The following is a 53650-nucleotide window of genomic DNA, read 5'->3' on the forward strand; positions in this document are numbered from 1 at the left end:
GCAAATTTTGCTTAAAAAAAGAGAATAAAATATGATCAGACTTATGCTTCTTCTATCACTTCTTACAGCATTTCCACCGCTTTCCACAGCCATGTATCTGCCAGCTATTCCAACACTTGTAAGAATCTGGGATAAACCTCTTTACCTTGTGAACCTTACTCTTGTTATTTTCTTTGCAGTTTATTGTGTTTTCATTTTAATTTACGGCCCTTTATCTGACAAATACGGAAGAAAACCCCCACTTATAGCAGGGATTACAATTTATATTTTTTCTTGTTTTTTATGTGCTCTTTCCATTAATGTTTATATGCTTATTTTTGCAAGGGTATTCCAGGCTGCAGGAGCTGCCTCAGCTGCAACAATAGCACTGGCAATAGCAAAGGACAGATTTCCTCCAAACCAAAGGGAAAAGGTTTTAAGCTATATTGGCGTTATAATTGCCCTTGCTCCCATGCTTTCGCCAATGGTAGGAAGCCTTATTCTCATTTACTTTAAGTGGAGATGGATTTTTATAGTTCAGGCATTTTTTGGTATTATTTCAATTTTTTTTGTATCTTTTATGGCGGAATCCAATTTGGATAAAAAAGATGTCTCTATAAGACAACTGACCAAAGGATTTAAAAATACACTTAAAAACAAAAATTTCACTTCTCTTGTAATCTGCTTTTCAATGCTATCACTTCCAATCTTTGCATTTACTGCAGCATCTTCATTTATTTATATAAATATTTTCAATATCAAGGAAACCATGTTTTCCCTATATTTTGGAATCAATGCTGTCTGTCTTATGGCTGGTTCGCTTACTTGCGCAAGACTTGGATATAAAATTGGAACATTCAGACTGATTAATCTTGGAATTTTGGGTGGAATTTTAGGCGGAATTTTAATGCTTCTAAAACTTTTTGAAGGACCTTTGCAATTTCTCATACCAATGGCAGTAATTTCATATACCTTTGGTTTAAGCCGTCCGCCAGCAAACAATCTTATTCTTGAGCAGGTAACTCAAGACACAGGAACTGCCTCATCTTTGATGATTTTCTCCTACTTTATTCTGGGGGCTATTTCAATGGCAGTAGTTTCTCTGGAATGGCAGAGCAAAATCACCTATATTGGTTCTCTTGCAACTTTATGCGGACTTTTCTCTTTTATTCTATGGTGCTTTATAAAGCCACAAATTATTGCTAACCAAAAATCTATCAACTCAAGAAATTAAACAATCCCGGTCACACCGGGATCCTTAAATGGTCTTTTAGTGAGTATATTCAATAATCTTAACTTCTGGACCAACTTTTCTTATAATAGCATCTCTCATTTCAGCAAAGTGAGGACATGGGAATCCTATTGGGTTCCCCTTTGAAATACATGATGCAAAAACAATAACTTCAACTCCCCTGTCCACCATTATTTTTGCTCTTTGAACTGCACGTTTTCCAGGACATCCTCCGCAGGAAACAAAGCCAGCAATTTGAACAGGGCCAGCCAAGCTTGCCTTCTGAAGCAACTTTAAAATCTGTTGTTCCAGGACACAAATCTTCAGTTTGCTGACATCTTATAATTCCAGCTTTTTTCATTTCCAATATCCTCCCTTATATAATTAGTTAAAATCCAGCTTAGCAATCCAAGTTGTAAGCTGACTTTTTTATTAACCAGGGAATTCATCTTTTAAAAACAAAAAATATAATATTTAAAAAGACTTTTAATTCAAAGGCAGGTAATTAATATCTCAAAAAATGATTCGACTTATCAATTGTTTCAATGAAACCTAGATGAAATGAATTTCGTCCAGGTTTCAGCAGCTTTACTTAATAGCTTCAACAACTTTGATTAGTTTTTAAAAACAAAATTTTTTAAGATTGTTTTTTATCAAGAAACCCAAGCTTATAATAAAAACTATCTGCAAGAGCCTGCCAGCTAGCCTCAATAATGTCTTCGGAAACTCCCATGGTTGTCCAAATATTGTTTTCATCCCTTGATTCAATAAGAACCCTTACTTTTGATTCAGTTCCGCCGCTTCCATCAAGAACTCTTACTTTAAAGTCCACAAGATGCATGGATTTGATACAATCAAAAAATGATGAAAGTGCTTTTCTAAGCGCATTATCAAGAGCACTAACAGGGCCTTCACCTTCTGCTGCAGTAATTTTTTCAATTCCGTTAACTGCAATTTTCACCATTGCATGGGAAGAACAAAAACGTTCCAAATCCTTTTCAACAGTTACTCGAAATGACTTAAACTCAAAAGGAGGTTTAAATTCACCAGTAAGTTTTGACACCAAAATATGAAATGAAGCATCAGAAACCTCGTACTGGTAACCCTTTTGCTCAAGCTTTTTTATTTCATTAACTATAAATCTGCTGTCAACTTTTGCTTTATCAAGATTAATTCCAAGCTCTTTTGCCTTATATTCAATATTACTCTTTCCAGAATAATCAGAAACAATAACCCTTCTTTCATTTCCTACAAGCTCAGGCAGCATATGCTCATATGCTCTGGCATCTTTTTGAACTGCACTCACATGAACTCCGCCTTTATGGGCAAAAGCACTTTTACCTACAAAAGGTCTATTATTTAAAGGGGGAACATTGGCTGTTTCGCTTACAAACCTTGAGACATTTTTAAGTTTCTTTAAATTTTCATCTGAAATACAGTTTTTGCCCATTTTAAGGGCAAGAACAGGAATAATTGAAGTTATGTCAGCATTTCCGCATCTTTCCCCATAGCCGTTTATTGTACCCTGAACCATTGAAGCTCCTGCTCTAACTGCTTCAATTGAATTGGCAACTGCAAGACCTGAATCATTATGAGCGTGAATCCCAAGCCTTAAACTTGAAGTTTCACCAAGTTTCTGATTAAAAAAATCTGCCACAGCTGTTACAATTTCTGTTACTTCATGGGGAAGGGTTCCTCCGTTTGTATCACACAAAACAATAAAAAGAGCCCCTCCTTTATATGCTGCTTCAAGAGTTTCAAGAGCATATAAGGGATTACCCTTAAATCCGTCAAAAAAATGTTCTGCATCATAAATAATTTCACGGCCCTTTTCCTTAAAATAGGACACAGATTCTTCAATCATTTTAAGGTTTTCTTCAAGGCTGTTATTCATTATTTTAGTAACATGAAGATCCCAGGTTTTCCCAAACAAAGTAACCGCAGGTGAATTACTTTTTAAAATAGCCTGAATACTTGGATCTTCTTCGCATGTAAAACCAGCTCTTCTTGTTGCACCAAAAGCTGTGAGTTTTGAATTTTTAAATTCAATTTTTTTTGCTTCTTCAAAGAAAATAGTGTCTTTGGGATTAGATCCCGGCCAGCCTCCTTCAACATAATGAATACCAAATTCATCAAGTCTTTTTGCTATTTTGAGCTTATCTTCAACAGTAAAATTTATGTTTTCCCCCTGAGAACCATCTCTAAGGGTGGTATCATATAAGTAGACTTCCGGCATTAATCACCTTCCTGTATTCATTTCAGTAAATTCCGGAGAAAATTTCTCCGGATATTTATTACTGCTATCTATTAGTAGGACGAAGGGCTCTTACTGCAGCACCTGCCTGCCACATTTCAGAATCGTGTATTTCTTTAAGTTCCTTATTAAGTTTTTCTCTATAATCAGGAGCTGTATTAACCCTCATTACAACTTCAGTTTCTTTTCCAGTTTTAACTGAGTCGTAAAGCTCTTCAAAAACCGGCTTTACAGCTTCTTTAAATTTTGGAGACCAGTCAAGGGCTCCTCTTTGAGCTGTTGTTGAACAATTTGCATACATCCAGTCCATTCCGTTTTCCCCGACAAGACGAATAAGTGATTCTGTAAGCTCTTCTACAGTTTCATTGAATGCTTCACTTGGAGAATGACCGTTTTTTCTTAAGAGATCATACTGGGCTTCCATCACACCGCGAAGGCATCCCATAAGAACTCCTCTTTCACCTGTAAGGTCTGAATAAACTTCTTTTTCAAAGGTTGTGTGAAAAAGATAACCTGAACCTATAACTATTCCAAGGGCAAGACATCTTTCCTTAGCTCTTCCTGTAAAATCCTGGTGAACTGCAAAGCTTGCATTAAGACCATTTCCTTCAAGGAAATTAACCCTTACAGAACGTCCAGAGCCCTTTGGTGCAACAAGGATAACATCTACATTTTCAGGCGGAATTACTTTGGTCTGATCTTTGTAAGCAACTGAAAACCCATGGGAAAAATAAAGGGCGTCACCTTCATTAAGACACTCTTTAACTACAGGCCAAAGCTGAGACTGCCCTGCATCTGAAAGAAGATACTGAATAACAGTTGCTTTTTTTGCAGCTTCTTCTATTGGGAAAAGAGTTTCTCCTGGAACCCATCCGTCTTTTACAGCCTTGTCCCAAGAAGCACTATTCTGTCTTTGACCGATTATCACGTTAATGCCGTTATCTCTCATATTCATAGCCTGACCAGGACCCTGAACACCATAGCCAAGAACAGCAACTATTTCATTTTTCAAAATTTCTCTTGCCTTGTCCATTGTGAACTCGTCAGAGGTTATTACTTCTTCATCCGTACCACCAAAATTAATAATAGCCATTTTTTCTCCATTAATATTTATTTCTTAAATTAAACAATTTGATGACTAATTTTTACCAGACATCTTAACATAATCTATTTTGAACCCCTTGCAAGGGCAACACAACCAGTTCTTACAACTTCTTTTATACCAAAAGGCTTGAGTAAATTAAGCAAGGCCTCAAGCTTATCTTCATCAGCAGATACCTGAATTGTATAATGTTCAGGACCTGAATCAACAATTCTACATCTAAAAATATCAACAATTCTAAGCACTTCAGCTCTTACACTCGCTGTTGCATTAACTTTTATCATAGCGAGTTCCCTGCTTACAAACTTTTGATCTGTATAGTCAAGCACTTTTATAACATTGATAAGCTTGTGAAGCTGCTTTTTTATCTGTTCAACAATTGCCTTGTCACCTGTGGTAACCATTGTAAGTCTTGAAAGCCCGGGTTCACTTGTTTCAGCAACACAAAGACTGTCAATATTATAACCTCTTCCACTAAAAAGCCCTACTATTCTTGAAAGAACTCCTGGCTTATTTTCCACAAGAATTGATAAAATACTTTTTTCTTCCATATCTTAAACCTCCTGATTTATACCAAAAGCATCTTGGTAATTGGAGCTCCCGCAGGAACCATAGGATAAACGTTTTCTTCCCTGTCAACAACAAATTCCATGATAACAGGCCCTTCAGTTTCAAGACCTTTTTTAAGGGTTTCTTCCACCTCAGAAGGTTTTGTTGCTCTAAACCCTTTAGCTCCGTAAGCTTCAGCAAGTTTTACAAAATCCGGAGCATGTGACATATCAGTTCCTGAATAATTCTTGTTATAAAAAAGTCCCTGCCATTGTCTAACCATTCCAAGAAAACGGTTGTTTAAAATAACTATTTTTACAGGAAGATTATACTGAACAACTGTTGCAAGCTCCTGACTGTTCATCTGGATACTTCCATCTCCGGCAATATCTACAACAAGTGCATCAGGCTTTCCGGCCTGGGCTCCCATTGCTGCAGGAAAACCATAACCCATGGTTCCAAGACCGCCTGATGTAAGCCAGTGGTCAGGATTATTAAAATGATAATACTGGGCAGCCCACATCTGGTTTTGTCCAACTTCAGTTGCAATTATGGCATCGCCCTTGGTAATTTCAAAAAGTTTTTCAACAACATACTGAGGCTTGATAACTTCTTCATCCTGTTCATATTTAAGAGGAGTAGTGCTTTTCCAATCATCAATAGTATTCAACCATTTTTCTCTTTTTGGACAAATGGTTTCTTTGTCCTCTTTTTCAATCAGGCAATTCAATGCTTCAAGAGTTTCTTTGCAGTCTCCTACAATGGGAATTTCAACAGTTACGTTCTTATGAATAGAAGTAGGATCTATATCAATATGAACTATGGTGGACTTACTTGCAAATTCATCTGTTTTACCTGTAACCCTGTCATCAAAACGAACACCAACTGCAATCATAAGATCACTTTCTGAAATTGCCATGTTGGCCCTGTATGTTCCATGCATTCCAAGCATTCCAAGCCAGTTGTCATCAGTTCCGGGAAAAGTTCCAAGTCCCATTAAAGAAGTTGTAACAGGAATATTTGTAAGTTTTGCAAACTTTGTAAAAGCTTCGCTTGCCTGGCCTAGAGCAATGCCGCCACCACCGAAAATGATAGGTTTTTCAGCTTTTTTAATTAAATCAACAACCTTTTGAAGCTGTTTCATATTAGGCTTAAATGTTGGGTTATATGAAGGCATTGTTATTTCTTTAATATCTTTATAAAGAGTTTTTGCATTTGTAATATCTTTTGGAATATCAATTAAAACAGGACCAGGCCTTCCAGTTCTTGCAAGATAAAAAGCCTCTTTGATTGTATGCTCAAGATCATTAATATCTTTTACAAGATAATTATGTTTGGTACATGGCCTTGTAATTCCAACAATATCAACTTCCTGAAAAGCATCATTTCCTATAAGAGATGTGGGAACCTGTCCGGTAATTACAACCATTGGAATTGAGTCCATATAAGCTGTGGCAATCCCTGTAACAGTATTGGTTGCACCAGGACCTGAAGTTACCAATGCAACACCAACTTTTCTTGTCGCCCTTGCATATCCGTCAGCAGCATGAACAGCAGCCTGCTCATGTCTAACAAGAATATGTTTAATGTCAGTGTTTGTAAGCTCATGATAATAATCAATAACCGCACCGCCGGGATAACCGAAAATTGTATCAACTCCTTCGTCTTTAAGAGCTCTCCAAACAATTTGTGCTCCTGTTAACTCGTCCATGTTAACCATCCTTAAATTTGTTTATTTTAATTTAATCTTCCTTTAATACAGCACCAAAATTTGCAGATTTAACATTCCTGCTATAGCGTGCCATATACCCCTTTTTGATTTTTGGCTCAGGTTTTATGATTTTTAAAAGCCTGGCTTCAATTTCTTTTTGATCAACTTTTAATTCTATTTTTTTTAAAGGAATATCAATTGCAATAATATCTCCTTCATTTACAGCTGCAATAACTCCGCCTTGGCTTGCTTCCGGTGAAACATGACCAATTGCCGCTCCTCTGGTACCTCCGGAAAATCTTCCGTCTGTTATAAGAGCAACATCGGCATCAAGCCCCATTCCTGCAATTGAAGAAGTAGGAGTAAGCATTTCCCTCATTCCAGGGCCTCCCATGGGTCCTTCATACCTTATTACTATTACATCACCCTTGTTTATCTTATTGGTGAGAATTGCTTCAGTTGCTTCTTCTTCTGAATTAAAAACCCTTGCAGGTCCTTCATGTATCATCATTTCTTCTCTTACTGCAGACTGCTTTACAACACAGCCGTTTTCAGCAAGATTTCCAAACAATACAGCAAGACCTCCAACTTTATGATAAGGGTCTTTAACAGACCTTATAACATCACGATCTCTTACAACTGCACCTGCAATATTTTCACCAACAGTCTTTCCTGTTACTGTTAAAAGATCTGTGTTTATTACATTTATTTCTGACAACTCCTTGATTACCGCCTGAATTCCACCGGCCATATCAAGATCTTCAATATGATCTTTTCCTCCAGGACTCATTGAACAAATATGAGGAGTTTTTGAACTTATTTCATTAATCATGGAAAGATCCATTTGAACACCTGCTTCGTTGGCAATTGCAGGAAGATGTAAAACTGTATTTGTTGAACATCCAAGTGCCATATCAACTGCAAGAGCATTTTGAAATGACTTTTCTGTCATTATATCGGAAGGCTTTATATCTTTTTCTAAAAGTTCAAGAATTTTCTGGCCAGTCATTTTTGCAAGTCTTATTCTTCCAGCCATCACAGCAGGAATTGTCCCGTTTCCAGGAAGAGCCATTCCTATAGCTTCTGTAAGACAATTCATTGAGTTTGCTGTAAACATTCCTGAGCATGAGCCACAGGTTGGACAAGCTGAATCTTCAATTTCCAAAAGCTCAGCTTCTGTCATTGTATTGTTTCTTACAGCTCCAACAGCTTCAAAAACAGAAATAAGATCTATTTTTTCATTCTTTTTTACGGGATGTCTTCCCGCAAGCATTGCCCCTCCGCTTACAACAATTGCTGGAATATCAAGTCGTGCAGCTGCCATAAGCATCCCAGGTACAATTTTATCACAATTGGGAACAAGGACAATTGCATCAAAGGCATGGGCTTTTGCCATAATCTCAACTGAATCAGCAATGATTTCCCTGCTTCCAAGAGAATAGCTCATTCCAGTATGATTCATTGCTATTCCATCACAAACACCAATAGTTCCAAAGGAAAGAGGAAGCCCTCCAGCTGAATAAACACCTGCTTTTACTGCATCAACTATTTTATCAAGATGAACATGACCCGGCACTATATCACTTGCAGAATGAGCAATACCAATCATTGGTCTTCTTATTTCATCATCAGTATAACCCATTGACTTAAATAAAGCTCTATGTGGTGCTCTTTCAATCCCTTTTTTTGCATTATCACTTTTCATTTTTTCTCCTTGTATAAACAAAAAAACCGTTATCAGCCCCGGCTGATAACGGTTTTAAAATTTCTAATATCTACCATTATCAACCCGAGCAAGTATCCCTAAGGACGACTATGTCCATAATAATGATAATTGAAATCTGGTTAACATCTAATGGTAGTTTCTGAAACATTTCTAAACCCTCTTAATTATGACTTAAATTCTGTAGCAATATTAAATAAGCCTGTCAACAAAAAATCTTTTAAAAAACACAGTTTTTAACTGAAGGAAAACTCTCTTTTATACCGCTTCATGGTCAGCCTGCAACTTAATCTTGAAATACTCCTATATTTAATCAAATAAATTCAGATCGCTAATAATAAAAAACCCTGATTTCAGGCCAATAACTAAATAAGAAAGTCACCCTGACCTGTTGACTCAAGAACTGCCTGCCATAATTTTCCCTGGGGTTTAACATGCTTTCTTTTTCCAGCACAAAGTTCCATGGGAATATGAATAAATCTATTATTTATACATCCTACAAGCATATCAGTCCTTCCTGTCATTCCTGCATGAACAGCATCGCGAGCAAGAAAGCCACAAAAAACACTGTCATTGGAATTAGCAGGAAGACTTCTGATCATATAGCTTGGATCAATATATTTGATTGAATGGGGAATGTTTTTCTCACTTAAATAACTTTGGATATTTTCTTTAAGATAAAGCCCAATATCATGAAGCTTGGTGTTTCCTGATTTATCTTTGCCAGTATCCTCATTAAAAAACTCCTGCCCTGCTCCCTCAGCGGCTACAATTACAGCGTGTTTTCTTTCCTTTAATCTTTTTTCAATTGCAGGTAAAAGCCCCCCTTCTCCCTTGAGCTTAAATTTTACTTCAGGAATAAGAACAAAATTTGCATCCTGCTGGGCAAGGGAAGCCGAGGCAGCAATAAACCCAGAATATCTTCCCATAAGCTTTACAAGCCCAATACCATTTGGGAATCCAATTGCTTCGTTATGGGCTGCTCTTATTGCTCTTGCAGCTTCGGAAACAGCAGTATCAAACCCAAATGATCTTTCAGTAATTACAATGTCATTATCTATGGTTTTTGGAATTCCTATTATAGAAATTTTAAGATTTTTTTCTAAAATTCTAACTGCAAGTTTATGAGCAGCCTTTAAAGTTCCATCACCGCCAATCATAAAAAGAATCTGAATATTTAGTCTTTCAAGGCTGTCTATTATTTCATCAAGGTTTTGTTCTCCTCTTGATGAGCCAAGCATTGAACCTCCCTGATCCATTATTCTCTCAACCATTGGAGGGTTAAGTTCTAAAACATCATGTCCATAAGAAGGAATAAATCCTTGAAGACCGTGTTTGATTCCAAAAATCTTTTTTACACTGTACCTATAATGCAACCCTAAAACAATAGCTCGTATTATATCATTTAATCCCGGACAAAGCCCTCCGCATGTAACAACAGCACACCTTGTATTTACAGGATCAAAATAAATTTTTTTTCTGGGCCCTGCTGATTCAAAATATTTTGGAAAATCTTCATTATCATCCAAAAAATCCGGCTCATAAAAAATCTTTCTTTCGTTTGAAACAAAGTCTGAAAGCTTGGATTTATGCTGGCTGTAAATTGGAGACTCAAGTTTTGGTTTACCAAGTGTTTTTATTTCTATATTCATTTACCCACCTTGTAAAATTCTAAGTTTTAAATCTTTAAGCTTTAAAATCATTGCCCGCTAAATTTAAGTTCGCCTTTACCAAGAATATCATGGAGATGCAAAATTCCTACAACCTTGTTATCAAAATCAACAACTGGAAGAACAGTGATCTGATTTGTTTCCATAAGATTAAGGGAGTCATAAACAGGAGAACCCAAAAAAGCCAAAAGAGGCTTTTTTGTCATATATTCCTTTACAGAAATTTTAAAATCTATTTTTCTATCAACTATAAACCGTCTTATATCACCGTCTGTTAGAACTCCTGATAATTTATTATTTTTTTCAATTATAAAAACAGCCCCAAGATTTTTTTCGTCAAGAATTTCAAGGGCAACTCCTAGGTCAGACTCAATTGGAACAAGAGGAGTTTTTTCCATTGAATTCATAAGTTCTTCTACTTTCATGGAAAGCCTTTTACCAAGGAGACCCCCGGGATGAAATTTTTTAAAATCTTCTTTTTTAAATCCTTTTTTTAAAATCAATGCTGATGCAAGAGCATCTCCAGCACATAAAAGTGCAGTGGTACTTGAAGTGGGAGCAAGATTTAAAGGGCAGGCTTCTTTTTCTACTCCTGTATCAATAACCAAATCAGAGTTTTTGGCAAGGGTTGAGTTTTTGTTTCCTGTAAATGAAATTACAGGACAACCAGCTCTTTTCACCGAGGAAAGGACCATATTTAATTCTGTGGTTTCTCCGCTGTTTGAAAGCCCTATAAATATATCTTCTTTTTTTAAAATACCAAGATCTCCATGCATTGCTTCAACTGGATGAAGAAAGATTGAATAGGTTCCAGTTGAATTTAAAGTTGCAGAAATTTTTCTTCCAACAAGCCCTGATTTACCAATGCCTGAAATTACAACTTTTCCCTTGGAAAATGAAATTAACTCAACTGCCCTTACAAAATTTTCATCAATCTTGTCCCTGACAAATAAAAGAGACTCTGCCTCCTGGGTAAATATATATTTTATATCATCTACTATATTGTTCATTGAATTCTTCGCCTTTTTTAATTAAATAAAATAATTTATATATGACTTCAGATTAAAATATCAATCTATATATAAACTTCACACCTAAATTACAGTTTATCCAGCCAGAAAACTTATGGATTCAAAGCTTTGATCAAACAAATAAATCCTTAGTTAGATTGTAAATTTCACCTTTTATAAAAAATCTTCTAAGATTTTGGTTATATTTGAAATTGACACTTTATTTTATTTGATTTATAGAAGTAAAGTTTTTGTTTTGGAATTAAAATTTTTAAATTTAACACAGTCCTCAATTAAAAAAAGTTATATCAGGGAGTAAATAATGATTTGCACAACAACTCGTAATGGTGACGAATGCGTATTAATGACATCTAAAGGCTGTTCTTTTGAAGGTGGAACCTGTCTTCCTATTGCTGAACAATGCGAAGGATGCTCAAGGGTTAAAACATATGATGCTGGCAAATACTGTACTGCTTTTCCAGCTCCTGCAGAACAATGGAGACTTGGCAACTGCACCATGGCTACTCATATGGCAGTTCAAAAAGCCGTCGTTGACGGAAAAAAGAAAGTCAACCCGCTCAAAGCTTCAAAACGCCGTTAAAAATGAAAAAGCGGTTTTAAAACCGCTTTTTTCACTCTTTTTATACCATCGGCCAAAAACAATTAGATTGGATAATTGTTTTTTACTTTTCCTAAACTCAATTATCAGACGCTTAAATCCAGATTTTTAAGAGTTTTTTCAAATTTAGTTTTATATGGATTTATATATTGTTCTCTTGCCTCTTTTTTAGCATCAAGAACTTCAAGTAATTTATCAATACGTTCCTTTATATGTTCTCCAAGCTCACTAAAAATTGAACTTGAATTATTAATGGATTCTTTTCGTCTTGTATTAAGAGATTCTTTTAATTCTTCTATTCTTTCCTTAAAAATAGAAAAATAATCAGGTTTTTTAAAAGTTTCTGTCCCACCTTGATTTTGAAGACTTTTCAAATCACCATTGTTTTTATCAATTTCTTTTTCTTCATAATTATTAAGATCTGCCAGATCCATCTGGTATACATGGCCTGATTCACCAGTTTCCTTTAAAAAAAGTCCTGTTGATCTCAAAACAGCCTCTGTATTTCCCTTTGAATCTGTAATTGTGTGTGGGCTTTGGCTGTAACCAAGATAAATTGCCCCTATATTTGCGTCCAAAAGACCGCTTAGATAACCATCTTCACCGTCTGTACCCGGTCTCCAGATGGAAAGTTTTGAAAAAATATCATCATTTTCATCTATCCATCCATTGTTATCATCATCATAAGCTGCAAGATCAGCAAACCCATTTCCTGAAGAGGTTCCAAAAAGCTCTGTCCCATCATTTATCTTTCCATCTCCATTAATATCAAAAGCTAAAAAACCGCTTCCTTTTCCAGGGGCTTTTAATTTTTCTTTTACTCCGTCACTATTTAAATCAAAAGAAAAAAACTTGTCTGATAAAGACGGAGTTCCCTCTTCAAATTGAATTATAAGAGGATCAATAAGTTGATTCATTGAAATTTTGGCATTAACACTTTTTTCAGATACAAAATTTCTTTCCATGGAAAGATGCATCCCAAAACTGATTTCCCTGCCGTCTTCTGTTGTTACAAATCCCTTGGTATCAACTATTGTTTGTTCATTAATCTCCAATCTTTCTGTCTGGGAAAAAAGCACTTGGATTGAATTACCTGTATTAAAGTTTTGTGAAGGTCCTTGAAGTTCGGACATATTTACCAAAATATTTTCGCTTGTAAAATCAGCATTGACTCCTGAAACATGGGATACAATTTTTGAAACAAGGTTTTTATTAGGGTCTGTTACATTTAAGTTATTATCTGTTTTTCTTATTTCTGTTGTTTTATTGGATTGAGAAAAGGCTGAATTAAAATATTTTTGTTTTGCCTTAAAACTTATTTGGTTAGAGTCATCAAGACTTTTTTTATCCTGATCATTGAAAAAAATTCCCTTAATTTGAGAATTTCTTTGTGAAACACTTGAATATTGATGTTTTGACTCAAAGGAAACATCATAGGATGAAATCTTCATGGGTTTTTTCCTTCCCTGGCTTTTATCAATAACCGTCTTCCATGACAGTTTGATTTACTTTAGATTACTCTGAATTTTATTATCGTTATTTTTTGATAAAAGCTTTAGGAGTTTAATCTTTTTTAAGTTCAAGTTCTAAAGATTCAAGATATCCCCATCTTTCATAGAGAGCTTCATTTTTTTCCTGGGCTTTTTTTAAATCCTCACAAACTTTTATATAATCTTCAGTCTTTTTCATAAGTTCTGTATCTGAAGCCTTTATTTCAAGTTTGCTTATAAGCTCTTCATTTTCAAGAATTTTTTCTTCCATTGTGTCAAGTTCAAGCTGATATTTATAAGAAAGTTTCCTGGGCTTGTTATCCAACCTGTTTTTTCCTTGAGTTTTCTTTTTTTCCTTTTTTTCTGTTTTTTTCTCAGATTCAGCTAACTCTTCCTGCCATTGGCCAAGCTCATGATAAATTCCTAATTTTCCATGATTATTAATTCCAACATATTTTGAACCAATTGCTTTTGCAAAATACCTGTCATGGGTAACAGCGACAACGCATCCTTCAAAATTTAAAAGTGCATCTTCAAGCATTTCTATTGTTGGAATATCAAGATCATTTGTAGGCTCATCAAGAAAAATAAGATCACAAGGAGTTCTAATGAGATCAGCCATTAAAACTCTTGCCTGCTCGCCACCAGAAAGTGAATGTACTGGTTGATTTATCTGTTCTTTTGCAATCCCGAATTTTTTCAACCAGGAAATAATATGAAGTTTTCTATTTTTAACAATAACTGAGTCAGAGTCTGGAGCAAGAATTTCTTTTGGAGTTTTACTTTTATCAAGGAACGCTCTTTTTTGATCAAAGTAAATTATTTTCAAGTTTTCAACATGGTCAATTTTTCCCTTGTCAGGGAAACTTTGACCTGAAAGCATATCAACAAGAGTTGTTTTTCCGCTTCCATTAGCACCCAAAATAGAAACTCTATCGTTTCTTTGAAGAACAATTGAAAAATTATCAATAATTGTTTTTCCATTAAATGATTTGGAAATTTCCTTTGCACTTACAAGTCTTTTAGTTTTTCTACCTGTTGACTCAAACTCTATTTCAGGAGAAAGATTAACATTATCCCTTGATCTTGTTTGGGAAAGCTCATCTTTTAGCTCATAGGCTTTATCAATTCTAAACTTTGCTTTTGTAGTTCTTGCCTTTGGAGATCTTGAAAGCCAATCGTCTTCCCTTCTCATTTTATTTGCAAGAGAGAGAACCTTATCAGACTGATTCTGAAGAAACAGGTCTTTTTTATTTAAAAAAGTTTCAAAATTTCCCTCTACAATAAAGTGGGAACCTGGAAACACAGGTGAAATTTCAATTATTTTATCTGCGCAATTATTTAAAAATTCCCTATCATGGGTAACCGACATATAAGTAATACCAGAATTGTTGAGCATATTTTCAAGCCATTCTATTCCATTTAGATCAAGATGGTTTGTTGGCTCATCAAGAAGAAGAATATCAGGAAGCTGCATCATGGCACAGGTAAGGGCAAGTCTTTTTTTCATTCCCCCTGAAAAAAGCCCAACTTTTGTATCATCATATTCACTCATACCTGAAAGGCCTGTTACTTTTCTTATTTCGCCTTCTTTTCCAGGATTTTTTTCAAGAGATTTTTCTATTGAACTTGAAATAATATTTCCAACAATAAAAGAGTCTTCAAAATCAGGATCCTGGTCAAGATACTCGCAATTAAGACCTTTTACCCTATTTATTTCTCCATTATCAGGTGATACAAGCCCTGAAATAATTTTTAGAAGAGTTGATTTACCAGCTCCATTTGGTCCTATTATTCCAATTTTATCTCCCTTTTCTATTCCAAGGGAAAAATTTTCAAAAAGAAGTTCAAAACCATAGGTTTTTTCAATATTCAAAAGGTTCATAAGATAAGACATTTTTTATTCCTTGAGTACAAGCTTGGCAACAGCCTCTATATGATAAGTATGGGGAAACATGTCAACCGGCTGAATTTTTTTAAGTTCATATTTATCTTTTAAAATAGCACAATCCCTTGCCATTGTTGAAGGATTGCATGAAACATAAACAATTTTTTTGGGAGAAAGCTCCATTATTTTATTTACCACATCTTTGTGCATTCCAGCTCTTGGAGGATCGCATACTAAAACATCTGGAGTTTCATTTAGATCTTTTATAACATCTTTTAAGTCACCTGTAATAAATTCACAATTTGAAACATTATTGAACTGACAATTTTTTCTGGCATCTTTTATTGCAGACTCAACAATTTCTATTCCAAGAATTTTTTTTGCATATTTGGAAAGATAAATTGCAATGGAACCTGTTCCTGTATAAAGATCAAAAACAAATTCATCTCCTTTTAAATCTGCAAAATCTTTTACAAGATCATAAAGTTGTTTGGCACCTTTTGAATTGGTCTGAAAAAAGGAATTTGCTGAAATTGAAAACTCAAAATCACCAAGTTTTTCAATTATATGATCATTACCATGGATTAAAACCTCATAATCTCCCTGGCTGATAGAGGCTTTTTTTCCTGAAACATTATTTAAAACAGAGCTTATTTCAGGAAATTTACTGGTAAGAATATTGGAAAGTTTTTTTATTTCTTCAATATCTTCATACCCTGTAACAAAGTTTATCATAAAAGAATTATTAAATACCGAATGCCTGAGCATTAAAAAACGCCAAAAACCTTGATGGCTTCTTTCATCATAAACCTCATTTTCTGAATTCAGCATGAAACTTCTTACTTCCTCTAAAATTTCATTTCCTTTTTTGGGCTGAATAAAACAAGTTTCTATATCAACAATTTTTGAATAAAAACCTGGTACATGAAGTCCTATTCCACTTCCTTTTTCAATGGTTTTATCTTCAAGCTCTTGGGGGGTAAGCCATCTTGAGTTTGTAAATGAAAACTCCATTTTGTTTCTATAATGAAAAATCTCAGGAGAACCAAGAGCATCAAGAACCAATATATTCTCAAATTTTCCAATATGAGAAAAAGCTTCTTTCACATGGTTTGTTTTGTATTCAAGCTGATCTTTATAATCTAAAAACTGCCATCTGCATCCTCCGCAGGTTCCAAAATATTGGCACTTAGGTTCTATTCTTTTCAAAGAAGGCCTTAAAACTTCAATTGTCCTTGCTTCGGCAAATTGTTTTTTTCTTTTAAAAATCTTAGCCCTTACCAAATCTCCGGGAACAGCTCCTTCAACAAATACAACCATTCCTTCTATTTTCCCTATTCCCCGACCTCCGAATGCAAGATCTTCAATTTCCAAGTCATAAACGGTCTCTTTCTTTTTTCTACCCAAGTTTACTCTCCTGTAAGCTCATTATTTAAGACACTAAAAAACTAAACTTCTAATGTTTTTTTATCAAACTGTCTAAGTTTATAATTAAAAAACAATAAAAGTTAAAATATCTGTCAGATTTTATTTTTATGATCACCAAGATTAAAGAATAAGGGGCTTTGCCAGCTTCAATTTTATTTTTATTGGAAGCAAATATAATTGTTTTATCAAACCCGTTTTCCTAAAACTCCTTCCTTTAGGTGGGGGGATGTCAAAATTTGAAATCTATTCGTCATCAGGCAAAAACAATTAGTCAGGCAAAAGATCATAAAAATATCTCATGGTATCAGTTCTTGAAACAATTCCAAGAATTTCTCCGTCTTTTACCACGGGCAATCTTCCAATATCAAATTTAACCATGAATTTTGCCGCTTCCATAGGAGTTTTATCAGGCTCTATAGAAATGGGGTTATTACTCATAAATGCCTTTACAGGAGCATCCATTTGTTTTGGCTGTTTTACTTTCCTAAAATCTCTTCTTGAAATAACCCCAACAAGCTTATTTCCATCAACAACAGGAAGTCCTGTACATCCTTTTTCAACAAGAACTTCCTTTACTTTTCTCATTGATACAGTCTGGTCAACAGTGGTTACCGGATATGACATAAGATCTGCAATTTTTACTGAAGTAGCAGTGTTTCCGTCAAGACAATAAAGAAGCCTTTCCTTTATTTCCTCCACATTAACTCCTATAAGAAGAGCAGAACCTGCACCTGGGTGACCTCCTCCTCCAAGCCCTCTCATAATTTCACCAATATTTATATCTTCAATACCACTTCTTCCTATTATAAAAGTTCTATCCCTTTCCCTGTCTGTAAAAATTCCAAATGCTGCATCCACATTCATAATTTGCCTATACATACTTACTACCACTGAAAGATTTCCCACATGACCTTCAATATCTTTTGTATGAATGCCGATTTTATTACCTGACTTTCTGATTATGTCCGAATCTTTATCCTGGAGCATATCAAAAAGAACTTCTTTTTGCTTTTGTCCATATACAGAACGAAGAAAGTTGGCAAGCACACTTAGATCAGCTCCGTTTGAAAGCAGATATTCAGCAGCAGCAGCGTCTTTGGGTTTTGTTGACGGAAATGTAAGGTTTCCCGTGTCTTCATAAAGACCAAGAAGAAACAAGGTTGCCTGGATTGGGCTTATTTTTAAATCCCGTTTTTTAAATTCTTCGATAAAAAGAGAAATTGCGGCTCCGACATACTCTCGCTTTTCAAAGTCTCCGTAAATGTCTCCGGGCTGATGATGATCCCAGATATGAACTTTCAAATTACCCCTTTTATAAAGCTTTTTAAATTCCGGTTCAATTCTTCTCCATGAGCCTGTATCAACGATTATGAGCTCTTCTACTTCATTGAAATCAATTTCAGAAGGCTTGATCCCGTCAAATACATCCTTATGGATTGAGTAAAACGCTTTTACATTGGGATTCATTGTATTTGGAAAAGCAATAACGCTGTCTTCATAAAGGATAGACGCAGCTATAGCAGATGAAAATGCATCAAAATCTGCTGATTTATGGGTGGTGATAATTGTTTTCATTTGTTATCTCCGCTGTTTTCTATAAATTTTGTTGAATTACCTTTTATTTGTAAACTTATATCACCATTTGCTTCAATCAAGTTATTTTCAATTTTTTTAAGCTCTATTAAATATGCTTTTTCTATTTCAAACTTTCTAAGCTTGAATTTAAGATATACAAAATAAAAAAAGAATATAAATATAGATGAAAAAAGCAAAAAACAAATCAATGGGTATCGGGACACAGTATAAAGGAACCTGTCTACTGCAGAATTAAAAACAATGGGAAGTGCCCAGAGTAAAAAAGAAACTGCCAAAAGAAAAACACCTGAATAAAAGATATTAAGATTAAAAAACTTTGTTCTGATTTTAAACTTTGAGTCCTTTTGAAAAAAATCTGATTCAGTTTCTTTAAGTTGAGATTTTAACTCAGGATTAAAATAAGACAAAATCTTTAAAAAAAAGATAAAAATAAGAGAAAGGCCTACAGGAAGTGCAATACTTGCAAAAAACCACCCCCTTACAGGAAAAGGAACATTTTTTTCAACAAGGGTTATTTTAAAATTATCAAGACTTCCAAAATTATTTTCAAAATAATATTTATCAAAGGAATGAAGCCTCTCTCCATTTACCTCATATAAAAGCTCACCTGATTTATTTTTAACCTGAAGCCTTTTTTTATCACCTGAAATATTATAAGCAGTGATAAAAATAATAAATTCGCATAAAATTACAAAAATCAAGACTAAATTCATAATTTTTTTAATTTTCATAATTTTTCCCGATTTTTAATTAAATAAAAACGTTATATTTTTTTGATTTACTTGACAAACTTCTAATCTAAAACTAATTTTATAAATTTTCAATCTTGCCTTAATAAGAAAGAAAACTGAAATTTATTCAGTTTTATATTTTAAAATGTAAAAATTTTAATCCTTATAAAAATTTTATTTACAAATATGAAACTTTTTTTCAGGTTAAAATAAACCAGTTTTTTTAACATGCTCATTTACGGGGTAAAAATCAAATGAAAAAAGCAATTATTACTTCTCTTACCAATGACAGACCCGGAGTACTTGCATCAATAACAGCCTCCCTTTTTGGATCTGACTGCAATCTGCTTCAGGTAAGCCAAACAATACTTGGCAATGAATTTGCCGGAATTTTTATTGTTTCAATGCCTGAAAATCTTAGTGAGGAAAAACTTAGAAAAACCCTTGAAACTGATTTGAAAGGCGAAAATATAAATATTCAAGTCAAACCTTTGTCAAAATCAGTAAGCTTTGAAAAACCGTCCAATCCTTTTATAATCACAACTTTTGGGCCCGACAAAAAAGGGCTTGTTTCTGCTGTTACTGCTACAATTGCAAAAAACAATTCAAATATTACAAACTTAAGGGCAGTTTTTCTTGGTGGAGACAATCCAAAAGACAATCCCATGATTTATGAAATTAATATTCCAGAGTCTGAAAACTTAAAAACACTTTCAAAGGATCTAAATAAACTTGGTGAAAAGTTTTCTCTTGAAATAAATATTCAGCACAAAAATATTTTTGATAAAATTACAAAAATTTAATCGGAGTAAAAAAATGTTAAACGATCTTGAAATATATTCGGCTCTGGACATGCTTAACAATGCCAATCTTGATGTGAGAACTGTTACTTTGGGCATAAGCCTGTTTGACTGTGTAAGCCATGACCTGGAAAAATTTAAATCAAATATTAGAGAAAAAATAAATTTTTATGCAAAAGATCTTGTCTTAATATGTAATCAAATAGGTGAAAAGTACGGAATTGAAGTTGTAAATAAAAGAATATCCATCAGTCCTATTGCAATTGCAGGAGCACCTTTCAAAGAAGACGGAATGGTTGAAATTGCAAAAATTCTTGATGAAACAGCAAGAGAAGTGGGAGTGGATTTTATAGGAGGATTTTCAGCTCTGGTTGAAAAAGGAATGACTAAGTCTGACATGGCTCTTATAAAATCCATTCCAGAAGCATTGTCTTTAACAGAAAGAGTATGTGCTTCAATAAATGTTGCATCCACAAGAGAAGGAATAAATATGGATGCAATAAATCTCATGGCAAAAATAATTAAAAAAGCAGCAGAAAAATCAGCTGATAAAGACGGGCTTGCCTGTGCAAAAATCTGCGTTTTTGCAAACATTCCTCCTGATATTCCTTTTATGGCTGGTGCATACCTTGGAGTAGGCGAGCCTGATGCTGTTATTAATGTAGGGGTAAGTGGCCCTGGGGTTGTAAAAAATGAAATTGAATCAGCTCTTAGCATCAACAATCACGGACTTGATCTTGGAAAAGTTGCTGAACTTATCAAAACAACAGCCTGTAAGGTCACAAGGGTTGGAGAGCTGATTGGACGGGAAGTAGCCTCAGAACTTAAAATTCCCTTTGGAGTTTGTGATCTTTCCCTTGCTCCCACTCCAACTGTTGGAGACAGTGTGGGTGAGATTTTTCAAAGCCTCGGCCTTGAAAGCATAGGACTTCCAGGTTCAACAGCAGTTCTTGCTATGTTAAATGACGCTGTTAAAAAAGGAGGGGCCTTTGCAAGCTCCCATGTGGGCGGTTTAAGCGGAGCTTTTATTCCTGTAAGTGAAGATTTAAATATAGCAAAAGCTGCTGAGCTTGGACTTCTTACAATTGAAAAACTTGAAGCAATGACATCTGTATGTTCTGTAGGTCTTGATATGGTTGCCATTCCAGGAGACACTTCAGAAGAGGTTCTTGCTGGAATAATCGCTGATGAAATGGCAATTGGAATGATAAACAACAAAACAACAGCAACAAGAATCATTCCAGTTCCTGGAAAAGGTCCTGGAGACAAAGCACATTTTGGCGGACTTTTAGGCCATTGTTCAATCATCGACATTAAAAACAGAACTGGAAAAAATAATTTTGTAAAACTAGGCGGAAGAATTCCAGCTCCGATTCACAGTTTGAAAAACTGATTATGCCAATTGAATTTGCAAATATTGAAGTTCTTGAAACAGGTGATATTTTTTCACCTGTTTTCAATGATATATACTTTTCGCCTGCCGGCGGACAAATGGAATCACTTCATGTTTTTGCAGAACCAAACAACCTCCCTCAAAAATTTTTTAAAAAAAAGACTGTAAATATATTTGAGGCAGGTTTTGGAACAGGACTTAATTTTCTTTTAACCTTAAAACTTTTTTTACAATTTGCTCCGAAAAATTCACAATTAAATTATACTTCATTTGAAAAATATCCAATTTCACCTGAACAAATGGAAAAAATTCATAAACTTTTCATTCACTCAAGATTTGAATCCATAAACTTTTTAAACAAGTATAATAAAACTGATTTTAATAAAAATTATTCTAAATTTGCATTTTTTCAAAAAAAAGTTAATCTTAAGCTGATATTTGATGATTTAAAAAATATTAAATCATATTTGCCTGATATTTTTTTTGATGTCTGGTATCTTGATGGATTCAACCCTAAAGAAAACCCTGAAATGTGGAGTGATAGTTTTTTCAGATATATGAAAAATCATAGTTTTAAAAATGCCACTTTTTCAACTTTTTCAGCAGCCGGATTCGTAAGAAGAGGTCTTGAACAAAATGGATTTAAAGTTGATAGAATAAAAGGCTTTAACAGAAAAAAAGAAATGCTCAAAGGATTTAAAAAGCAAAACTTTGATTAAATCATCTAAACAATTAAAAATGATTTGTTTTATAACTTTATTCTAAAACAATCATCAGTCTGAAGTTTCATAATTTAAACCACTACAATTTTGCAAAAACATTAATTATCAATGGATTTTAAAGTGAGTATATTTGATTTGGAAAAACACAATGGTTCAAAATATCTTGCCCAGGATATCTCGGTTTTAAAAGGTCTTGATCCGGTAAAAAAAAGACCTGGAATGTATACAGACACATCAAGTCCAAATCACCTTGTTCAGGAAGTTATTGACAATAGTGTTGATGAGGCTGTTTCAGGTTATGCCAAGGAAATTTCAATAATTCTTCATTCAGACAATTCTGTTTCAGTTTCTGATGATGGAAGAGGAATGCCGGTGGACATTCATCCTGAAGAAAAAATTTCAGGGGTTGAATTGATAATGACAAAACTCCATGCCGGTGCAAAATTTTCCCAAAAAACATACAAATATTCAGGCGGACTTCATGGAGTGGGAGTTTCTGTTGTAAATGCCCTTTCAAAAAGGCTTGAAATCATTGTCAAAAGAGATGAAAAAAAACACTTAATTGCCTTTGAAAACGGATTCAAAGTTTCTGAACTTGAGGTTATTGAAGAAAACATAAAAAAAACAGGAACTTCAATAAAATTTTATCCAGACGGATCTTATTTTGACAGCCCTTCATTCAATCTTTCTTCCTTAAAACATTCAATAAGAGCCAAGGCTATTTTATGCCCAGGACTTAAAATGAATTTTTTAGATGAAAAAACCAATGAATCCATTTCCTGGCAATATTCGGAAGGGATAAATGAATATTTTGAAAATGAGCTTAAGGAAACTCAGGAAGAAGCTGTACCTGAAATTCCATTCCATTCAAAATTTGCTGAAGATGAATTTGAAATGGAAACAGTTATTGCCTGGACTTTTGAAAGCCCTCCAACTATTTATGAAAGTTATGTCAACCTTATTCCCACCCCCCTTGGTGGAACCCATGTAAACGGCCTCCGAACAGGACTTTTGCATGCCTTGAAAGAATTTTGTGATTTAAGAAATATAATACCAAAAGGGATAAGACTTTCTGCTGAAGATCTGTGGAGAGACTGCAACTATATTATTTCTTTTAAAATGGATGATCCCCAGTTTTCAGGTCAAACAAAGGAAAGGCTTTCATCAAGAAGTGCAGGAACAACTGTTTCTTCATTAATAAAAGATTCCTTCAGCCTTTACCTTAATCAGCATCCTGAAGCAGGAAGCTTTATTGCCGAAGCAGTGATAAACAACGCAAAAAAACGCCTTAACTCAGCTAAAAAAGTTGAAAGAAAAAAATATAGAACAGGCCCTGCCCTTCCTGGCAAACTTGCAGACTGCACCTCACAAGACACTGGAATTTCAGAACTTTTCCTTGTGGAAGGCGATTCTGCAGGAGGGTCTGCCAAACAGGCAAGGGACAGAAACTACCAGGCAATCCTTCCTTTACGGGGTAAAATCTTAAATACCTGGGAAGTTGATTCATCCCAGGTGTTAAATTCAAAGGAAATAAACGATATTTCCATTGCAATAGGAGTGGAACCCGGATCAGATGATATTTCAGGATTAAGATATGGAAAAATATGTATTCTTGCCGATGCAGATTCAGACGGGCTTCATATTGCAACCCTTATTGCTGCATTATTTATTAAACATTTTCATCAGGTTGCTAAAAAAGGGCATCTGTTTCTTGCTGTTCCCCCGCTTTTTAGAATAGATATTGGAAAAGAAACCCATTATGCAATAGACAGATCAGAAAGAGATCTTATTTTAAAAAAACATAAAAACTCTAAAAAAAAGATTTCCATTGTAAGATTCAAAGGACTTGGAGAAATGAACCCTCCCCAACTAAGAGAAACCACAATGGATCCTTCAACAAGAAAGCTTGTTCAGCTTAACCTCCCAGATGATGAAACCATATTCAAATTAATGGATATGCTTTTATCTAAAAAAAGAGCAAAAGACAGAAAAACCTGGCTTACGGAAAAAGGAGATCAGACTGAAATCATATGAACAGAGATTTAATGAACGAAGAAAAAAGACTTATCACAGAGTTTGCTGAAGAAGCCTACCTTGAATACGCAATGTATGTAATCATGGACAGAGCTCTTCCAAGAATTTCAGACGGACTCAAGCCTGTCCAAAGAAGAATTGTATATGCAATGAGTGAGCTTGGGCTTTCCCATACATCCACCTATAAAAAATCAGCAAGAACTGTAGGTGATGTTCTTGGAAAATTCCATCCACACGGAGACAGTGCCTGCTATGAGGCAATGGTTAATCTTGCCCAGGCTTTTTCAATAAGATACCCTCTTATTGACGGACAGGGGAACTGGGGCTCCCAGGATGATCCCAAATCTTTTGCAGCAATGAGATATACTGAATCAAAAATGACAAAATATTCCTCCATTCTTTTGTCTGAACTTTCACTTGGAACTGTTGACTGGGGCCCAAACTTTGACGGAACTTTGAAAGAACCCCTTGTTCTGCCTTCAAGACTTCCCAATATAATAATAAATGGTTCATCAGGTATTGCCGTGGGCATGTCAACTGACATTCCCTCTCACAATCTTCGCGAATCAGCAGATGCATGCATTAAACTTCTTGATTTTCCACAAACAAGTATTGAAGACTTGATGGAGATAATAAAAGGCCCTGATTTTGCCTGCGGCGGAGAGATTATAACACCAAAACAAGACATTCTTGATATTTACAAATCAGGCACAGGCACAGTAAAAGTAAGGGGAACATTCAGGGTTGAAAACAATGAAATAATTATAGACTCAATTCCTCCTTATGTTTCGGTCTCAAAGCTTATTGAAGATATTGGCTCACAAATGGCTGAAAAAAAACTGCCCATGGTAAGTGATTTAAGAGATGAGTCAGACCATGAAGATCCTTTAAGAATTGTAATAACTCCAAAATCAAAGCAGATAAATACAGCTCAGCTAATGGATCATCTTTTTGCAACAACAGATCTTGAAAAAACACATAGAATAAATCTTAACTATATTGGTAACAATAATAAGCCTCAGGTCACCAGCATAAAAGAACTTCTTGAAGAATGGCTTGAATTTCGCAAAATCACAGTAACAAGAAGGCTTAATTCAAGACTTGATAAAATAAATGAAAGACTTCATATACTTGAAGGCCTTAAAATTGCTTATCTTGATTTGGACGAGGTTATAAGAATAGTAAGAAAAGAAGATAAACCTAAAAAAGAATTAATGAAAAAATTCCTTTTATCTGAAATCCAGGCTGAAGCAATTTTAAATATAAGGCTTAGAGCGCTTGCAAAAATTGAAGAAGAAAAAATTCTTCTTGAATATAGTCAGCTAAATAAAGAAAAAAATGAAATTGAACTTATTTTAAATGATTATAAGCTTTTAAAAAAACTTATAAAAAAAGAAATAAAAGAAGCAAGGAAAGAGTTTGGTGATAAAAGAAAAACAAAGATTGTAGAAAAAAAAGCAGCAAAACCTCTTCCAAAAAGGGAAATTATCCAATCAGAGCCAATTACTGTTGTTTTGTCTGAAGAAAACTGGATAAGAGCTGCAAAAGGCCATGAAATAGATCCAACCTCACTTTCATATAAATCCGGCGACAAATTTAAGTTTTTAAATCTTACAAAAAACACATTGAAATCTGTGTTTATAGACAGTGAAGGAAAAGCCTATTCCCTTGACAACCATAATCTCCCAAGTGCAAGAAGCCATGGAGAGCCTTTAAGTTCAAGGCTTAATCTCCCAGATCAGATAAATATAACTTCAATGAGCTCAGCTGAACCAGAATCAAAATTTATTTTTGCAAGCGATTCAGGATATGGATTTATATCTGAATTTTCCAATGCTGTTTCAAAAAACAAAAAGGGTAAAAACTTCCTCACTGTTCCAAAAAATTCTATCCCGCTTAAACCTCTTAAAATTGGTGAAATAGAAAACCAGCTGATTGCAGCTGTAACCCTTGAAGGCCGGCTTCTTATTTTTGAAGCAAAAGAACTTCCAGAACTTGCAAGAGGAAAAGGAAACCAGATAATTAGAATTGTAAAAAAAGATTTTGAAAACAACAGGGACAGACTGATAATTCTTCATTTAATGGATAAAGAAAATGGGTTTATTATTCATTCAGGTAAACGTATTTTAAATATAACAACCAATATGATTGAAGACTTTGCAGGAAAAAGAGGAAATAGAGGAAAAATTCTCCCAAGAGGCTTTAGAAAAGTCCAAAAACTTGTAAATAAAGATGATTAAAAAGCAAGATTTAATGGCTTATTTAAAGGAAATATTTTAATACTTAATTTTCAAATTAAGCAATAGCTTAGTTTTGCCATTGTTTTTAGTTTTTGATGAAAGGGCTTAGTTTTCTATGACAGATAAACTGGAAGGTAAAATTTCAGGAATAAACCTGACAAATTTTCTTCAGATAGTTCAGATGGAAAAGCCTACAGTTAAACTTCTTATAGCAAGAGGAAATAAAGAAGGAGCTCTTTATATTGAAAACGGTGAAATAATTGACGCTGAAACAAAATCAGGGCTCAAACATCTTGAGGCAGCATATGAAATAATTTCATGGGACAATTCCTCCATTGAGCTTAAAAAGACCATCTCCGATAAAAAAAGAATAATAAAAATGCCCCTGATGAATATTTTGATGGAGGCACTGAGACTAAAAGATGAAAAAAAGATCTCTCCCCAAGAAGAAGAAATAGATGAACTTGAAATAAAATTCGAAGAAGAAAGTGAAATCTTAAGTAAAGACTTCCAGGCTGAGTTGCCTGAAGATTTCTCGCCTGATACTCTAGATGAATCAGATGAAATATCTTTTCCTGATTCAGAAGAAAGCTTTGATGAGCTTGATTCTATAAATTTTGGCCAAGAAAGCTTTGACCCTGTTTCAAAAGACAAATCAGCCCAAAAAAACCTTGAAGATCATCTTGAAACAAGCCAGGAAAAAACAGACCCTCAAAACCAGAAAAACACTCTTGATAATTACGATATCGGTATTGAACTTGAAAATGAATCTTCTTTAAGTGAGTTTACAGATCAAATTGTCCTTCCCGAATTAAAAAACAAAAAACAACCAAAAAAAATTAAAAAAGCAACTCCTTCCATAGAAGATTTTATTGAAAAAAAATTCCCATGGAAAAAAATTATTATTGGTTTTCTTTTTGCCTTAATTTCTATTTCCATTTCAGTTACGGGCTATATTTATATTAATAACAAAAAAATTGAAAAAATTTATTTGTCTGTCCTAACCGACCTTGACAAAATGGATTATGAAGATCAAAAAATAAACCTTTTAAAAGCATTTATTTCAACCTACCCTAAATCAAACCCAACTGAAAAAGCAAAAATCAGACTAAACACTATTTTAAAACGTACTCAAAAAGAGTCTTTTGAGCTGATGATCCAAAAAATAAACCAAACTCCAGTTGATGATGAATATAAAGAAAGAGCCTCTAGATTTTACCTAAACTTCCTCCAAAGATTTCCTGAAGGAAAATATTCAGAAAAAACAAAAGAACTTTTAAATAATATTCCTGAAATAATTAAAAACTATGAATTTGAAAAACTTCAAGCAATACCTGATTCTGAAACAGAGAAAAAAATTTTTGAGCTTGAAAACTTCAAAATAAAATACCCCGAAACAAAGATTGAGGAACTAACACAAATTAAAAACAAAGCAGGAAATTATTATTTAACATCCATTGAAATTGAAGTAGAAAAAGTTGATTCTCTTGAAAAATTTGAAAAAGTGAAGAAAAAAATTGAAACCTTTAATAAACTTTTCCCAATGCATCCACATAAATACAAAACTTCAAGACTTTTAAGAACCCTTGAAGAAGAAAAATGGGCTCAAGTTCTTTTAAAATATGCAAAAGACAGCTCAGCTTCCATTGAAAAAGAAAAAGAGTTCCTAAAAAATTATATACAAAACAATAATAAATATAAAATAGTTAATGCTGCAAACACAAGAATACGAGAAATTGACTATATTTTAAATGAAAAACAAAAATTTGAAAATTTAATGACTTATTCTTCAAATTCAAACTACTCTCTTGAAAACAGAATAAACAGATTAAAAGCCTATATTCATTCTGATACTTTACCCGAATACAAAAAAGCATCTGAACAAAAACTAAATCAGCTTAAAAAGCTTGATTTAAGTGCTCAAAAATCAGTTGAAAAAACAAAAACAATTCAAGACAAAAAAATAACTGAGACAAAAAACATAAATGAAATGATAAAAGAATCCTTTTCAAAAGCTAGTTTTGTAAGAAAAAAACTTGCTGACTCTTCAAGATTTTTCATCTATGGGAACTTTTCTTTTAAAGATAACCTTACAGGTAAAACCTGGCTGATTATTGATTCTGACGATTTTTCAGATAAAAAATGCTATTTCTTTAAAGATGCTCAGGAAGCAGTGAAACAAATAAATATTGATGAATTTTCAGACTGGAGACTTCCAAGTGAACAAGAACTTTTAAGTCTTTTTAAAAATAAACCTTTTTTCCCCATAGAAAAAAACAAATGGTACTGGTCTAAAGATGTGTTTGAAAAAGGATTTAACACTTATTCTGCAGTTATAACAGACAATCAAAGTGAACAACGAGAAAAACTTAATAAAGATATTTTCTATGATTGTGGAATTTTTAAAGCCATAAGACCTTAATTTATGTCAAATTTTAAAAAAGCCCAAAAAGAAATAAGAAGCCTTGAAAACAAAAAAATGGCAAATCATTTAAAAAGGTTTTTCAAAACTCAAAAAGGAAGTTACGGTGAAAAGGATCTATTCCTTGGGGTAAAAGTTCCTGAGTTAAGAAAAATTCAAAAAAATTTTCCTTTAAACCTGGAAGAAACCGGGCTTTTTTTAAAATCCCCTTTTCATGAAGAACGATATTTTGCACTTATTAATCTTGTCAACCTGTATGAAAAAGCAAACAAAAAAGAAAAATCATTTATTGTTAATAAAATTTACCTTAAAAACACCGAATATATAAACAATTGGGATTTAACAGATTTATCAGCTCCAAAAATAACAGGAAATTATTTTTTAAAAATCAACTACAAAAACAAAGATATTCTAAAATCAATGGCTTTTTCCAATTATCTTTTTGACAGAAGAATTGCCATTGTTTCAACTCTTTACTTTATTAAGCACAATTATTTGGATTTTCCCCTTGAAATAAGCAAACTTCTCTTAAAAGATGAAGAAGACCTTATTAACAAAGCTGTTGGATGGATTTTAAGGGAAGTAGGAAAAAAAGACGATAGAAAACTTATAGAGTTTCTTAGAAACAATTATTCTAATCTTAAAAGAGTTACTTTAAGGTATGCCATTGAAAAATTTAAAAAAAATAAAAGGACCGATTTTCTTAAGGGTATTTTTTAACTTATTGATTTTGGTGTTTATTTCATTTAAAACTTTGGCATTTTCATCTGATTTAATTTATTTTGCATCCTTTGAAGAAAAAACCTCAAACGGAAAAACAATTTCTTCCCAGCTTTATTTAAATCCTGTAAGAAAATCTCTTACAAACACTAAGTTCAGCAATTTTTCCTGGGATATAATCATAGAAAACAAATTAAAGAAAAAAGAAATAATGGAAAATGGAATTAAAGCCTTTCTTTTAAAAAACGGAAAACTTTCCATTGAATCATATTCACAAAAAAGCGGTTCCAAACTTGATGATACTGTCTTTGCTTATTTTGAAGGATATTTTAAAAACAATATAGAAGTTATAAAAGTTGAAAAAATTGAAAATTCTACAAAAACAAAGGTATACTTTAAAGCAATGTATTCCCCCTTGTCTTATCCAGATAATTGGAGCAGAATAATTTTAAAAGATAAAATTCAATCCGAGTTTAAATATTTTAAATCATTTTTTTATTAAAGGTGTTTAATGAAAGCAATAATTCAAAGAACAAATTATTCAAAGGTTGAAGTTGAAGACAAAATAATAGGAGAAATAAAAAAAGGACTTCTTGTTTTTCTTGGAGTAACCCATGAAGACAGCGAAAAAGAAGCTGATTATCTTGCAGATAAAATTATTAATTTAAGAATATTTTCTGATAATGAAGATAAAATGAATTTAAGTCTTTTGGACATTAAAGGAGAAATTCTTGTTGTCTCCCAGTTTACTCTATATGCAGACACAAAAAAAGGACGAAGGCCTTCATTTGTAAAAGCCGCCAAACCTGAAAAAGCAGAAAGACTTTACAATTATTTTATAGAAAAACTCAAAGGAAAAGGAATTAAGCCCCAAACCGGTAAATTCCAGGAAACAATGAATGTTTCTCTTTTAAACAACGGACCTGTAACCATAATTGTTGATACTGATGATTAAAAAAATTTTAACAATTCTAATTATCCTTTGTTTTCCTGCCAATTTATATTGTGCACAAAGATCTATTGTTTTATTTGATCCTGAAAAAAACAAAGCCCTTTATTTTGAAAACATTGAAAAAGAACTTATTCCAGCTTCTACAATCAAGGTGCTTACAGCCCTTATTTCCATTGAAAAACTTGGGCTGGATTATAGATTTTCGACAAAAGCCTATATAGATGAAAAAAACAATCTTTATATAAAAGGATTTGGAGATCCCCTTTTTATTTCTGAGCAAATTAAAAAGTTTTCCAAAAAAATTTCCAAAAAATCCCATTCAAAAGAATTTAATGATCTTATAATAGATCAAAGTTTTTTTTCTCAATTATCAATCAATTTTAAAGGAACAAAAACATTTTCTAAAAATACATACGATTCTCCAAACAATGCTCTTGCTGCAAACTTTAATTCTGTTTGTTTTAAAAAAAAAGATAATATCTTTATTTCATGCGAAAAAGAAACTCCACTTTTAAAAGAAGTATTGTTTCTTATTGAAAAAACAGGCCTTAACAAAGGAAGAATCCCCTTATCCGCTATTAATAATGCAAACCTTTTATATCCAGCTCAGCTGATCAAATACTTTCTTGAAAATGAAGGTATAAGTTTTAATGGAAAAATAAGACTGATAAATAGTAAGGACAAAAATGATTTAAAAGAAATAGTTGATTTCAAATCAGACTTTACCTTAAAAGATATAATTGAAAAAATGCTCTTTTATTCCAACAATTTTATTGCCAACCAGCTTTTCATGTGCATAGGCGCTGATAAAAACGGAGCTGACATTGAAAAATCAGTTAATTATTATAAAAATTATTTAGACCAAAATCAAATTACAGCAAATATTATCGAAGGAAGCGGGATTTCCCGGGAAAATAAAATTTCAGCCAAAAACATGGTCACAATTTTAAACCAATTCAAACCTTATTATTTATTGATGAAAAAAGACGGAAACGGAAATTTTTATAAAACAGGAACTCTTACAGGAGTAAAAAACATCTGCGGCTATTACCTTGACAATGAAAATAAAATTTTTATTTATTCAATTTTTCTAAATGAATCTGACAAAAATCCTTTTAATGAGTTTTCTTTTTTAAAAGACAAAATTAAAAATGACTTCTAATCCATGAAAAATATTATTTTAATTTCAATTTTTTCTTTTTTTAGCTTTTCCTCTGTTTTTGGAGAAGAAGCCAATTGGTTTCATCCTCCTGAGTACCCCAACGGACTTTATCTTGAAGTTGGAGGTGGAAAAAAGTCAGACTCTTCTTCATGGATAGAACTTGGAATGCTTGGCTCACCTTCAGATTTTATTGAATACAGGGCATCATTCAGTCACCTGGGAATTAAAAAAAACAATGACAAAAATTATTTTACAGGACTTAACTTAGGCACAAGAATAAAATATTCCTCTTTTATCACTCCTTTTTTGGGTGTTGGTGTTTTTGCAGGTTATTTGCTTGAAACCAATGAAGATGATGAAGATGACGAACAAAAAAAAACTGGAATATATTATAAAAATGATGAAAAAAAAGAATATCTTGATGATATAATTTATTGTTTTTATCCTGAGGCAGGATTTTATTTTCAGTTTAAAAACAATTCCAAAATCTACCTGTCTTCAAAATACATGATTACAAGTGAAAAAATAGACGATTTCTTTTTATTTACAATTGGATTTTCATTTACTTATGAATAATTAGTGCTGAACTAAAACTGATTTTTGTTAAACTTTAAAGTCAGATTTAAAATTAATTCTTAAACTTTCCAAATATTCAGTTTAAATTAGATACAAATTTTGTATTTTTACCAAAATAAAATTTACAACAATAAAAAAAGAATCCCAAATGAATCAAAATAAAGATTTAATCCTTGATGAAAAAACACTTTTAGCTCTTATTAAAGAAAAAAAATCTAGAGAAATAGAGTTTTTTTTCGATAATCTATCATCCTTTGAAACCGGAAGATTTTTTTCAAGACTTGATTCAGAAGAAAAGCAAGTTGTTTTAAAAACTCTTTCATTTGAAAAAGCTGCTAACCTTATAGAATTGATTCCTGAAACTGTTGCGGCTGAAATTCTTGAAGAGATGGACCCAAAGGATGCTGCACCAATAGTAAGCCTAATTGAAAGCAATCAAAGAGCCGATATAGTTTCAGAAATTGATCATAGTGCTGCAAATTCAATCATTCATGAAATGGATCCTGAAGAAGCAAACGATCTTAAGTTTCTTTCAGGATACTCTCCGTTCGTTGCCGGCGGTCTTATGATCACCGAATATCTCTGGCATTATGAGTCTGAAAAAGTATCTGATATTATAAATGATTTAAGAACAAATCAAAAAATATACTCTGATTTTGATGTTCAGTATGTGTATGTTGTAAATAGTGACAAAATTCTTACAGGTGTTTTAAGATTAAGAGATCTTCTTGTATCTCCGGGAATAAAAACCGCAAAAGATATAATGATAAACAACCCAGTTAAAATTGACCACAACACTCCTCTTGCCGAGCTTGATGATTTTTTTGAAAAAACAGGCTTTATAGGTGCTCCTGTAGTTGATTCTAAAGGAAAACTTATTGGAGTCATAAAAGAATCGGATGTTGATGAAGCTCTCATTGATAAAAACGATGAAACCTATCTTAAAACACATGGTATCATAGGCGGTGAAGAACTACGTTCCATGCCTTTATTTAAAAGAACCACAAGAAGATTTTCATGGCTTTTGGTTAATATTTTTTTCAATATCATTGCTGCCGGAGTAATTACTGCATACGAAGACACCTTAGCCCAGGTAATAGCTCTTGCAGTTTTTCTTCCAATTATTTCAGATATGAGTGGAAATACAGGCACTCAGGCTCTTGCAGTATCGCTTAGAGAACTGGATCTTGGTCTTATTAAGCCCAGGGAAATCTTTAGAGTCTGGCGTCAGGAAGTATTGCTTGGTGTTATTAACGGAGCTGCTCTTGGAGTTGTTCTTGGAGGAGCCGCCTATCTTTGGAAACAAAATCTATACCTTGGTCTTGTAATTGCCTCGGCAATGTCTTTAAACTCTATTATTGCTGTTTCACTTGGAGGAACAATCCCTCTTTTTTTTAAACTTATCAAGGTTGATCCAGCCCTTGCATCCGGGCCGGTTCTTACAACAATAACCGATATGTGCGGTTTTTTTCTTGTTTTAAGTTTTGCTACTGCAATGCTTTCATATCTTACCTGAAAAGTTTTTTAATCAGACTGAAAAGCTTTTATCTTTTTTTCAATAATTTTTACAATTAAAAGAAATTAGCAAAAGGGCAAAATTCAAAAATTTCATTAAACTTTTAAAAATTATCAGGATTTTTGTCTTTGAGCATCAATGCCTGAACTTGATATATATGCATAGGCACTGTGATTATGAATTGATTCAAAATTTTCTACACTTACTTCAAACCACAAAATATTTTTATCTTCATAAAGTTTTAAGGCTACATCCCTTGCAATATCTTCAACAAACTTAGGGTTTTTATATGCCCGTTCTGTTACTTCTTTTTCATCGACTCTTTTTAAAACAGAATAAAGTTCACATGAACTTGAATCTTCACAAATTTTAATTAAATCTTCCATCCAGATGAATTTTTTAAAACGAACACCAATAGTTATAATTCCTCTTTGATTGTGTGCTCCCCCATCACTGATTTCTTTTGAGCAGGGACAAAGGGAGGATATAGGAACCTCAACCTGAGAAACAATATCTATTTTGCCATTAACATCGCTTTGACCTGTGATTTTACAAGAATAGTCCATTAAGCCGGAAACTCCTGTAACAGGAGCATTTTTCTTAACAAAATAAGGGAATTCTATTTCAATATGAGAAGACTTTGCATTAAGTGAAGACTTCATCTTTCCAAGTATTTCAGAAAACGCCTCATAGGACAATTCCTGTCTGAACATATTGAGCATTTCCACAAACCTGCTCATATGGGTTCCCTTTGTATGATGGGGTAAATCCACATACATATTTATGTTTGCAACTGTTTGCTGATATTTGTTTTCTTTATCCTGAACTGTGACAGGATATCTAAGATTTTTTATTCCCACTTTATCTATGGGAATATTTCTATAGTCTTTTTCTTTTTGCACATCCTTCATCACAATACCCTATAAAAGATAATCAGGTGAAACATGAGACATTGACCTGAATATATTTTCCTTTACACGCTCATTCTTTCCATAAAGAGTTTTTAAAAAAACTTTCATTTCATCCCTTTTAGAAACTCCTGCCGAAGGACATTTGTTTTCAAAAACAGGGATACCAGAACTTTTTATAAAACTTGAAACAAGATTTTCATCGACAAGACAAAGAGGTCTTATAACCCTAAACTTCCCCTTGAACATCTCCTGGTTTGGAACCATAGTTCCAAGACTTCCTTTGTAGCACATATTTAAAAAAAGAGTGGCTATAAGATCGTCTTTTGTATGGCCAAATGCAATTTTATTGCATCCAAATTCAGCGGCAAGCTCAAAAAGCCTTTTTCTTCTATTCCATGAACACAAAAAACAAGGACTTTTATTTATATTATCAAGCCCATGGGCCATTACACCAAAATCTGTATATTCAAGATGAATACTGATATCATTTTCATTTAAAAAATTTTTAACTTCCTCAGCAGATCCATCATCAAAACCTGGATCAATATGTACAGGAACTATTTCAAAATCAACAGGGATCCAGTCTTTTCTGTCGTTCAAGCAGGCTAAAAGAGTCATTGAGTCTTTGCCCCCTGAAACAGCAAGAAGAACTTTATCTTTGTCATTTAAAAGATTAAATTTGATACAGGCTTTACCAATAAGCTTGTTCAAACGAAAATATTTTTTATTTCTGTCTAAAAAATATTTTTTATTCAGAACCGCCATCAGAGTCCCTGACGACTTTACCTGCAGCTATCTCACGTAAAGCCATAACAACATCCTCATTCTTAGCTCTTTGAACAAGATACTCAGAGCCTTCTCTTAACTGCCTGACCCTTGCAGCAGCCAAATGAACAAGTTCAAAGCGGTTTTTTACCTTTACCAAACAGTCTTCAACTGTAATTCTTGCCATTTTTACTCCCATTGTTTTTTATTCAGTTTCAAAACTAAAATTTTATTTAATCAGATTTTAAATTTAAATCCAAAATTATTTCCAAATTTAAATTTTCCACTTGAGTTTAAATAAAACTATAATTCCGGTAGTTATTGATTTTAGAGTATTTCAACTATTTCGTATATTCTTTTACCACCAGGAGCCTGAAAAGTCACTTCATCCCCTGGAACTTTTCCTAAAATCCCTTTACCAAGAGGAGAGGTAACTGAAATTTTACCTTTATCTATATCGGATTCATCGGGCCCTACAAGCTGATATTTGACTTCTTCGCCTGTGTCAATATTTTCAAGAAGAATTATTGCTCCAAAAACAACTTTATCTTTAGAAAGTTTGGACGGATCAATAACATCTGCATTTGCAAGTTTATATTCAAGTTCATTTATCCTGCCCTGAATAAAGGATTGTCTTTCCTTTGCTGCATCATATTCCGCATTTTCCGAAAGATCACCATGAGCTCTTGCAGTTTCAATAGCTTCAATGTTTTTAGGTCTTTCAACAGTTTTAAGACTTTGCAGCTCGTTCTTTAAAACCTCGAAACCCTCTTTAGTGATCGGAATTCTTTCCACGTTTTACCCTCCTTGATAAAATAAAAAGAGACCATGTTTTCAACGGTCTCTTTAACAAAAACAATCTTTAATAGTGATTACAAATAAGACTCTGCCAGTAATTCAGCAATCTGAACTGTGTTTGTTGCAGCACCTTTTCTTATATTATCAGCAACTATCCACATATTTAACCCATTTTCAATGGATTCATCCTGCCTTAACCTCCCAACAAAAACAAAATCCTTACCAGCCGCATCCAAGGCGAGAGGATAAACATTTTCCTTTGGATTATCAAGAACTTTTATGCCTTTTGAACTTTCAAGAAGTTTTTTTACCTTTGAAATATCTGCATGTGTTATGGTTTCCAAATTCACAGATTCAGAATGCCCGTAAAACACAGGAACTCTTACTGTGGTCGCAGTAACTCCAATTTTATTATCACCAAATATTTTTCTGGTTTCATTAACCATTTTCATCTCTTCTTTTGTATACCCACTCTCTAAAAAATCATCTATATGAGGTATACAATTAAATGCAATATCATGGGGGTAAACTTTTCTTTTATAATCAAGGGAGTCTAATTTAGCCCTTGTTTCATCTAAAAGTTCATCTATTGCTTTTTTCCCGCTTCCAGAAACTGCCTGATATGTAGAAACAACAATTCTTTTTATTCCAAACTCCTTGTAAATAGGAGCTAAAGCCACAACCATCTGAATAGTTGAGCAGTTTGGATTTGCAATAATGCCTTTGGCTTTATATCCAGCCACAGCCTGAGGGTTTGCCTCGGGCACAACAAGAGGAACCTCAGGATCCATTCTCCAGGCACTTGAGTTATCCACCACAACTGCTCCAGCCTGAGCTGCTATTGGAGCAAATTCAAGGCTGATTCCTCCTCCTGCTGAAAAAAGAGCTATGTCAACGTCTTTAAAAGAGTCTTTTGTCATTTCTTCAACTACAACTTCATTTCCTTTAAAACCAAGCTTTTTGCCTGCAGATCTTTTTGAAGCAAGAAGCTTAAGATTTGCCACAGGGAAATTTCTTTCTTCAAGGCATTTGATCATTACATTACCTACAGCACCTGTCGCACCAGCAATTGCCACATTGAATTTTTTACGTGTCATTTTTTATCCCTTTGAAACTCAAAGTTAAAATTTATAAAAACATCAAACGCTCAGCTGGTCAAAATTTAATCTCTGAAACAATTTATATTTTCTGGATATTAAAGTTTTTAATTAAACTGAACAAAGTTTTATAATTTCAAACAACAGCTAATTAAGCCTATGTGTTTAATAAAAAATATCGCTTTAAAAAATTAAAGCGATATCAAACTATTTATAACAATTTTTATTAATCTATTCCGATTTAACAGAAGCTCTGTTTTTTGAATGAGCTAATTTAATAAAAATAAAAAACCCTGACAAAAGATATATAAAAGCAGTAATAAAGAGCATTATCTGAGGCTCAGATGCAATAAGCACGATAGCAAGGATAACAGCAACCAAAATATTAAAAGGAATTTTTTGATCCTTATCCATTTTTTTAAGACAAGGATATTTAACATTGCTTACCATAAGAAAAGCAACAAGATAAGTTAAAATTATTGATAATACTTCCAACAACCTGCCAACAAACTCTATTTTATTACAAAAAAGAAACCAGGTTACACAAATAAATGCCGCAGCTGGAATTGGAAGCCCTGTAAAAAACCTGGAATCAGACTGGTCACTTACATTAAATCTTGCAAGTCTTAAAGCCCCGCAGATCATGAAAACAAAAGCGGTAAGCCAACCCACCCTTCCCTGTTGAGGGAGTATCCACATATATAAAAAAATTGCAGGGGCAACCCCAAATGAAATAAGATCTGAAAGTGAATCAAATTCCATTCCAAATCTACTTTCAGAATTTGTCATTCTTGCAACCCGTCCATCCATTATGTCAAAAAACATTGCAACAATAACTGCTATAGCAGCGGCCATAAAATTACCATTAATTGATGATATAATAGAATAAAAGCCACATAAGGCATTCATTGCTGTAAAAATATTGGGGAGAATGTAAATTTTTCTTTTTTGCATAAGTCACCGTCCTTATTTTATTCTGCAGACTACTGAGGAACCTGCTTTAACCATCTCACCTTTTTTTACAAGAATCTCGCTGGTTAAGGGAAGATAAAGTTCAAGCCTAGAGCCAAACCTTATCATTCCATATCTGTTTCCTTTTAAAACCTGTTCTCCTTCTTCCAAAGGGCAGACAATTCTTCTAGCTATAAGACCTGCTATCTGAACTGTCCAGAAACTAAAACCCTTGTCTGTTTCTATAAGAATTGCATTTCTTTCGTTATCTAAAGATGCTTTATCAAGAGCAGCATTAAAAAACTTACCAGGAAAGTATTTAATCTTTGCAATCTTTCCGGAAAAAGGAATCCTATTTACATGCACATTGAATACAGACATGAAAATACTTACTTTTATACATGGTTTGCCATCATAATTGTTGGCTTCCAAATTTTCTATACCTATAACTTTTCCGTCAGCCGGAGAAATCAACAGGTCTTCTTCTTGGGGAATCTGTCTTTCTGGATCCCTGAAAAACCATAGGGAAAAAACAGTTAAGAAAAACATGGGAAGAGAAATAAAAGAAATCCCTGCAAGAAAAAAAATAAAAAACACAAGAAAGAAAAAACCAATAAAAGGATAACCATATCTGGTTATTTTAGTTAATTTTTCAATTTTTTTAATAGAAATCATAATTTAATCCGTTTGTTATAAGTATCAAATCAAAAGTTCATCTTTAAATCAAGATTTTTGTTCAAAGCTTTCTTCAGCATTGGATCTTCTTATATAATTAGGAAGCACTCCAAACTTGTCATCTGAGAAATTTTTTTCAAATTTTTCTTTTGCAATTTCACAGATTACTCCAGACTTTGCTTCTCTCATCCAGGCTGGAGGACAATATACTTTTTTAAATGAAAGATCAAAAAAATCTTTATACATCAATGCCCCATTACCTGTAAGAATAATTTCACCACAGCCATCATCTTTTATCAGCTCCGGCTTTCCAACAGATTCAGGAGTTTTTTCACAAAGCTTTCCATTTTCAAATCTATAAAAAGAGTAATAAACCTCTTTTCTTCTAGCATCTATAACGCTTAAGACTTTTTTATCACTATATCTGAACAAATAAGCTGATGCATCAAGGGAAGAAACTCCAATAAGAGGTTTTTTAAGGGAAAATGAAATCCCTTTTAAAGTGCTTACTCCTATTCTCACCCCTGTAAAATTACCAGGCCCTTTGCATACTGCAAACAGATCTGTTTCAGCCAACTCTTTTTTAGCAAGCTTATAGCAATAATTGATATTTGAAATTATATTCCTTGAGTGTGTCCCCCTGTTTTTAAAAGATATTTCAGACAAAACCCTATCGTCTTCAAAAAGAGCCAAATTTAAATATTCTGCTGCTGTGTCTGCTGAAAATACAAGCATTTTATTTTTTACCGGTTTTGTTTTTTTTTATTTTTCGTTTTAAGATACCCTCACCAATTGCAACTTCAAGGACCTGCTCAATATTTGAAACAGGAACAAACTTAATTTTTCTTTTTACATTTTTAGGTAATTCAGAAAGTTCCTTTTTATTTTTATCAGGAAATATTATTGTTTTTATTCCCCCCCTTAAAGCTCCAAGGGCTTTTTCTTTAAGTCCTCCAATTGGAAGAACTCTTCCTCTTAAGGTAATTTCTCCTGTCATTGCAACATCATTTTTAACCGGCTTATCAATCATTGCAGAAATCAGAGCCGTTGCCATTGATATTCCAGCCGAAGGGCCGTCTTTTGGAATTGCACCTGCCGGAACATGAATATGAATATCCCTATTTTCAAAAAACTCTTCATCTGCACTTAGATATTCAAGCTTTGACTTGGCATAGCTCAAGGCTGCTCTTGCTGATTCCTGCATCACATCACCAATTTGTCCGGTAATTTGAACCTCTCCTTTTCCAGGAAGAATTGAAGCTTCAATATACAAAACTTCACCACCAACTTCAGTCCAGGCAAGTCCTGTTGAAAGCCCCACCTGACTTTCCTCCTTATCCATTTCAGGCTGAAACTTTGAAATCCCAAGAAAGTTCACAAGATTTGAAGTTGTTACCCTTATAGAGGTTTTCTTTTCTTCCACTATCAGCCTTGCAGATTTTCTTGTAATCGCACTAATTTCTCTTTCAAGATTTCTCACCCCTGACTCTGCTGTATACTCAGTTATTATTTTCTTTAAGGCGTTATCACTTATAAGAAGCTGATCTTCTTTGATCCCACAGTCTTTTTTCTGCCTTGGGATAAGATAGTTTTTTGCTATTTCTTCTTTTTCTTCAGGAGTATAGCCTGAAAGCTCAATAACTTCCATCCTGTCAAGCAAAGCAGAGGGAATGGTATCTGTCATATTTGCAGTCAAGATGAACATTACCTTTGAAAGATCAAAGGGAAGATTTAAATAATGATCACTGAATTCAAAGTTTTGTTCAGGATCAAGGGCTTCAAGAAGAGCTGAAGAAGGATCTCCCCTGAAATCTGAACCAAGTTTATCTATTTCATCAAGCATAAATATTGGATTTTTTGAGCCACAATCTTTAATTCCCTGAATAATTCTTCCAGGCATTGCTCCTATATAAGTCCTTCTATGACCTCTTATCTCAGCCTCATCTCTTATTCCACCAAGGGAAACCCTGTGAAACTTTCTATTTGTTGCCCTTGCAATCGCCTGCCCAAGAGAAGTCTTACCAACTCCAGGAGGACCAGCAAAACATAAGATAGGAGACTTGGAATTGGGATTAAGCTTTTTTACACTTAAGTATTCCAAAATTCTTTCTTTTATTTTTTCAAGACCATAATGACGCTTATCAAGCTCTTCTGCGGCTTTTTTCATATCAACCAAGCCTTTGGAAGTTTTTGACCAAGGAAGCTCTACAAGCCAATCAAGATAGGTTCTTATCACGCCTGCTTCAGAAGAATCTGAATGCATCTGCTCAAATCTTTTAAGCTGTTTTTTAGCTTCTTTTTGAACTTTTGCAGGCATTTTTGCTTTTTTTATTTTCTTGTTATAATCCTCAACCTCTTCGACCTTATCATCAGACTCTCCAAGCTCTTTATGGATTGCCCTCATTTGTTCCCTTAAATAATAATCTTTCTGGTTCTTTGAAATTTCATCACGGACATCTGACTGAATTTTTGCCTGAACAACAGAAAGCTCAACTTCCTTCATCAGGTAGTCATTTACTTTTTTAAGTTTTGCTTTTATATCCCTTTCTTCAAGCAAAGACTGAGCTTCATCTATTTTGAGCTGAAGATTTGAAGCAACAAGATCCGCAAGTTTAGAAGGCTCTTCAATTGAGTCAAAAACTGCTTTTATATCACTTGTAAGTTCTCCTCTAAGACCAAGTATTTTTTCACTTTGTTCCTTGATATTTCTGACAAGAGCTTCGATTTCCATATCAAAGTCTTTAATTTCAAGATCTTCAATAAGCTCAACCTTAACATCAAAATATGGAGTTTCACTTAAATATTCCTTGATCTCACCTTTACTAACTCCCTGAACAAGAGCCTTGACCTTTCCATCTGGAAGCTTGAGTATTCTCAACACCTTGGCTATTGTGCCAACTGAGTAGATTTCTTTTTTATCAGGTTCTTCAGATATTGGATCTTTTTGAGTAGCAAGAAATACATAATTATTTACTCTGACAGAAGCTTCAATTGCCTTTGTCGACTTTTCTCTTCCCACAAAAAGAGGAAGAAGCATGTCTGTAAAAATCACAACATCTCTAACAGGCATCATGGGCATGTTTTCCGGGATATCTTCCCTGTTAAATTCTTCCTCAAGTATGTTTATAAGATCATCTTTATCTGTTTCAGCCATTCTTTCTCCTGGATTATTTAATGAGCGAAAACTTTCTTTGTGTCCATTATTGAACTGATTCAAGATTATGGTTTTCGGTCAATCGCAAATTAAAAATTTTAACTTCCCTTTGCAGGGCAATCTTTGTAATATAATACAACTTTTTGAGTTGACAATACCACAAATCTGGTATTTCCCTTTTTTTGCTAATTAAAGCCATTAACAATCTAAAATAAAATGAAAGCAACTTAATGTATTCTTTTAATTTAATCCTTTTTACATCGTTTATTTTTGGTTCATCTATTGGAAGTTTTTTAAATGTATGTATTTTAAGAATTCCAAATGAAATTTCAATAGCTTTCCCACCTTCTTCATGCCCAAACTGCCAAACTTCCATAAAATGGTATGATAATCTTCCCATATTAAGCTATATTTTTCTTTGGGGCAAATGCAGAAACTGCAAATCTAAAATCTCTATCCAATATCCTTTAATTGAACTTTTTACAGGCTTTATGGCAGTTTATACTGTATTTATATTTTCATTAACAATTAAATCCCTTTTTGTATTTGTTTTTATCTGCGTTCTTGTTGTTGTAAGTGTAATTGATCTCCATCATAAAATCATTCCTGATATTATAAGTCTTCCTGGAATTCCTGTTTTTTTTATTCTGGCCCTGATTATAAATGAAATAAAAATCCTTGATCTTATTTTAGGAGTTTTAATCGGAGGAGGAATTCTTTATCTTATAGCATTTTTATACTACCTTTTTACTAAAAAAGAAGGAATGGGAGGAGGAGACATAAAGCTTCTTGCCATGATTGGTGGATTTATAGGGTATAAAGGAGTTCTTTTCACAATTTTTGCATCTTCACTTATAGGAACAACAATCGGTCTTTTGCTGATTATGGTTAAAGGCAGAGATATGAAATACGCCATTCCTTTTGGCCCGTTTCTTTCTCTTGGTGCTTTGATTTACATATTTTTTGGTGACTATTTAATTTTTCAATATATAAACTTCATAAGAGGATAAAAATCCACTTGATTATATTTTTTTTGAGAATATAGTCCTTTTTTAAGATTTAACTTATAAGGAACTTTAATCCATGTCCACCTAAAAAAACATCATACCTGGAACAAACTATTTTCATATAAATTTTTTCTAAAACTTAAATTTGGCGTATAATGAATCAGATAAAATTAAGAACAGCTCTTCCCAAAGACGAAGACTTTATAGTTTCACTTGAACAGCTTTCTTTTCCAAAAGAAAAACAAAGCACAAAAAAATCTATACAAAACAGCATTAACAGTAAAAATCAAATTGTATATATTGCAGAAATAAAAGGTATTCCAGCAGGATCTGCTATCCTTTTTCTTTATAAACATTCCCTTAGAATTTATTCCATTGCTGTTCATCCCGATTTCCAAAAAAAAGGACTGGGAAAATTTTTATTAAATAAAATATCTAAAACAGCTCAGGAAAAAGGATTTAAAAAAATAACCCTGGAAGTTGAATCAAAAAATGAACAGCTTGTAAAATGGTACCAAAAATTTTCCTTTGAAAAAACAGAGTTTTTAAAAAACTATTACGGCACTGATAAGACAGGATTCCGGATGGAAAAAAACATTTCCTGCCGCTATGAGGATTCTGAAGAAGCCGGAAACATAATTGTAGTTGATAATCCCAAAAAATATTCCCTTGATTTTCCCGGGATAAAAATTATTTCTGCAAAAGATTATCTTTCACTGAAATTGTTTAGAAATTCAGAAAAAATTAATGTGCTAAACCTTTGCTCCAATTATAAGGCCCATTCAATGGGTTATTATATTTCACTTATTTCTTCGGCAAGAAATCATAGGGTGATTCCCTCGGTAATGACTGTAAAAGATATTACCAACATTTCAATTGCCCAGACTCTTTTTGAAGAAATAAGAGATGTGTTTGATGAAAAACTTAAATCTTTAAAAAACCAATATTTTGAAATTATTGTTATTTTAGGAAAAACACCCACAAAAGAATATAACAATCTTGCAAAAAAGCTTTTTTCAATCTTTGAAATTCCTTTTTTCCAAATTGTTTTTACAAAAAAAGAATCCTGGAAAATAAAAAAAGTTTCTCTTTTAAATATTGATAATGCTTTAAATGAATATCCAGAACTTTTTAAAGAAGCCTTATCTGATTATTTTGATAAAAAAAGATATAGAAAAACAAGACTTAAAAACTATAAATATGATCTTGCAATTTTAGTAAACCCCGAAGAAAAAACACCTCCATCATGTGAAAAAGCCTTGAACAAGTTTAAAAAGGCTGCTGAAAAAACAGGATTTTACACTGAGTTCATAACCAAAACAGACTATAGAAGACTTTGCGAATTTGATGCTTTATTTATAAGAGAAACAACAGCTATTGAAAACCACACCTACCAAATAGCAAGACATGCCTACACAGAAGGTCTTGTGGTAATTGACGATCCATGGTCAATTCTTTTATGCTCAAATAAAGTTTATTTAAACGAACGTCTTGACCGTGCAGGAATAAAACAGCCTAGATCATGGCTTTTAACAAAAAAAATGCTCCATACATCAATAACAGAATCACTTCCTTTTCCAATTGTACTAAAGCTCCCTGAGAGCTCTTTTTCCCTGGGAGTATTTAAAGTTAAATCTCCAGAAGAACTTAAATCAAAATTATCTTCTCTTCTTTTAAAAAGCGATCTTGTAATTGCCCAGGAATATCTTCAAACAGACTATGACTGGAGAATTGGTGTTCTTGACAACCAGCCTCTTTTTGCCTGTAAATATTTCATGGCTCAAGGTCATTGGCAGATTTATAATTGGGAGTCCCAGGAAAATCCCGATTTTTCAGGAATGACTGAAGCTGTTCCAATAAATCAAGTACCTTCAAAAATTTTAAAAGCAGCTGTAAAATCATCATCTCTTATTGGGAATGGGCTTTATGGAGTTGATATAAAAGAAATTAAAGGAAGCCCTGTGATAATTGAAATCAATGACAATCCAAATATAGATTCAGGAATTGAAGATCAGCTTCTTGGAGAAGAACTCTACCTTAGAATAATGAACTCCTTTTTCAATAGAATTGAAAAAGAAAGACAAAATCCTAACTTTTTACTCTAATTCAGGAGTTTAACAAATAACTCGCCCTGACACTTAAACAAAAAAAACAAATAATTTAATAGCCAGATTTAAAAGTGATCCAAATTTAATATTGATATGGTGTGTTTGCTTTAAAAAACATTCCAAAATAATAATAACAATTAAATAGTTGCAAAAGCTCCCCTTAAAATTGTCATGAATAAAACTAACTTTTTAAATCTTGAGCCTGGATTAAAATCCTTCTATAAAAAACCTGTGTAGTACAGGGACAAATACAAAAATTTTATATTAAGCCGGAATTCTAAGATAAAAGAAAACCGGCTCCTTATAAACAAAATCAATCAGCTTTTTTATACTTCAGACAAAATTCTATCGTACATTTTGCCAACCCCATAATCTCTTCTTCTCATAAATTTGTTTGTAGAAGGACCAGTAAGCTGCATTTCAGGATTTCTTTCAAGAACACTCAAGGCTATTGCCATTTCTTTGGTGCAGCCTGTACTGTATGTAGAGTCTTTACCCACCCATTCAGGAGGAACTTTTTTTCCAAGAAGTTTAAATGAATAGGCAATGTCATCATAACTCTGGAATCTCCAGATATCAATATAACCGCTTCTTTGCACTATTTCCCACATATACATTAAATCATCTGCATCCATTCCTGATTCATAATATTTGGAAGGATTGATTATAAATGTATTTTCATAGCTTTGCTCCAAATAGGATATAAAAGTAGACATAATTTCAGTGGCTTCATCAATCTTGCCTGGAATGGAACCTATTATACCGCTGTAAAACATCACAGTTGAACCAGACTCTTTTTTGGTTCTCATTTTTTCAATTATCTCGGCTGCCTTTTTTTCAAGATCTTCTCTTCTAAACCTTATCACTTCAGGATGGGCTGCCTTAAGAGCTATTACAACAAACCCGTCTTCATTATGGGAAATGTTAAATACTGGTCTTGTAAACTCAAAATGAGTATCAAAAAACCTTCTTTTCTGCTCTATTCCTCTGGAAATTATTGCGTCACATTCCTTAAATGCACGTGCAAAAGTAGTTGAAGCCTTTAAAAGATTTAAATTTTCCTGGGTTCCGTCTGAAATAACAAGAACATTTTTTTCTCGCTGAAGATATGAAATAATTTCATTTTTAGAAAGATCCCTTCCATAAACAAACTCACTATGACTTAATTCTGACTTAAGAGTTTCATCTTCCTCAGCATCTGTAATATCAACTTTTGAATAAATAGGGGCCTCTTTAAAGACAAGGAAAACTTTATGACCAAGAGAAGCAAGGTAATTAACAATCCTTATATCTAAAATAACTTCTCCAGCCTCGTCTGCCAGCCACATGAGCTTTTTTTTCTGTCTTTTTTCAATTATAGACCCGCCACCTTCAATTCCAAGGAAGGAAAAAAAGTCTTTTACACCATTACCAAAAAACTTTTTATCAAAGCACTTTTGTAATTTTTTGCTGTCAATATGATGATCTTTGTCCCAGAAAATATCTGGCTGCCCTATTAAAGCAATAAACCGCCTAAGTTCAATATATTCTAACTTTCTTCTAATTTCCGACAAAGAGTCTGGAACTCCTGTTTCTCTGTTTACTCTTATATTGTCAATGGCTGTTTTAAACAGATTTGACTCAAGGAAATTTCTAACCAGCATATTTTTTTCAGCCTTAATTTTAAAATAAGGATCGCTTATTCCAGACTGATTAATAAAAATTTTAAAAAGCCTTTTTTCAAGCCTTGAAGGAATCATCATAAGATCCCTTGTTTCATGATCAAATTTTATACTTAAAAGAGCTTTTAAAAACGGTTTTTTTTCTTCATCTGAGACAAAATCATCAACAAGTTTAAAAATTCTTTCTTTTACTTTTGAGTATATAAATTCAAGCTCAGGATTTTTGCTCCTGGAAATTATTCTATGAAACATTTCATCAGTACAGGGATAATAATGAATTTTCTCATGCTTCATATAAACCATAAACCCAATCTGTTCAGGAGAAGCAACCTCATCGGGATAAATGGAATGATCAAGGTGATTTTCAATAAAAAAGATAGCATAAAACGCATCAAATTCCGGATTTTGACCCGGGGTAAAATTAATCACAAAAACCTCCGATGAAGTTAATTTTATAAGCAAATTCAAACTTAGTTAAATTTTTTTTGTTGTTTTTTATAAACTTAAAAAATTTAATTCAAGTTAAAACTTAATTTGAGTACCTGGTAGGATCTTTAACACCTGCTTTTTCAAATCCTTTTTTTCTTATTTCACAACTATCACATTTTCCACAAGATCTCCCTTTTTCATCGGGATTGTAACAGCTGGATGTCAGTCCATAATCCATTCCAAGTTCTATTCCTTTTTTAATTATCTGATCTTTAGAAAGTTTGGCAAGAGGGGTGTGGATTTTAAAAGGATTTCCTTCAATTCCTTTTTTGGTTCCAAGATTTACAGCCTTTGAAAAAGCTTCAATAAATTCAGCTCTGCAATCAGGATATCCACTATAGTCAATTGTAGTAACCCCTATAAAAATATCGTCTGCTCCAATAACTTCTGCATAGGAAACAGCATAGGAAAGAAAAATTATATTTCTTGAAGGAACATAGGTAATAGGGATTTCCTTATTGTTTTCCTTAAAATCAGGAACATTCATTTTTTTATCAGTAAGAGCTGAGCCTCCTATAAGGGACATATCACTGTTAATTATAAGATGTTCAGCTACTCCAAGAAATTTTGAAGTTTGTTTTGCAAAATCAAGTTCTTTTTTGTGTCTTTGATTATAATCAAAGGAGATTGCAAACACATCAAAACCCATATCTTTAGCAATAGCTGTACAGGTTGCTGAATCAATTCCACCGCTTAAAAGCACCACAGCCTTTTTTGTATTCATTTTACACTCCCCTCATTGACTCAGGCCAAATTACTTTATGCATCTGGATTTGCATCCTTGAATCAGACTTTTCCTTAATTACCCATGAAGCAAGATCCCTTAAATCAGTTTTTCCAAATACAGGAGAAAAAATTATATTTTCAGGTCTTATTTTTAAATTTGATTTTTTTATTAAATCAACAGCAAAATCAAAATCTTTTTTGTTTTCAACAACAAACTTAAGCTGATCTTCATTTTCAAGCTTTTCAAGATTGGAATAAAGATTAAATTTATCCATTTTACTTGAAGGGGTTTTAATATCCATTATTTTCACACAGGATTTTTCAACAAGATCAAGATCATAACTTCCGTTTGTTTCTATAAGGGTTTTAAAACCTTTACTTAAAAGCACTTGAATAAGCTTGGGAGTGTTTTCCTGTAATAGAGGCTCTCCTCCTGTTATTTCTACAAGATTTACTTTGTAAGAATCAATTTTTTCTAAAATTGATTCTATTTCAACAGCTATTCCTTGATTAAAAGAATATTTGGTATCACAATATGAACATCTCAGGTTGCAGCCTGTAAGCCTTATCATCACACAAGGCCTTCCCTGATCAAGGCCTTCTCCCTGGATGGAGCAAAAAATTTCATTTACAATAAGTTTCATATTTACTCATGAATTTGCAATTTAAGCCGATTTATATTAAAAATCTGATTTTCTTGATAAACAAAACCAGTCAAACAAACATTATAAAAGAAATTTGTTCTTTTGGCATTAGAAAAACAATGATTTTAATTATTAAAAAATTTAAACAGATAATCTCAAACCTGAAAACAAAATGAAAAAAAAACAAACAGATAAAATAATTAGCAAAAAAAAATCAAAAGCCAAAAAAATTTTGTTTATAATTTTTACTTTGATTTTATCCTTGATAATTGCCGGCGGAATAACCTGGTATATTTACATTGAAAAAGACAGATTTAAGCCAAAAACTCACGAGTTTTTTGAATTCCCGCTTAAAACCCAGACATTTTTTTATAAAAACTATCCAAAATTAATTTCTCTAGTGGATTCAATTGACAATGAGCTGGAAAAAGTAAAAAAAGAAGCCCAAAGAATTGAAAAACTTGAAAAAGATTATCCAGGCCAAAAAAATATAACAGAAAGAGCTCTTCTAAAACTAGAAAAAATTCAAACCGACTCAAAAAATGAAATGGATAAAATCATAAATGATTTAAACAATATTTTTGTCAGGGCAAATCTTGGCTCTGCTCCTTTTGAAGAAAACTTCATTAATGACACAAAAATTGCTGAAGAAAAACTTGATTCACTCCAAAATAAAATATCCAGAGAATCCAAGCCCTATAAATCTGATAAAAAAGAACCTCAAAGTATCCTGGAAAATATTAAATCATATTTTCACCTAAATTAAGCGTCTTATATTTAAAAATATAAAAACCAAGGGAATCTTAAGAATTAAGCCATCTAAGGGCAAACTTAAAAATCACTTAATTCACCTTTAGCTCAAACTAAAAGGGCTTATGTTTTTAAGCTGATGCTTGATTCTTTTTTTACCGGATCAATTGCTTTTCTAACAGCTGCTGCAAGATCTTTTTTTAAAACAGGCTTCATTATAAAAGCGGAGATTTCCTTATTTATATTTTTTTCCATTTTAACTGTTCCAGTAAACCCTGAACAAATAATTACCGGAAAATCTTTTCTAATTGAGTGAACTTTTCTAGCAAGCTCAAGTCCTGTCATATTGGGCATTGTATGATCTGTAACCAAAAGATCATAAGCGTCCGGGGCAGCTTTAAAAGCTTCAAAAGCCTCTAGACTACTTGTTCTTAAAGTTGTTTTATAACCCAGCCTCTTAAGGGTTCCACCCATAACCTCAACTATAAGTTCTTCATCATCAACAACAAGAATGTGTTCCTTGCCCCCTTTAATTCTTTCTGAAAGTAAATTTTCATTAGAATTGTCAGACTCTTTTGCTATGGGAAGATAAGTGTTAAAAGAAGAGCCTTTTCCTTTTTCACTAAATACCCTCAAAAAACCTCTGCAGGATTTGACTATCCCGTGAACTGTAGCAAGCCCAAGCCCTGTCCCCTTGCCCTGCAACTTTGTGGTAAAATAAGGATCGAAAATTTTTTCAATAACATCTTGAGAAATTCCATCACCTGTGTCTGAAACTACAAGCTTAAGATATTTTCCTAATTTGATATCCGGCATTAAAGATCTGTCAATATCTTTTTCATCAAGTTCTACTGCCTCAAGACTGATCTTAAGAACTCCTCCTTTGTTTTCCATTGAATGAAATGCATTGGTTCCCAGATTCATTATCAATTGATGAATTTTTGTAGGATCAGCAAAAACTGTAAGATTGGTTTTTTCAATTTCTGGTTCAATCTTTGTTCTTATTTCTATGGTTGCAGGAATAGAAGCCCTTAAAAGTTTTAAAACTTCATTAATTATCAAATCAATTCTTACAGGCTTTTTTTCTTCTTCATTCTGCCTGCTGAAAGTAAGAATCTGATGGACAAGATCCCTTGCTCTTGATGCAGCAGATAAAATATTTATAATATATCTTTTTTCATCACTGCCTTTTTCATATCTATTTGAAAGAAGCTCAGAAAATCCTATAATCGGAAATAAAATATTATTGAAATCATGGGCAATTCCTCCAGCAAGAGTTCCTATGGCTTCAAGCTTTTGTGATTTTCTTAATAAAGATTCCATTTTTCTTTCATGGGTAACATCTTTTTTTACCGCAACAAAATACCTAATCTCTCCGCTTCTATCAAATACAGGTGAAATTGAAGCCTCTTCTTCAAACATATCTCCATCTCTTGATTTATTCCTAAAATACCCTTTCCAGATAAGCCCTTGTTTCAGCCTGTTCCACATTTCTTCATAAAAAAAGCTTCCATGAAAACCGCTTTTAAGAATATTTGGTTTTTGACCTATGGCCTCTCTTCTAGAATATCCTGTAAGATTTTCAAAAGCAGGGTTGACATAGAGGATCGCCCCTTCTTTATCTGTGATAACAATGCTTTCAGCAGCCTGATCCATGGCAACTGATAAAATTAAGCGTTCTTCTTCCATTTTAACTCTTCTGGAAATATCAGCTGCAACTCCGCTTACTCCCACAGCCTGATTTTTGTCATTTATTATTGGAGAAATTGTAACTTCATAATAGCGATCAATAAATTTGATCACTTTTGTAAAAGCCTTGAACTTCAGTCCTTCTTTAATAAGATCAACAATTTCAGGAAAATTTTTGTAAAGCTTGAAAGCAGAAACCCCTACAAGAGAATCAGGTTTTAGCCCAAATGGTTTAAGACCCATTCCCCTGCAAAGTGTAACCACCCCTTCAGAATTAAAAGCCCACAAAACAACAGGAAGACTGCTTATAACTGAACTAAGCCTTTCCTGGGCTTCTTTTAAATGCTTTTGTGCCAAAACCTTTTGAGAAACATCTTCAATTGAAGCAACAAACATTTCTATATCGCCATCTTCGTCAAGAAGAGGGGTGGCATTAAAAGAAAGATGAACCATCCCTTTTTCAGCCAAGGTAACAACATGTCTTATATCCTGAAGCTTTGTTTTTTTACGTTTTAGAAGATTGAAAATACATTGATCATCATCAAGCTTATTCAAATTAAAATCTCGTATATTCAACAATTTATCATTAAAAGATTTACACTTGATTTCATCTGCTTCCTGTCCAAGAATCTCAGCAGTTCTTTGGTTTGCATAAAGTATTTCACCTGATTTTCCATCAACTGCAATTATTCCTGCAGGACTTGTTTCAACAACTTTAGAAAGGAAAGCTCTTTCCTTTCTAAGCTCATTTTCAACTTCCTTTAATTTTTCTATTTCACGGACTATAGATAAAAGATGGGGTTTGCCGTTTAAAATAATTTTTGAGGCAGAAAACAGGCCTGTGATAAACTTACCCGACTTAAGCTGAAATTTAGACTCGTAGTTTATAACTATTCCGTCTTTTTCAACCATATCAATCATCTTAAAACGATCTTCCATTTTTTCCCAAAAAATAAATTTTAAAGCAAGATGATCCTTTACCTCTTCTGCCTCATACCCTGTTATTTTGGTAAAACCATCATTAACATCAACAATAACACCTTCAGGAAATGTTGTTATCACCACAGCATCTGGATTCGTTTTAAAAGCTACTCTGAATTGATTTTCACTTTCTGCCACTTTTAAAAAAGCCTGATGTTTTTGAATAGCTACAGCAAAAAGGGCCGCTATTTTTTCAAACTGGTTTTTAATTGAATGATTAAATTCAATATCCCTGCTTCCCGCAGCTATAATTCCCACAACCTTGTTTTTTACTGCTGCAGGAACAGCAATTACCGAGTTTAAATAAAAATCCTGAACCTTGCCTGGAAGAATTGAAAGTTCATTTTCTGCCTTGTTTAAATAAAGTCCCTTTCCAGAATTAATTGCCTTACCGCAGATCCCCTTGATTTTTGACAAAGATTTTTTAAAAACAACCTCTTCTAAAGTTTTATCTAAATCATAACTGCAACCAAAAAGCTCCACTAAGCCCTGATCTTGATCTATAAACCCTGATACAATGTATTGGGAGCCGGTAAGGGAAGAAACAGCCTGATTAACTGCCATAGAAGCTTCGTGCATAGTGTTTGATATAAGAACAGTTCTAGCAAACCTTGCTATGATTTCATCATTACTGGATTTTTTGGCAAGAATTTTTTCTGTGTTTTTACCCATTTCTATCATTTTTTGCAGTTTGGAATGCTGAATAAGAAAATACAAACCCAGCAAAAAAAAACAAATAAGAGATAAACCCACATATAAAGTTGTGGTCCAGGTGATCTTGAAAAAATAAAGAATATTACCTTCTACATATAAATATGTTGAAACCTGGTTATTGGTTTCAAGGGGATAGAGCATCTGAAACTCGAATTTATCCATTTTATATTTAATAGTGGTCAAGATTTCTTCTGTGGGGGTGATAAATTCAGAATTTTCTTCTGAAGGAAAAGCAAAAGAACTTTGGTTTCTACCTTTAACTAAAATATTGAGGTTTTTGATCCATTTATTTTCCAGATTTTTGGAATCCAGATATTTTTTTATTCCCGGAAGGGACTCAAAACTAGGATATTCATCGTCAGGCAGAACTTTTCTTAATTCAAAACCCATTTTTCTTATATTTTCAATCCCTGCTGAAAGCCCTTTTGTATTAACAAAAACAGTAAAGCCAAACGAAAGGATAAAAAAGAACAAAAGAAAAACAAGCCCAAAAATCCATATTTTTGCTGAAGTTTTGATGGTGTTAAGCATTGACTGAAAGCCTTATTGAAACTTTTAAAAAATTAAACTTCTGATTATTAATGCTTTTAAAAAACATACGAAATACTCTTTGTCAAACTAATCAACAAAAAATCCATCATTATACTGAATGCTTGAAAAGTCAGTCCAGGTTTTATAAAATTAAATTAATAAATTTTTAAAATTTAAGGTTAAAAAAGTTATTGTGCCGCCCGGAAATCTCATCATTTTTGTTTATAGATGTTTTATGTGGGATAATTCGGAGGGAGAATGAATATATTAGGTTAGCATATCTTAAAACCGGACGGCTCAATAAATAAAGGACAGTTTAAACTGTCCTGACTAATAAATTTTGGAGGCGGCACTCAGATTTGAACTGAGGAATAAAGGCTTTGCAGGCCTCTGCCTTACCACTTGGCTATGCCGCCGTGGAGCGGGAAACGAGATTCGAACTCGCGACTTCAACCTTGGCAAGGTTGCACTCTACCACTGA

The 53650-nt window shown here is 33.2% G+C and carries 43 protein-coding genes and 1 tRNA gene; 17 read left to right on the forward strand and 27 right to left on the reverse strand.

The features are described from left to right. Positions 1–31 precede the first annotated feature (31 nt). Positions 32–1213 (forward strand): multidrug effflux MFS transporter, encoded by a 1182-nt coding sequence (locus RBR53_08180; GenBank protein ID MDY0132632.1) that lies wholly within the window; start codon positions 32–34, stop codon positions 1211–1213. Positions 1214–1249: 36 nt separating this feature from the next. On the opposite strand, the gene RBR53_08185 is transcribed toward RBR53_08180, so the two are convergent. The 8 genes from RBR53_08185 to RBR53_08220 all read right to left on the reverse strand — a co-directional run bounded on the left by RBR53_08185 (position 1250) and on the right by RBR53_08220 (position 11229). Next, positions 1250–1483: a CGGC domain-containing protein gene (locus RBR53_08185; protein MDY0132633.1), complete on the reverse strand. Its 234-nt coding sequence runs from the start codon at positions 1481–1483 to the stop codon at positions 1250–1252. Positions 1484–1847: 364 nt separating this feature from the next. Next, positions 1848–3446 carry a citramalate synthase gene (gene cimA, locus RBR53_08190; protein ID MDY0132634.1) on the reverse strand — a complete coding sequence of 533 codons (1599 nt, stop codon included), beginning with the start codon at positions 3444–3446 and terminating at the stop codon, positions 1848–1850. A 64-nt stretch (positions 3447–3510) separates the two neighbouring features. Then, the gene (gene ilvC / locus RBR53_08195) at positions 3511–4557 is read right to left on the reverse strand and encodes a ketol-acid reductoisomerase (GenBank protein ID MDY0132635.1); all 1047 of its coding nucleotides are present in this window, start codon (positions 4555–4557) and stop codon (positions 3511–3513) included. Positions 4558–4631: 74 nt separating this feature from the next. Continuing rightward, positions 4632–5117, reverse strand: coding sequence for an acetolactate synthase small subunit (gene ilvN, locus RBR53_08200; protein MDY0132636.1), 486 nt, complete (start codon positions 5115–5117; stop codon positions 4632–4634). Between the two features lie 17 nt (positions 5118–5134). Continuing rightward, entirely contained in the window at positions 5135–6826 is a 1692-nt protein-coding gene (ilvB, locus tag RBR53_08205; GenBank protein MDY0132637.1) for a biosynthetic-type acetolactate synthase large subunit, read from the reverse strand. 31 nt (positions 6827–6857) lie between these two features. After that, positions 6858–8531 carry a dihydroxy-acid dehydratase gene (gene ilvD / locus RBR53_08210; protein MDY0132638.1) on the reverse strand — a complete coding sequence of 558 codons (1674 nt, stop codon included), beginning with the start codon at positions 8529–8531 and terminating at the stop codon, positions 6858–6860. 383 nt (positions 8532–8914) lie between these two features. After that, complete coding sequence (locus RBR53_08215) at positions 8915–10201, reverse strand: ATP-dependent 6-phosphofructokinase (protein ID MDY0132639.1); 1287 nt, start codon at positions 10199–10201, stop codon at positions 8915–8917. 47 nt (positions 10202–10248) lie between these two features. After that, a complete protein-coding gene (locus RBR53_08220) occupies positions 10249–11229 on the reverse strand; it encodes a KpsF/GutQ family sugar-phosphate isomerase (GenBank protein MDY0132640.1) in 981 nt (326 codons plus the stop codon). 322 nt (positions 11230–11551) lie between these two features. On the opposite strand from RBR53_08220, the gene RBR53_08225 reads away from it, so the two are divergent. Continuing rightward, positions 11552–11830 (forward strand): PxxKW family cysteine-rich protein, encoded by a 279-nt coding sequence (locus tag RBR53_08225; GenBank protein ID MDY0132641.1) that lies wholly within the window; start codon positions 11552–11554, stop codon positions 11828–11830. A gap of 104 nt (positions 11831–11934) precedes the next feature. On the opposite strand, the gene RBR53_08230 is transcribed toward RBR53_08225, so the two are convergent. The 5 genes from RBR53_08230 to RBR53_08250 form a co-directional block, all read right to left on the reverse strand. Further along, positions 11935–13299: a hypothetical protein gene (locus RBR53_08230; protein MDY0132642.1), complete on the reverse strand. Its 1365-nt coding sequence runs from the start codon at positions 13297–13299 to the stop codon at positions 11935–11937. A gap of 112 nt (positions 13300–13411) precedes the next feature. Next, positions 13412–15235: an ABC-F family ATP-binding cassette domain-containing protein gene (locus RBR53_08235; protein MDY0132643.1), complete on the reverse strand. Its 1824-nt coding sequence runs from the start codon at positions 15233–15235 to the stop codon at positions 13412–13414. Positions 15236–15238: 3 nt separating this feature from the next. After that, positions 15239–16633: a 23S rRNA (uracil(1939)-C(5))-methyltransferase RlmD gene (gene rlmD, locus RBR53_08240; protein ID MDY0132644.1), complete on the reverse strand. Its 1395-nt coding sequence runs from the start codon at positions 16631–16633 to the stop codon at positions 15239–15241. A 288-nt stretch (positions 16634–16921) separates the two neighbouring features. Beyond that, positions 16922–18229, reverse strand: a complete 1308-nt coding sequence (locus RBR53_08245) for a CBS domain-containing protein (GenBank protein MDY0132645.1) — start codon at positions 18227–18229, stop codon at positions 16922–16924. Further along, the gene (locus tag RBR53_08250; protein MDY0132646.1) at positions 18226–18981 is read right to left on the reverse strand and encodes a hypothetical protein; all 756 of its coding nucleotides are present in this window, start codon (positions 18979–18981) and stop codon (positions 18226–18228) included. The genes RBR53_08245 and RBR53_08250 overlap by 4 nt, the downstream gene beginning before the upstream one ends. Positions 18982–19235: 254 nt before the next feature. Here RBR53_08250 and RBR53_08255 point away from each other — a divergent pair, with 254 nt between their 5' ends. The 12 genes from RBR53_08255 (at position 19236) to mgtE (ending at position 33518) form a co-directional block, all read left to right on the forward strand. After that, the gene (locus RBR53_08255; protein MDY0132647.1) at positions 19236–19784 is read left to right on the forward strand and encodes an ACT domain-containing protein; all 549 of its coding nucleotides are present in this window, start codon (positions 19236–19238) and stop codon (positions 19782–19784) included. A 13-nt stretch (positions 19785–19797) separates the two neighbouring features. Continuing rightward, positions 19798–21174 (forward strand): PFL family protein, encoded by a 1377-nt coding sequence (locus RBR53_08260; protein MDY0132648.1) that lies wholly within the window; start codon positions 19798–19800, stop codon positions 21172–21174. 2 nt (positions 21175–21176) lie between these two features. Then, positions 21177–21893 carry a tRNA (5-methylaminomethyl-2-thiouridine)(34)-methyltransferase MnmD gene (gene mnmD / locus RBR53_08265; GenBank protein MDY0132649.1) on the forward strand — a complete coding sequence of 239 codons (717 nt, stop codon included), beginning with the start codon at positions 21177–21179 and terminating at the stop codon, positions 21891–21893. Positions 21894–22016: 123 nt separating this feature from the next. After that, positions 22017–23930: a DNA topoisomerase IV subunit B gene (gene parE, locus RBR53_08270; protein MDY0132650.1), complete on the forward strand. Its 1914-nt coding sequence runs from the start codon at positions 22017–22019 to the stop codon at positions 23928–23930. An 11-nt stretch (positions 23931–23941) separates the two neighbouring features. Next, entirely contained in the window at positions 23942–26170 is a 2229-nt protein-coding gene (gene parC / locus RBR53_08275) for a DNA topoisomerase IV subunit A (GenBank protein ID MDY0132651.1), read from the forward strand. 115 nt (positions 26171–26285) lie between these two features. After that, on the forward strand, positions 26286–28592 hold the full coding sequence (locus RBR53_08280; GenBank protein MDY0132652.1) for a DUF4388 domain-containing protein: 2307 nt from the start codon (positions 26286–26288) through the stop codon (positions 28590–28592). A gap of 3 nt (positions 28593–28595) precedes the next feature. Beyond that, positions 28596–29312, forward strand: a complete 717-nt coding sequence (locus tag RBR53_08285; protein MDY0132653.1) for a DNA alkylation repair protein — start codon at positions 28596–28598, stop codon at positions 29310–29312. A gap of 4 nt (positions 29313–29316) precedes the next feature. Beyond that, positions 29317–29814: a hypothetical protein gene (locus tag RBR53_08290; GenBank protein MDY0132654.1), complete on the forward strand. Its 498-nt coding sequence runs from the start codon at positions 29317–29319 to the stop codon at positions 29812–29814. 9 nt (positions 29815–29823) lie between these two features. Further along, a complete protein-coding gene (gene dtd, locus RBR53_08295; protein ID MDY0132655.1) occupies positions 29824–30267 on the forward strand; it encodes a D-aminoacyl-tRNA deacylase in 444 nt (147 codons plus the stop codon). After that, positions 30260–31426, forward strand: a complete 1167-nt coding sequence (locus RBR53_08300) for a D-alanyl-D-alanine carboxypeptidase (protein MDY0132656.1) — start codon at positions 30260–30262, stop codon at positions 31424–31426. The genes dtd and RBR53_08300 overlap by 8 nt, the downstream gene beginning before the upstream one ends. Before the next feature lie 3 nt (positions 31427–31429). Then, on the forward strand, positions 31430–32002 hold the full coding sequence (locus tag RBR53_08305; protein MDY0132657.1) for a hypothetical protein: 573 nt from the start codon (positions 31430–31432) through the stop codon (positions 32000–32002). 148 nt (positions 32003–32150) lie between these two features. Then, complete coding sequence (gene mgtE / locus RBR53_08310; GenBank protein MDY0132658.1) at positions 32151–33518, forward strand: magnesium transporter; 1368 nt, start codon at positions 32151–32153, stop codon at positions 33516–33518. Between the two features lie 113 nt (positions 33519–33631). Here the strand turns inward: mgtE and folE2 are convergent, their stop codons facing one another. The 9 genes from folE2 to lon form a co-directional block, all read right to left on the reverse strand. After that, positions 33632–34429 carry a GTP cyclohydrolase FolE2 gene (folE2, locus tag RBR53_08315; GenBank protein ID MDY0132659.1) on the reverse strand — a complete coding sequence of 266 codons (798 nt, stop codon included), beginning with the start codon at positions 34427–34429 and terminating at the stop codon, positions 33632–33634. 9 nt (positions 34430–34438) lie between these two features. Continuing rightward, entirely contained in the window at positions 34439–35194 is a 756-nt protein-coding gene (locus RBR53_08320) for an ATP-binding protein (GenBank protein MDY0132660.1), read from the reverse strand. Continuing rightward, complete coding sequence (gene rpoZ, locus RBR53_08325; GenBank protein MDY0132661.1) at positions 35178–35381, reverse strand: DNA-directed RNA polymerase subunit omega; 204 nt, start codon at positions 35379–35381, stop codon at positions 35178–35180. The genes RBR53_08320 and rpoZ overlap by 17 nt, the downstream gene beginning before the upstream one ends. 140 nt (positions 35382–35521) lie before the next feature. Beyond that, on the reverse strand, positions 35522–35989 hold the full coding sequence (gene greA / locus RBR53_08330; GenBank protein ID MDY0132662.1) for a transcription elongation factor GreA: 468 nt from the start codon (positions 35987–35989) through the stop codon (positions 35522–35524). Between the two features lie 77 nt (positions 35990–36066). After that, complete coding sequence (locus RBR53_08335; GenBank protein ID MDY0132663.1) at positions 36067–37089, reverse strand: aspartate-semialdehyde dehydrogenase; 1023 nt, start codon at positions 37087–37089, stop codon at positions 36067–36069. A 231-nt stretch (positions 37090–37320) separates the two neighbouring features. Beyond that, a complete protein-coding gene (gene pssA / locus RBR53_08340) occupies positions 37321–38043 on the reverse strand; it encodes a CDP-diacylglycerol--serine O-phosphatidyltransferase (protein MDY0132664.1) in 723 nt (240 codons plus the stop codon). A gap of 12 nt (positions 38044–38055) precedes the next feature. After that, positions 38056–38715 (reverse strand): phosphatidylserine decarboxylase family protein, encoded by a 660-nt coding sequence (locus RBR53_08345; GenBank protein ID MDY0132665.1) that lies wholly within the window; start codon positions 38713–38715, stop codon positions 38056–38058. Between the two features lie 48 nt (positions 38716–38763). Next, a complete protein-coding gene (tsaB, locus tag RBR53_08350; GenBank protein ID MDY0132666.1) occupies positions 38764–39450 on the reverse strand; it encodes a tRNA (adenosine(37)-N6)-threonylcarbamoyltransferase complex dimerization subunit type 1 TsaB in 687 nt (228 codons plus the stop codon). 1 nt (position 39451) lies between these two features. After that, positions 39452–41869, reverse strand: a complete 2418-nt coding sequence (lon, locus tag RBR53_08355) for an endopeptidase La (GenBank protein MDY0132667.1) — start codon at positions 41867–41869, stop codon at positions 39452–39454. 230 nt (positions 41870–42099) lie between these two features. Here lon and RBR53_08360 point away from each other — a divergent pair, with 230 nt between their 5' ends. Further along, complete coding sequence (locus RBR53_08360) at positions 42100–42879, forward strand: prepilin peptidase (protein ID MDY0132668.1); 780 nt, start codon at positions 42100–42102, stop codon at positions 42877–42879. Positions 42880–43031: 152 nt separating this feature from the next. Next, positions 43032–44981, forward strand: a complete 1950-nt coding sequence (locus tag RBR53_08365) for a GNAT family N-acetyltransferase (protein MDY0132669.1) — start codon at positions 43032–43034, stop codon at positions 44979–44981. Positions 44982–45310: 329 nt separating this feature from the next. Here RBR53_08365 and RBR53_08370 read toward each other — a convergent pair whose 3' ends face one another. The 3 genes from RBR53_08370 to RBR53_08380 all read right to left on the reverse strand — a co-directional run bounded on the left by RBR53_08370 (position 45311) and on the right by RBR53_08380 (position 48504). Further along, positions 45311–47074, reverse strand: a complete 1764-nt coding sequence (locus RBR53_08370) for a hypothetical protein (GenBank protein MDY0132670.1) — start codon at positions 47072–47074, stop codon at positions 45311–45313. Between the two features lie 100 nt (positions 47075–47174). Continuing rightward, positions 47175–47858 (reverse strand): 7-cyano-7-deazaguanine synthase QueC, encoded by a 684-nt coding sequence (gene queC / locus RBR53_08375; protein ID MDY0132671.1) that lies wholly within the window; start codon positions 47856–47858, stop codon positions 47175–47177. Between the two features lies 1 nt (position 47859). After that, a complete protein-coding gene (locus tag RBR53_08380; GenBank protein ID MDY0132672.1) occupies positions 47860–48504 on the reverse strand; it encodes a radical SAM protein in 645 nt (214 codons plus the stop codon). Positions 48505–48676: 172 nt separating this feature from the next. Here RBR53_08380 and RBR53_08385 point away from each other — a divergent pair, with 172 nt between their 5' ends. Further along, the gene (locus tag RBR53_08385; GenBank protein MDY0132673.1) at positions 48677–49270 is read left to right on the forward strand and encodes a hypothetical protein; all 594 of its coding nucleotides are present in this window, start codon (positions 48677–48679) and stop codon (positions 49268–49270) included. A 107-nt stretch (positions 49271–49377) separates the two neighbouring features. On the opposite strand, the gene RBR53_08390 is transcribed toward RBR53_08385, so the two are convergent. After that, positions 49378–53169 (reverse strand): PAS domain S-box protein, encoded by a 3792-nt coding sequence (locus tag RBR53_08390; GenBank protein MDY0132674.1) that lies wholly within the window; start codon positions 53167–53169, stop codon positions 49378–49380. 341 nt (positions 53170–53510) lie between these two features. Then, positions 53511–53585, reverse strand: a tRNA-Cys gene (locus RBR53_08395). Between the last annotated feature and the right edge of the window lie 65 nt (positions 53586–53650).

It is taken from the genome of Desulforegulaceae bacterium (assembly GCA_034006035.1).
Taxonomy (GTDB): domain Bacteria; phylum Desulfobacterota; class Desulfobacteria; order Desulfobacterales; family JACKCP01; genus JACKCP01.

What these genes read in the sequence shown, in the direction of transcription:
- RBR53_08180 (MDY0132632.1), top strand. Translation starts at nt 32, where the DNA reads ATGATCAGACTTATGCTTCTTCTATCACTTCTTACAGCATTTCCACCG.
- cimA (MDY0132634.1), bottom strand. Translation starts at nt 3,446, where the DNA reads ATGCCGGAAGTCTACTTATATGATACCACCCTTAGAGATGGTTCTCAG.
- ilvC (MDY0132635.1), bottom strand. Translation starts at nt 4,557, where the DNA reads ATGGCTATTATTAATTTTGGTGGTACGGATGAAGAAGTAATAACCTCT.
- ilvN (MDY0132636.1), bottom strand. Translation starts at nt 5,117, where the DNA reads ATGGAAGAAAAAAGTATTTTATCAATTCTTGTGGAAAATAAGCCAGGA.
- ilvB (MDY0132637.1), bottom strand. Translation starts at nt 6,826, where the DNA reads ATGGACGAGTTAACAGGAGCACAAATTGTTTGGAGAGCTCTTAAAGAC.
- ilvD (MDY0132638.1), bottom strand. Translation starts at nt 8,531, where the DNA reads ATGAAAAGTGATAATGCAAAAAAAGGGATTGAAAGAGCACCACATAGA.
- RBR53_08215 (MDY0132639.1), bottom strand. Translation starts at nt 10,201, where the DNA reads ATGAATATAGAAATAAAAACACTTGGTAAACCAAAACTTGAGTCTCCA.
- RBR53_08220 (MDY0132640.1), bottom strand. Translation starts at nt 11,229, where the DNA reads ATGAACAATATAGTAGATGATATAAAATATATATTTACCCAGGAGGCA.
- RBR53_08225 (MDY0132641.1), top strand. Translation starts at nt 11,552, where the DNA reads ATGATTTGCACAACAACTCGTAATGGTGACGAATGCGTATTAATGACA.
- RBR53_08230 (MDY0132642.1), bottom strand. Translation starts at nt 13,299, where the DNA reads ATGAAGATTTCATCCTATGATGTTTCCTTTGAGTCAAAACATCAATAT.
- RBR53_08235 (MDY0132643.1), bottom strand. Translation starts at nt 15,235, where the DNA reads ATGTCTTATCTTATGAACCTTTTGAATATTGAAAAAACCTATGGTTTT.
- RBR53_08245 (MDY0132645.1), bottom strand. Translation starts at nt 18,229, where the DNA reads ATGAAAACAATTATCACCACCCATAAATCAGCAGATTTTGATGCATTT.
- RBR53_08250 (MDY0132646.1), bottom strand. Translation starts at nt 18,981, where the DNA reads ATGAAAATTAAAAAAATTATGAATTTAGTCTTGATTTTTGTAATTTTA.
- RBR53_08255 (MDY0132647.1), top strand. Translation starts at nt 19,236, where the DNA reads ATGAAAAAAGCAATTATTACTTCTCTTACCAATGACAGACCCGGAGTA.
- RBR53_08260 (MDY0132648.1), top strand. Translation starts at nt 19,798, where the DNA reads ATGTTAAACGATCTTGAAATATATTCGGCTCTGGACATGCTTAACAAT.
- mnmD (MDY0132649.1), top strand. Translation starts at nt 21,177, where the DNA reads ATGCCAATTGAATTTGCAAATATTGAAGTTCTTGAAACAGGTGATATT.
- parC (MDY0132651.1), top strand. Translation starts at nt 23,942, where the DNA reads ATGAACGAAGAAAAAAGACTTATCACAGAGTTTGCTGAAGAAGCCTAC.
- RBR53_08280 (MDY0132652.1), top strand. Translation starts at nt 26,286, where the DNA reads ATGACAGATAAACTGGAAGGTAAAATTTCAGGAATAAACCTGACAAAT.
- RBR53_08285 (MDY0132653.1), top strand. Translation starts at nt 28,596, where the DNA reads ATGTCAAATTTTAAAAAAGCCCAAAAAGAAATAAGAAGCCTTGAAAAC.
- dtd (MDY0132655.1), top strand. Translation starts at nt 29,824, where the DNA reads ATGAAAGCAATAATTCAAAGAACAAATTATTCAAAGGTTGAAGTTGAA.
- RBR53_08300 (MDY0132656.1), top strand. Translation starts at nt 30,260, where the DNA reads ATGATTAAAAAAATTTTAACAATTCTAATTATCCTTTGTTTTCCTGCC.
- RBR53_08305 (MDY0132657.1), top strand. Translation starts at nt 31,430, where the DNA reads ATGAAAAATATTATTTTAATTTCAATTTTTTCTTTTTTTAGCTTTTCC.
- mgtE (MDY0132658.1), top strand. Translation starts at nt 32,151, where the DNA reads ATGAATCAAAATAAAGATTTAATCCTTGATGAAAAAACACTTTTAGCT.
- folE2 (MDY0132659.1), bottom strand. Translation starts at nt 34,429, where the DNA reads ATGAAGGATGTGCAAAAAGAAAAAGACTATAGAAATATTCCCATAGAT.
- RBR53_08320 (MDY0132660.1), bottom strand. Translation starts at nt 35,194, where the DNA reads ATGGCGGTTCTGAATAAAAAATATTTTTTAGACAGAAATAAAAAATAT.
- rpoZ (MDY0132661.1), bottom strand. Translation starts at nt 35,381, where the DNA reads ATGGCAAGAATTACAGTTGAAGACTGTTTGGTAAAGGTAAAAAACCGC.
- RBR53_08335 (MDY0132663.1), bottom strand. Translation starts at nt 37,089, where the DNA reads ATGACACGTAAAAAATTCAATGTGGCAATTGCTGGTGCGACAGGTGCT.
- pssA (MDY0132664.1), bottom strand. Translation starts at nt 38,043, where the DNA reads ATGCAAAAAAGAAAAATTTACATTCTCCCCAATATTTTTACAGCAATG.
- RBR53_08345 (MDY0132665.1), bottom strand. Translation starts at nt 38,715, where the DNA reads ATGATTTCTATTAAAAAAATTGAAAAATTAACTAAAATAACCAGATAT.
- tsaB (MDY0132666.1), bottom strand. Translation starts at nt 39,450, where the DNA reads ATGCTTGTATTTTCAGCAGACACAGCAGCAGAATATTTAAATTTGGCT.
- lon (MDY0132667.1), bottom strand. Translation starts at nt 41,869, where the DNA reads ATGGCTGAAACAGATAAAGATGATCTTATAAACATACTTGAGGAAGAA.
- RBR53_08360 (MDY0132668.1), top strand. Translation starts at nt 42,100, where the DNA reads ATGTATTCTTTTAATTTAATCCTTTTTACATCGTTTATTTTTGGTTCA.
- RBR53_08365 (MDY0132669.1), top strand. Translation starts at nt 43,032, where the DNA reads ATGAATCAGATAAAATTAAGAACAGCTCTTCCCAAAGACGAAGACTTT.
- queC (MDY0132671.1), bottom strand. Translation starts at nt 47,858, where the DNA reads ATGAATACAAAAAAGGCTGTGGTGCTTTTAAGCGGTGGAATTGATTCA.
- RBR53_08380 (MDY0132672.1), bottom strand. Translation starts at nt 48,504, where the DNA reads ATGAAACTTATTGTAAATGAAATTTTTTGCTCCATCCAGGGAGAAGGC.
- RBR53_08385 (MDY0132673.1), top strand. Translation starts at nt 48,677, where the DNA reads ATGAAAAAAAAACAAACAGATAAAATAATTAGCAAAAAAAAATCAAAA.
- RBR53_08390 (MDY0132674.1), bottom strand. Translation starts at nt 53,169, where the DNA reads ATGCTTAACACCATCAAAACTTCAGCAAAAATATGGATTTTTGGGCTT.